We start from the raw sequence: 56,411 nt of genomic DNA on the forward strand, positions 1-56,411 counted from the left end.
CCCCCCCGGCCCGGGCCCCCCCGGCCCCGGGCACCCGGGGGTAACACCCCCCCCGGGCGCCCGGCCCCCCCCCCCGCTATGGCCCCCGTCCGCCGTCGTCGTACTGCCGTTAGAGATCGGGCAACGCCATCAACGGCGCGGGGGCTCGGGAGTGTGCTGGGAACGGCGGGACTTCTTCAACCGCGACAGCTTCTCCCCGAGCTGTTCCTGTTCCTCGGGCGGCGCGCTGACCCCGCTGGTCCGCTCGGCCTCCTGGTAGAGGTCACCGCTCATCACGTCGACCAGGTGCTTGGCGCACAGGTTGGACTCGTCCACCGCCTGGATGAGGGCATTCGCGTGGCGGGGTGTCCAGCGGCGGTTCGGGTCCAGGCGGTAGAGCGGGGCACGGATCAGGTCCCCGCACAACCCTTCCTCGGCGATGTGGGTGCGCGCGCTGACCAGCCACGTGACCAGTAGGACCGCCACGAAGAGGACACCGAGCCAGCCGATCACGGGGAAGACCTTGGTCACGAGCTCGGTGAACGGCAGGAAACTCAGCCCGAACCCGACCAGCGTGACCGCGATGAACACGAACCGCCCCCACCGGCCGTGCCAATGTAGTACACCGAAGTACTGCACCGAGCGGCGTTCGATCACTTCCGGGGGGCCTCCGCGGACGGGGGGTGTCAGTTCATCACGGCGGACAATCCGCTCCCGGCCATCCACACCCCCACGATCGCTGCGATCCACAGAAGCGTGACCTTCGCTTCCCGCTCGAGCGTGGGGACGATCCTCTCGAGGCGCGGCCAGATCCGCCGGCCGGCCAATGCTGCAGCCGCGATGAGCACGAGCGCGGGCAGGATCATCACGACGCAGTAGGCGGCGAGCAGGGCCAGTCGCAGCGGCCAGCCGATGTCCATACTCGTGATGATCCCGTTGGCCGCGAGATAGGGGACCATCGTGGCGGCCTCCGTGAGAGCAGCGCCGGCACCGAGGGCGACCATGGCACCGGGATGCAGGGACCTGGGCGGTGCGCGGTGCCCCTCGCGCTTCACGGGGTCCGGTGCGAAGATCCCGTACGCGAGCAGACCCAGCCCGGCGACCACCTTGAACCACAGGGCGGGCTCGCTGTCCCAGATCCTCCCGGCCACGTCGGAGAGGAGGTCGAACCCCAGGGCGATAGCGATCCCCAGGAAGAAGTAGAGGAGCACCACGGTCGCGAAGTAGAAGAACAGCGGGACCGCGTCCACGCGCCGCCGGGAGATCACGAGGACCAGGGGGATCACCAGGGTCCCGAGGCTCATGCTGTCCAGCAGGGCCAATCCGAGCAGTGCGAGAAGGTCACCCATGTGTGCCGCCTTGTCTCGTACGAACGTATGCCATACCGCAACCATACACTTGTATGAGAGGGGGTGGTCAGATGCCACAGGAGAACGAGAGTCGCGGGATGATCCCCGCCCGGGTCATGATCGCGGAAGCTGCGATCCGCGTGATCGCCCAGCAAGGTTTCGACGTGGTGAGCGTGCGCACTGTGGCCCAGGAGTCCGGGATCTCCCCCGGGACCGTTCAATACCACTACAAGACGCGGCGGGATCTGCTGCTCGCCGCCCTCGAGAGGTCCGTGGAGCGACAAACCCAACGGGTCATGGCTGCGCGCGGTCAGAACGGCTATCGGGCATCCCTCGCTCGCACCCTGCGTGAACTCCTGCCGTTGGAGGGCGTGCGGAGAGAGGACGCTGCCGTGTGGGTCAGCTTCGGGGCGGCCGCCTCCACCCGGGACTGGCTCGCGAGCGTGTACTGGCAGAACCTGCAGATCTTCCACGAGGGTGTCCTGAATGTCCTGCGGCGGGCCCAGGAGGACGGGAAGCTACGTGAGGGGCTGACCCCGGACACCGCCGCGCCCCTGGTCACGGCACTCGTGAACGGGTTGGCCCTGGATCACCTCAACGCACCCGAATCCGTTCGGGAGGGCACCGAACAGGCCCTCGATCGGGGGCTCTCGCTGATCCTCACGGACTGAGCCTCCTCAACGCCGTCGCGTCCCAACCCACCGTGTCAGGGCCCGTGCGTAGGGTCGGATGCATGATCCCCCACGACACGAGACTGCGCCGCCATGCCCCCTTGATCGTGCTGGAGGTGCTCCTCGTGGGGACGCTGATCTTCGAGATCGCCCGGGGGAACGGCCCGGCCGTGTTCCTGCTGTCCGCACTCGTCCTCGCGGCGCTCGTCCCGCTCGCCCTGGAGCCGATCGCCCGCGCCAGCATCCCCATGACCCTGCAACTGCTGTACGCGGTGCTGTTGTTCGGCGGGGCGTTCCTGGGAACGTACTTGCACGTCTACGGTGTGTGGACGCCGTGGGACACCGTGGTCCACTTCTTCTCGGGAATCCTGATCGCGCTGGGCGCCGATCACGCGTGGCGCATCCTGTCCCGGCGGCATGGTTTCGTCCTGCCCAAGTGGCTGTGGGGGCTCGCGATCGTGTCGTTCAGCGCCTTCATCGCGTTCCTGTGGGAGGTCGCCGAGTTCGTCACCGATCTGGTCTCGGACAGCAACGCTCAGGTGAACAACCTGGACACCATGACCGACATGATCGCGGGCACAACGTCCGCGCTGATCGTCGTGGTCGTCCTGGCGCTCACCCGGGCGGGGGGCCGAACGTCCGTGTGACGAGGACGGGTTACTCGATCACACCGCACGCCAGGCGGCTGCCGGCGTCACCCGTGGAGCGGGTGTCCTCGTCCGGTCCCTCCGGGGCGTAGCGCTCGGGGATGTTCGCGTAGTTGTCCGGGCCGGAGTGGATCATCAGCGCGGAGCCGTTGTCGTCCCGCAGGTTCTCGGCCGTGAGCCGGTCCGTCTCGAACGACATGGCCGCCCGCCCGGATTCCGTCACCAGCAGCGCGGGAAGGTCACCCGCATGCTCCGGATGGCGAGCGTCGTCGCCACCCAGGTGCCCGCCGGCGGACAGGAATGCGCCGGTCTCGGAGGGATCGTCCGGCGCGGAACTCTCCGCCTCGCACACGCCGTTGCCGTGCACGTGCAGGCCGTAGTACCCCGGTTCCAGACCGGAGAACTCGACCGAAACCCGCATCGCATCCTGGTCGGCCTCGGTGAACTGCGCGGTGCCGACCTCCATTCCCTCGGCATGACGCACCGTGGCGGTGGCCAGGGGACCCGGGCTCGACGCCGCCGTCGCGGCCCCCTGCCCACCCGTCGGATCCGCGGTGGTGGCGTCATTGCCCTCGCCGCACGCGGCCAGTGTCAGCATGCCCGCGAGCCCCAGGAAAGCCAGTCCGCCGCGGGCTCGGAAGGGGCGATGGGTGGTGGGGGGCTCGTCGGTGGCCGGGGGTGTCATTGCGCTCGCGTTCATGGCATCTCCTCATCGTCGGTCCGCTGGGCCGGCAAGGGTCGTGATGCCGACCATGCAACGGAGGTGGCTCTTCCACCGTACACATGACGAGGGTCACAATCGGGAGTATTGCCAGGTGGGAGGCCGGTTCCGCACCGAGCACGGGGTGCCCCCGGGCCGACATCCGGCACCCCGGCGGCTACTGTGAGGACATGACGGAGTCAGCAACGCAGGAGTCGGTGGACGTGATCGTGATCGGCGGCGGCGCGGTGGGAGAGAACGCCGCGCAGTACGCGATCGAGGGCACGGACCTCACCGCGGTCATCGTGGAGGGTCACCTGCTGGGCGGGGAGTGCTCGTACTACGCGTGCATGCCCAGCAAGGCGCTGTTGCGCCCGGTCGACGTGACGGGACTGACGGACGACCTCGAGGGCGTCGTCCCCACGCGGCTCGACCGGGACGGCATGCTCGCGCGGCGCGACTCGTTCGTCTCCGACTACGACGACTCCTCCCAGGTCGAGTGGGCCGAGTCCGCGGGCATCCGCGTGGTGCGCGGCCACGCCCGCCTCGTGGGCGAGCGCTCGGTGCGCATCGAGGCCGACGACGCCGCCGCGCGCACCCTCACCGCGCGGCACGCCGTGATCCTCGCGACCGGCAGCGAGCCGAGCATCCCCTCCGAGTTCGACGGAGCGCACCCGTGGACGTCCGCGGACGCGACAGGCGTGGTCGAGACGCCGGAGAGCATCGCGATCGTGGGCGGGGGAGTCGTGGCATGTGAGGCCGCGGTGTGGCTCAACGCCCTGGGATCCCGGGTGACCCTGCTCGTGCGGGGCTCGGGTTTGCTGTCCGGCAACGAACCGTTCGCGGGGGACACCGTCCTGGACGGGTTGCGCGCCAGCGGCGTGGAAGTGGTGCTCGACGCATCTGTCACCAAGTGCACCCGCAGCGATGCCGAGGACACGGGGCTGGGCCGGGTCCACGGCGGGCCGGTCCACCTGGAGACCTCCGCCGGGACCGTCGACGTGGCCGAGGTGCTCGTGGCCACAGGCCGTGCCCCGCGGTTGCGGGACGTGGGACTCGACGCGGTCGGGCTGAGCGCGGACGACGTCCTCCATGAGAAGCTCCCCGCATGGCTGCACGCCGTGGGCGATGCCAGCGGCGATGTGCCCCTGACCCACTGGGGCAAGTACCGCGCCCGGGTCATCGGGGCCAGGATCAAGGCGGTGGCCACGGGGGCGCCCGCGCCGTATGAGGTGGAGAATCCGCCGGTGCCCCAGGTCGTGTTCACGCAACCGCAGGTCGCGCAGACGGGACTGACGGAAGCCTCCGCGCGGGACCGGGGGATCGACGTCGTCACCGCGGAGGTGCCCTACAACGGTGCGGCCGGCGCGGCGCTGCTGCGTGACACCATCTCTGGAAAGGCCAAGATCGTCGTGGACCGGGAGACCCGGTGCCTCGTGGGTGCCACGTTCGCGGGCCCGGACGCTGGCGAGCAACTGCACGCGGCCACGATCGCGATCACGGGGAAGGTACCGGTGCACGTGCTGCGCCACGCGGTGCCCAGCTATCCCACGGTCTCGGAACTGTGGTTGCGGCTGCTCGAGGAACTGCCCGAGCAACTGCGCCGGGCGCCGGAGTAAAAGGTTCCCGAACAACTGCGCTGGGCCCGGAGCAAGAGGTTCCCGAATCCGCTCGCGACGGCCATACTGGGACCGAATCATCCGGGATGCGTTCGTCGAAGGAGCCTCACATGACCCCCTCACTCGCCACGTACATCGCCCTGCCCGGAACCACCGCCGAAGCCATGGAGCACTGGCACGACGTGTTCGGGGGTGACCTGCACATCCTGCGCTACGGCGACATGGACCTGCAGGGCATGCCGTTCGAACCGGATCCCCAGGCCGTGGCCCACTCGACGTTGACCATGCCCGGCGGGGTGATCGCCGCCGGTGACGCCATGGGGGACGACGACTACCCGCTCACCGGGACCGCCTACTCCCTGCTCTACACGACGGAAACGGCCACGGAGGCGCGGGCCCTCATCGAGAAGCTCGAGGCTGGCGGTGGCCACACGGGCATGCCGTTCGAGAAGGCCCCGTGGGGCGACTGGTACGGCCAGGTCTTCGACCGCTACGGCGTGATGTGGTCGTTCTCGGCGTCCCAGGAATGACGTCCGTCGGGGCCGATATCGGTCCCGGTGCCACCGGGGCCTCCGATACCGTCACCGCGCCGCCCACCCTGCGGCCACTCCACGCCGACGACGCCGCTGCCGTCCTCTCCGCGTTCCGTTCCGACCAGGCCATGTCCCGGCAGGGCACGGTGACCACGTCGGAAGAGGCAAAGGAGTACGTCCACCGGCTCACCGACCCGGACGGAGGCAAGGTCGCGTGGGCCGTGTGCCACGGGGACGGGCCCGTGGGGCTCGTGTGCATCGCGGTGGACGAGCAGAACCGGAACGGCTGGTTCTCCTACTGGATGACGGAGGCTGTCCGTGGCCGCGGGTGGACGTGGACACCTACGGACGGCTGCGAACGGATCCCCGGTGGCAGGGCAGCGCGGCGGCGGCCCGGTTGCGGTCCGGCGACCGTCGGCGCTACCGCACGGCCACGGCGTGACCCACGGTCGCGGGGTGTTTCCGGGAGAACTCCACGGGGAAGTCGGTCGTGATCCGATCTACGCCCAGGGCCACCATGCGGTTGAAATTGCGCTCGGCGTTCACCGTGTACACGCTCATGCCCAGCCCTGCCGCACGGACCCGGTCCACCGCGGCCGCATTGAGCCAGCGGTGGTTGGACCCCACCTGCCCCGCGTAGGTGGAGATCCGCGCGAGGGTCTCGGCATCGGGAACCCGGTACACGAGCTGCTGCAGGGGGACCTCCGGGGCCAGCACCGCGAAGCGCTGATTGGAAGCAGCGTCGAACCCCAGGACCTCGATTCGCCCGTCGCGGACCAGACGCTGCCACCGGGGATCCGATCGCAGACGCTCCACGATGATGTGCTCGATACCGGGGGACGTGACCGGGGACTTGATCTCGATGAACACGCCGATCGCGTCGCGCGCAACCTCCACGGCGTCGTCGAAGTGCGGGATGCGCTCGCCCCGGAACGCGCCGGAGAAGGACGAACCAGTGTCCAGCCGTTGCAATTCGGCCCATGTGAACGACGTGACCGGATCGTTCTCCCGACCCGGGAACACCTCGGCGGCGTTCGTGGTGCGCGCGGGGGTGGGGTCGTGGAACGCGAAGGGCACACCGTCCGCGGAGAGCTGGACGTCGAGCTCGAAGAACTGTGCACCCGAGGAACGGGCCACCTCGAACGCCGCCACCGTGTTCTCGGGTGCGACCCCCGCGGCTCCGCGGTGGCCGATCAACAGGTGGGCCGGCGCAGTGGTCATTCCCGCAGTGTCCTCCCGCCCGCGGGGTGCTGTCAGGAGGGCCGTGGGCCGGATCCAGCGGAGGGGGTCCGTTGCGAGACGGTCGGTCAGGGGGGTCGTGCGGGTGCGCATCCAGAGCCTCTCACGGGTTGCCGTACGGAGATGGCCTTGCCGGTCGCGTGGTGATGACCGGCGAACGGGCCGAACCCATGGTCGCGGGGGGACATGACGGCTGCGGAGCACCCCGATGACCGAGGTGTTAACTCGGCACCACGGATCACAGCCGGTGTATTAACCTGGCGTCCGCCGCCGAATGCACCTCCGGCGGATCGCACCCGGTCCGTTACTCCAGCGGGTCACCCTTGGTGCGGTCCAGCGCGACCCGGACCAGGGCCGCGGCCAGGATGGGGAGTTTTTCGGGCGGGACGAGGTCCGCGAGGTCGTGGGCGTCGTCGGGCAGACCGATCCGCCGGGCGCCGTCCAGGGCCTTGGCGTCGAAGAACGGCGCGAGGCCGGGCCAGACACCCTGTACCTCCCGGGCGAAAATCGCGGCGCCCGCGGGGCCGATCCCCGGAAACTGCTGGAGCGCCTCGAGGACGTCGTCGGTACCGTCCGCGCGCTCACGCACGCGGCGCAGATCCCCGCCGTACTCGTCGATCAGGAGGGCGGCGCCGTCGCCGAGCATTGTGGAGGTGCGCTCGTCGTAACGCTTGTAGCCGCCGCGCCCCAGCGCCTGAACCCGTTGCCGCCACGACGCCGCGCGCATCCGTTCCGGGGTGCGGTACCCGGCCGTGAACAGCTCGCGCGCGGAGGCGACCGCCACCTTGGCCCCGATGCGCGCGGACAGCAGGTTGGCCAGCACCAGCAGCTGGAACAGGGGAGCGGGCGTGTCCCGCAGCTCGATGCCGGCGTCCTGCGCGTACGTGGTGCCGTGGCGCTCCAACAGCACGTGCACGGTGTCCTCGTGCGATCGCGTCATGCGTCCCTCCCTGCCTGGATCTCTGTGTCCGTGTCGTCCGACATCATGCCGCCCACGGCCGGATCGTTCGGGGCCGTGCTGCTCACGACGGCGTGAATTCCGCTCCCGGCCAACTCTCTCGTGCGCACCGTTACTAGTAAATAAACTGACAATCGACGCCACATCGCGGTGGCAGACCCCACGGTTTGGTGGGCATTCACAGCCTCGACGAAAGGAAGTGCCATGGCGGAGAACACCGACGACATCCAGAAGGTGCGGGACATCATCAAGGGCACCCGCATCGCCATGCTCACCCACGTGGACGGGGATGGTCACCTGGTGTCCAAGCCCATGGCCACGCAGGAGGTCGAGTTCGACGGCACCGTGCGGTTCATCGCGGAGCGCGACTCCGAGCAGGCGCAGGCCCTGCAGCAGCGCCCCGAGGTGAACGTGGCCTACTCGGGTTCCGGTTCGTGGGTGTCAGTGTGTGGCACCGCGCGCATCGTCAACGACGAGGCCAAGCTCAAGGAACTGTGGAGCAGCTTCACCGGTTCGTGGCTCCAGGGCGGCCCGGAGAACCCCAACAACATCCTCATCGAGATCGACGGCCACAGCGCCGAGTACTGGGACAGCCCGGGTAACAGCAAGGTGACCCAGGTGGCCAACTTGATCAAGTCCAAGGTCAAGGGCGACACCGTGGACGGCGAGAACAAGGTCGTGGATCTCTGATCCGAACCGCCCGTCCGACGGCCGTTCGATCCCCATGGATCGGGCGGCCGTTGCGCATGTCGGGGCTCGTCCGGCACGGGGCGCCTCGTCCGGGCGGGGGCCCGCGCGCCTACCATGGAGTATGACCGTACGCCTACTGTCGATCGAGACCGCCGTCCCCGACACCGTCATCCGGCAGGAGGACGTGTCCCGGCTGTTCGCCGAGCAGCCGGGGATGACCAGGCTCGGCACGCGTGTGGTGCGTTCCGCCTTCGCGGGCGCCGGGGTGAGCACACGCCACACGGTCCTGCCCGAGCTGGGCGTTGTGGCATCGGGGACCGTTGACGGGGGCGACGCCGCGGCGTCGCCGTTCGTGGATCCCACGACCCGGTACCTGCGCTCGCCGGGAACGCACGCACGCAACCAGCTCTACACCGAGCACGCCAAACGGATGTTCGTGACAGCCGCCCGGGCGGCCCTCGACGCCGCGGCCCCCGGGATCGAGCTCGCGGATGTGACCCACGTGATCACGGTGTCCTGCACCGGGTTCTTCGCACCGGGCCCGGATGTGCGCGTGGCCAAGGACCTGGGGCTACCCGCGGACGTGAAGCGGATGCACCTGGGGTTCATGGGCTGCAATGCCGCGTTCCCCGCCCTGCAAGCCGCGTACACCGCGTGCCGCGCGGATCCGGACGCCGTGGTGCTCGTGGTGTGCGTGGAGCTGTGCACCCTGCACCTGCACGTGCGCAACGATCCCGACACCGTGATGGGCAACGCCCTGTTCGCGGACGGTGCGGCCGCCGCGGTGGTGACCGGGCGCGACGCCGCCGCTCCCGGCGCTACCCTCGAGCTCGTGGACTTCGAGACGACCCTGGCCCCAGTGGGCGAGGAGGAACTCGCGTGGAGCGTGGGGGACGAGGGCTTCGAGATGATCCTGGGGACCTACGTGCCGCGGATCATCGACGACCACGTGACGGACGCCCTCGCACCCCTGCTGGACCGCGCGGGGCTGAGCGCGGACCGGATCCCCCTGTGGGCCGTGCACCCGGGGGGACGCAGCATCCTGGACAAGGTGCAGGGACGGCTCGCGCTCACGGACGAGCAGATGGCCCCGTCCCGCGGAGTGCTCGCGGACGCCGGGAACATGAGCAGCGCGACCATCCTGTTCGTGCTCGAGCGCCTTGTGCGAGCGGGGGACCCGGGCACCGTGGCGGCGCTCGCGTTCGGCCCCGGCCTGAGCATCGAGAGCGCCCTGCTGCGGGTCTGTCCCGCGTCCGAGACGAGGTGAGCGATGAAGCCTATGCTGCGCAACAACCCTCTGCCGCACGCTGATGTCCTGGGCCGCCGCGACCCCCTGCTCCGCCACCGCAGCGTGGACGAGCCGGAGCTCATGGACGATCCGGCCTGCGATCCGGTGGCCCTGGACAACACCTACCGCTTGTTCGGGGTGATCAACCCGCTCGTTGCATCCTGGTGGCCCGTCTACCGCCGGTATGTACGTCCCGCGTTGCGTGCCGCTGCCCGAGAGGGTCGCCCCGGCACCGTGCTGGACATCGGGTGCGGCGGGGGCGACGTCGCCCGGGCCATCGCCCGCTGGGCCGCTCGCGACGGGCTGGACGTGCGGATTACCGGGATCGACCCGGACGCCCGGGCCACCCGGTGGGCGGCCGCGCACGACCGCGGAGTGGGCGCCACCTACCGGACGCTCGCGAGCCACGATCTGGTGGCAGCGGGGGAGCGCTACGACGCCGTGATCTCCAACCACATGCTCCACCACCTGACACGGAAGGAGCTGTCCGCCGTGCTGGCGGACTCACGTCGGCTGACCCGTGGGGTAGCGGTGCACAACGACCTGCGCCGCAGCCGCGCGGCCTGGCTGCTGTACTGGGTGGCCACGCTGCCGCTCGCACGAGCCAGGGTGTTCGTGCGCTTCGACGGTCTGCTGTCCATCCGGCGCAGCTACCGCCCCGGAGAGCTGCGCCAGGCGCTGCCCCCGGGGTGGCGGGCCGTGCAACAGCGGTTCTTCCGGCTGCTGGCGGTGCACACCGGCCAGGACGCGGAGCCGGTCCGGGCGGACCGGGATCAGGTGGACACCCCGCAGCAGGACCGGACTCAGTCGGACCCGGGACGCACGTCCTGATCCCAGCCCTGCTGAGGCGTCTCGCACGTTTCCCGGAACACGTACTGGGAGGGGCGTTTGCGCTCGCGGCTGGACCAGTCGATCGCCGGGCGGTGGGTGCGCTCGGGCACGTAGCCCAGCCGGTACACGGCCATGAGCTCCAGATCCTCCGGAACGCGCAGCACGTCCATGATCCGCTGCCACTGGTGCGGTGCCTCCATGGGGAAGGACACGAACTGGATCCCCATACCCAACTCCACCGTGGTGAGCCACAGGTTCTCCATGGCGGCACCCATGCTGAACACCGAGTAGAACCCGGACAGTTCCTCCGGGCGGTATTCGCCGCGCTCGAGCATCACGCCGATCAGCAGCGGGGACCCCGCCACGAGCTTGCGGTTCTCCTCGCCCAGGGTCTGGGGCACGCGCAGCTTGTTCATGAGGCTCTGCCCGGAGGGCGTGAACGCCTTGGACGTGAACGGGCGCAGCAGCGCGGGCAGTTTGTCGAACAGCATGCCGCTGCGCTGGGCGTCCATCTCCTTCTGGCTGAACCGGAAGTACTTCTTGTACCGGTCGAAGAACGTGCCCGCGCCCATGACCTCGGTCATGCTCTCCCCGCTGATCCGGGCAACGGTCTCGATCGTGTCCCGGTTCTCGATCAGCACGAACCGCCACGGCTGGCTGTTGAACTGGGAGGGAGCCGCGGCCGCCGCGCGGATCAGCAACTGTTGGTGCTCAGGGCTCACAGGATCCGGGCGGAACGGGCCGTTGGTGGTGCGGCGGTTGAACACGGCATCCAGGAATTCCACGATTCACCTCCAGGCCAGCGCGAGGCCGGCCACGTAGCAGGGAGCCGCCGCGAGGGCGTCTCGGGTGTGACGTCGCAGCGGGTGCGCACCGTGGCGCTGCAACAGGAAGAGCGGGACGACCGCCGGTGCGAGGACCGCCGCCACTGGGGAGCGCTCACGCACCGCGGCCACGCATGCCGCCGCGGTCACGGCGGACGTGGTGATGTACAGACCGTGGTGGATCCACCGGACGTTCGAGGTGTTCACCCACCGGGCGGCCACGGACGCCCCCAGCGCGCAATTGGCGGTGTATGCACCGGCGGATGCGGTCACTAGCGTGCGCAGCAGGTTCATGACTCTCCTCGCCGGTGGGGTGCGTCCCGTGCGCTCATCGTGTCACACGTGGCATGCCATGGTGTCCAGCCACGCGGCCGCGCTGCCGTCTCGATGGAGTGCGGGGGCGACGGCGCGTGGTGGCGTTGTCGAAACCGGGCGCCGGGGCGCGGCTCAGCCGATACCCGGGGGCCACTCGCCCGCGTGGTCCACGGACTCGGTGTTCGGGTTCCAGGAGTACGTGGACACAGCCCGCCCGCTCGCATCGGCATTGCTCTCGCCCTCCTTGGCCCACCGGTAGGTGACCTGGATGGCGGAGTCGGACAGCCGCACGGTCGTGGGCGAGAAAGCGATGCCCTCCTTGGTGGTCGTGCCCAGGTACTCGCCGTCGTGGAAGAGCATCTGCTGCGACGGGGAGGACGCCGTGCCCCCGCGGATCGTCAGCGTGACCCACGACAGGTCCGCGCACGGGTCGTACGTCTCGGTGTCGATCGCCACCCACTCGGCGTCGGGAACGTTGCCCTTGGGGAACGCCGGGCCCACCTTGTCGATGTTCTCGTTCACGGCCTGCTCCGCGGAGGTGTTCGCGCACGACCCGGACGGTTCGGGGGTCGCAGACGACGCCGCAGTGGTCGCCGCGGGGCTCTGCGACCCGGGCGCGGGGGTGTCGGACGCGGTCATGTGACTCTTGGGCTGCGCGGCGGGCGAGGACACGGGAGCCGCCGCGGTCGCCTGGTCGATCGCCGCGGCGTCGGTCCCGGCCTGCGGGCTCGCGGCCTGGGAGCGGATGCCGGAGGTGGGCCCGTTGGCGATCTCGGAGGAGGTGGCCATGGACTGTGGCTGTTCCGCGGGCGAGGAGTTGCATCCGGTGAGCCCGCCCAGTGACAGGACCAGGAGGGCGGCTGCCGCGGTCAACGTGCGTGTGCGGTGCATGACGAATCCTCTCGTCTCATCCGTTCCCCGATGTCCACGGGTGGTTCCAGCGTGAGGGCTCGTCTTCACTTAAGCAATACTTCTATGTAGATGTAAAAGAATTCAGCCCGCGACCAGGGCATTCGTCCCGAAGACCGTCACGCGTCGTCGTCCGCGAAGCTGTCACCCGACCCACCCCAGGAGCCGTTCCGGGAGCGTGAACGCATGTATTCGCCCAGCACCGCGGCGTCGAGGTCCTCGGGATCCGGGGCGACCACCCGACCGCGCACCCGGCGCGCGAGCGCCGCGATGAAGCTGACGAGTCCGGGGTCGTCCCCCAGCCGGAACAGGGTGATCTCGGTGCCGCGCCGGGCCACGGCGTCCAGCTGCGCCACGGTGAGCCGTAGGGTCTCGGGATCGGGCGGGTACATGAACCATGCCTCGCCGCCGGGTTCCAGGTGGGCGGTGGCCTCACCGTCCGTGACCACGAGCAGCACGGGGTGCATGGTGGGGTGCTTGCGGAAGAAGCGCTGCGCGAGCAGCAGGCCGTGATGCAGGTTGGTGCCCTGTTCGTGCCACGCGGGCAGCGCGGTCAGCTCCCCGATGTCCATCGTCTGGGCGTAGCGGCCGAACGTGATGAGTTCGAGTGCGTCACCCCGGAAGCGGGTGGAGATCAATTGGTGCAGGGCGATCGCCGTGCGCTTCATGGGGACCCAGCGCCCGTTCAACGCCATCGAGAAGGACGTGTCCACGAGCAGCGCCACCGCCGCTTGCGTGCGCGCCTCCGTCTCGCGCACCTCGATGTCCTGGACGTCGATCCGCAGACCCGCACTCGGGTCCGCGCCCGACGCCGCCGTGCGGGTCACCGCGTTGGTCACCGTGCGGGTCACGTCCCACGGTTCCACGTCCCCGAACTGCCACGGGCGGGACGAGCCGGTCTGCTCACCGGCGGCCCCGGCGAGCCGGGTGTCCCGGCGGCCACTGCGACCGGAAAGTCTCCCGGCGGCGTCGCGCAACAGGGATTTGCCGAGCTTGCGCATGGCCCGCGGGGACAACCGCAACTCGCCGTCCGTGCCGCGGCGCAGGTAGCCGCTGTCCCGCATGGCGCGCTCGAGCTCGGTGAGCGTGCGCGCGGCGACGGCGGCGTCGTCGCCCAGTTGCCGGGCCAGCGCGGCCACGTCCAGGTCCGAGAGCGTGGAACCCGCATACGACTGGGACAGCTGCTCGCTCAGGGCGTCCAGGTCCGCGAGGTCCTGCAGCACACCCGTCCCGTCCCCGAGACCGAGGCCTTGATCGCCCTCGAACTGCTCCGAACCGGACCAGTCCAACCCGGGACGCAGGCCCTGCAGCGCGGCGTCGAGGCGGTCCAGTTGAGACATCAGTTCGGGGGAACCGAACGCCTGCGCGGACAGCGCCATGAGCTCCTCGCGCTGCTCCGGGGTCATGGACCGCATCATGCGCTGCGCGGCGGCGGAGCGCTGAGCCAGCGCGTCGATGAGCTCGTCGATGTCCTGGGGGTTCTCGGGGAACTGGTCCCCGTGCCGGTTCATGAACCGCTCGAAGTCCTCGGGTGTGTCCTCGCCGCGGGCGTGCTTCTCAAGCAGCTCGTTGAGGTCCTCGAGCATGCGGGAGACCGCGGCGCGGTCCTCGTCCGTGGCGTTCTGCAGCGCGTTCTTCATCCCCGCGAAGCGCTGCTCGAGCAGTTCGCGGCCCAGCAGGTCCTTGATCTGTTCGTAGTTGCGCCGTGCGGCGTCCGACTGCCAGTCGTAGTCGGACAGTTCCGTCACGGCCGCCGCGGTGGAGGACGGCAGGGCGTCCAGGCGCATCTCCCGGAACTGCCGGTCCGTGGGATCCATGCGCGCGTCCCGCAGGAACTGATCGCGTTCCTCGCGCAGCGCGCGGTCGAGCAGTTTCTTGGCCTCCTGCACCGTGCCGTCCAGGCGGTGCCGGCTCAGCAGGTCCCGACGCCGCTGATGCACCTGGCGCGCCAGATCGTCCAGTCCGCGCTGGTTACGCCCGCCGCGGCGCAGGAATTCGCGCAGGGCCTGGTCGGGGGAGTAGCCGGCCATGACGTCCTCGGTCACGGCGTCCAGGACCTCCCCGAGGTCCACGGGTGGGGCCAGGGGATCGGGGCCGCCGGAGTAACGACCGTACCGTGAAGAATGCCGGGGTGTGCGCATGGGAGGCCTATCCGTAGACGGTTTCCCCGTCGCCGGACTCCTTGGAGAGCTTCCGGGTCAGGAACAGCCCCTCGAGGGCGAGTTCGACGGCGGTCGCGCGGTACCCGGGCCCCTCACCGCCCACGCGTTCGGCCAACCGGTCGTAGAGCTCGGAGTCCTCGAGGGCGGGCAGGGCGTCGAGGAACTCCTGGGCGCCCACGCGTTCGCCGGTCGTGATGGTGCGCTGACCGTCGAACGCGGCGACCAGGGGAGAGAGATCCAGGCCACGGAAGTGTTCCCGCACGGCCTGGGCGGTCGCGGTACGCAACAAGTGCTCCAGGATGTCGTCCTCGCGGCCTTCCTCACCGGATTCGAACTCGACCTTCCCGCCGAGTACGGCCACCGCGGTGTCCACGTCCACGAGCCGGGCCACGGCGGGGTCACCGGGGCGCACCGTGGCTCGGTGCCGGGCGGCGGCCGCCACGGTTTCAGCTCCCGCGATCGCGAAGCGCGCGGAGACACCCGAGGACTGGTTCACCGCGCTGGATTCACGCAGTTGTCGTGTGAACCGGGCCAGGATCTCCAGGATGATGTCGGGGACCTCGGCGGTGAGTTCGGCCTCCTGGCGGATCACGGCCATCTCGTCCTCGAGTTCGAGCGGGTAGTGGGTGCGGATCTCCGCCCCGAAGCGGTCCTTGAGCGGGGTGATGATCCGGCCGCGGTTGGTGTAGTCCTCCGGGTTGGCGGAGGCCACGACCATGACGTCCAGCGGCAAGCGCAGCACGTAGCCGCGGATCTGGATGTCCCGCTCCTCCATGACGTTGAGCAGGGCCACTTGGATGCGCTCGGCCAGGTCAGGTAGTTCGTTGAGCGCCACGATCCCGCGGTTCGCGCGCGGGATCAGCCCGTAGTGGATGGTCTCGGGGTCCCCGAGCCGCCGCCCCTCCGCGACCCGCATGGGGTCCACGTCCCCGATCAGGTCCGCGACGGACGTGTCCGGGGTGGACAGCTTCTCCACGTAACGCTCGTCGCGATGGCGCCACGTGATCGGTAGGTCGTCACCCTCCGCGGCGATCCGCGCGGTGGACTCGGCGGTGAGCGGTTCGTAGGGGTGTTCGTTGAGTTCGGAGCCCGCGATCACGGGCGTCCACTCGTCCAACAGCCGTGGCAGGGTGCGCAGCAAGCGGGTCTTGCCCTGGCCGCGTTCACCCAGCAGCGCGACGTCGTGCCCCGCGATCAGCGCGCGCTCGAACTGGGGGATCACGGTGCGCTCGAAGCCGTGCAGTCCCTGCCACGGGTTCTCCCCCGCGGTGAGCGCCGCGAGCAAGTTGTCGCGGATCTCCCGGCGCAGGGATTTCAACTCATGACCCGACGCGCGCAGGTCACCCAGGGTGCGGATGTCAGGTTGGGCGTTCACGCGCGTCACGCTACGCCCGGTGGGCGGCGGCGTCGAGCCCCCGGGGCGGTTCGGTGACGCCGTGTGACGGGCGGGGAGCCGTGCGGGGTGGGGCCCGTGACGCGAGGGCGGGTGCGTTCTAGGCTGACGAAGCATGAGCGACTCCCGCGGATCGACCACCGTCCTGCTCGTGCGTCACGGCCGCACCCCCACGACGGGTGAGCTGTTGCCGGGGCGTTCCCCGGGACTGCACCTGTCCGAGCAGGGGTGGGAGCAGGCGCGCGCCGCGGCCGAGCGGATTGCGGAACTGCCCGTGAGCGCGCTGTACAGTTCGCCGCTCGAACGCGCGCGGGAGACCGCCCAGCCGAGTGCCGAGCTGCTGGGTCTGCCCGTCCGCGAGGACCCCGCGCTCCTGGAGCTCGACGTGGGGCAATGGACGGGGCGCGCGCTCAACGACCTCAACCGGTTGCCCGAGTGGCGCACCGTGCAGCACAACCCCTCCGCGTTCCGGTTCCCGGACGGGGAGAGCTTCCCCGAGATGCAGCAGCGCATGGTCGATGTCGTGCAGCGCCTGTGCAGGTTCCATCCCGGTGGGACCGTGGTGTGCTTCTCCCACGCGGACCCCATTCGCGGGTTGCTGGCCCACGCGATGGGCACGCCCCTGGACAACTTCCAGCGGCTCAGCGTGGGGCCGTGCTCGATCTCGGTGCTGTCCTATCCCGCGGCGCCCGACGGTGCGGATGAGCCCTTCCGCGACGACACGAATCCCGTGGTGCTCACGGTCAACTCCACGCGGGATTCCCTGCGGGAGCTGGTGGCGTCGTGACGGGCCGGTCCGGCGCGACCCGGAGCGGGCGCGGGGGCGGCGGGACGGCGTCGTCGTGAGGGCGGCGTCGTGAGGGCCGAACGAGCGGACGAGCTGCTGCGCACGGGGGAGATCACGCTGCTCGGGCAGCTCGCGCGCAGCAGCAATGAGACGTTCCTCGTGGAGCTGCGCGCGCTGGCGTCGCAATCGGTCACCGGCACCGACGGCGACGCTCGTGCCGGCGAGGTCCCCGGCCCTGAAGCCGCCGAGGCCTGCTCGGCTCCCGCGATCGGCGACGACGCCGTTCCGGCCGACTCACCCGTCGCGGCACCCGACCCCGACAACGCAGCTCCCGCAGCGACGTCGTTCGGTCCGCCGGACTCGGACACGGCATGCTGGGCCATCTACAAACCCGAGCTCGGGGAGCGGCCCCTGCACGACTTCCCGCCGGGTCTGTACCGCCGGGAGCGCGCCGCGTACCTGCTCAGCGAGGCGCTCGGCTGGGGGATCGTCCCGCTCACCGTGATCCGGGACGACGCCCCGTTCGGGACGGGATCGCTGCAGATGTTCGTGGCCGCGGACCCCCGGGAGCACTACTTCACGATTGTGGAGGACCACCCGGACACCCACCCGGTGCTGCGCGCCATGGCCGCCTTCGACGTGCTGACCAACAACACCGACCGCAAATCCGGCCACGTCCTGCGCGGCTGGGACGGGCGGGTCTGGGGGATCGACCACGGACTGTGCTTCGCCGCGGCGTTCAAACTGCGCACCGTGATCTGGGAATTCGCGCGCGACCCCTTGCCCCTGGACCTCGTGGCGGACATTGCGGCGCTCGCCGAGAACGGCGCACCGCCGGAGGTGACCGAGCTGCTGACGACCGAGGAGACGCGTGCCCTGCGTCGTCGTGCCCGTGCCCTCGCGCTGCTGGGCAGGCTCCCGGAGGACCCCTCCGGCATGCGCTACCCGTGGCCGCTCGTGTGAGCCGCCCCGGAGCGGTCCGCTGCGCGTGAAGCGGCCGGGGGTCCGGTGGAGGCGCGTGGCCGCGGCACCGTAGTCTGACCGTGCGCGTGACAGCGCGCTCGTCGAGAACCTGGCAAGGAGTAACCCATGACGCAGCCCATCCCGGACCCCAACCCGCTCGACAACACCGAGGCCTCGGACGACACGTTCCGCGAGGACGAACTGATCGGCACCACCGGTGACGAGGACTCCGCGTGGGAGGAGGACGACGCCCAATGGGGTGCCGACGAGGATCCCCTGACCCACCCCGAGGAAGCCGACGTGGAGCAGGTGGCGCAGGAGGAGACGATCCCTGAGCTCGATACCACCTCCGAGACCCAGGACCCGGAGGTCGAGGCCCTCGTGCAGGACCCGCAGGCCGACCGCGAGGTCAACCGCTCGTTGCGGGACGGCGCAGACCAGACCGTGGACCCCATGGACGAGCGCTGACGCGACACGCCGTCGCAGACCACCGACGACCCGTGGCGTCCGGGTGGCCCGTGTGGCCCCCGGTCGTCGCGGGTCGTCGCCGTGCGGGCCGAATCCCGGCGTGACCCGGACCGATGCCGCCGCGAGGGCCGCGCGGGTCGTCGCCGTCGTGACACACCTGACACCTGGACGCGCGCGGTAAACGGTCTATTCTTGAGGTATGTCCCGATTCAGCCCGCTCGAGTGGCCGGTCATCCGCCAGCTCCGGACCGGGGATCACACCGGCCGCAGTTCCGCGGTGCAATCACAGCGCACGCGTGAGATCACGCCGCGCACCAGCAGCGCGGACCGCGTGGTGCAGAGCGTGTGCCCGTACTGCGCGGTGGGGTGTGGCCAGAAGGTCTACGTCAAGGACGAGCGCGTGGTCCAGATCGAGGGTGATCCGGATTCCCCGATCTCCCGCGGTCGGTTGTGCCCCAAGGGGTCGGCGAGCGAGCAGCTCGTGAACTCCCCGGGCCGTCAGACCCAGGTGCTCTACCGCGCCCCGGGTGCCGCCGAGTGGCAGCCCCTGGACCGGGATACCGCGATCGACATGATCGCCGATCGTTTCCTGGAAGCCCGACGCCGCGGTTGGCAGGACACGGACGAGCAGGGCCGGCCGTTGCGCCGCACCATGGGCATCGCGTCCTTGGGCGGCGCCACGCTGGACAACGAAGAGAACTACCTGATCAAGAAGCTGTTCACTGCAGCGGGGGCCGTGCAGATCGAGAACCAGGCTCGGATTTGACACTCCGCCACGGTTCCCAGTCTGGGAACCTCGTATGGCCGCGGCGGCGCCACCCAGTCGCTGCAGGACATGGCGAACGCCGACTGCATCGTGATCCAGGGATCCAACATGGCCGAGTGCCACCCCGTGGGATTCCAGTGGGTCTCCGAGGCGAAGGCGCGCGGCGCCAAGATCATCCACGTGGATCCGCGTTTCACGCGCACCTCTGCGGTCGCGGACAAGCACGTCCCCATCCGGGCGGGCTCGGACATCGCCCTGCTCGGTGCGCTGATCAACTACGTTCTCACGCACGACCTGTGGTTCCACGACTACGTGGTGTCCTACACGAACGCCGCCACGATCATCAACGAGGACTTCGAGGACACCGAGGACCTCGGCGGGATCTTCTCGGGCTACGACGTCGAGAAGGGCGCGTACGACCTCTCGTCGTGGGCCTACGACGACGAGGACGACGACGCCGGTGACGGCACCGACAAGCACGAACAGGGCGACGAGGAACGCGAGGAAGCCGGCGGCGACAAGTTCGGCAGCGGCGGCGCGCCCACGGGTGCGTCCGAACCGCGCTGCGACGAGACCCTGCAGGACCCCCGCACGGTCTTCCAGATCCTGAAGCGCCACTTCTCGCGCTACACGCCGGAGAAGGTCGAGGAGGTGTGCGGCATCTCCGCCGCGGACTTCGAGTACCTGGCCCGTGCCGTGACCGAGAACTCGGGACGCGAGCGCACCACGTGCTTCGCGTACGCCGTGGGGTGGACCCACCACACGCTGGGCGCGCAGTTCATCCGCACGGCCGCGATCCTGCAGTTGCTGCTCGGCAACGTGGGTCGTCCCGGCGGGGGCGTCATGGCACTGCGCGGGCACGCGTCCATCCAGGGCTCCACGGACATCCCCACGCTGTTCAACCTGCTGCCGGGTTACCTGCCCATGCCCTCGGTCGAGTCCGATTCGCTCACCGAGTACCTGGGCACGATCGGGTCCAAGACGCAGAAAGGCTACTGGGCTGACGCGGACGCCTACACCGTGAACCTGCTCAAGGCATGGTGGGGGGACGCCGCGCGCGACGACAACGACTGGGCGTACCACTACATGCCGCGGATCAACGGTCCGCACGGGACGTACCAGACCCTCATGGCCATGCTCGAGGACAAGGTGGACGGGTACTTCCTGCTGGGGCAGAACCCCGCGGTGGGATCGTCCAACGGCCGCATGCAGCGCACCGCCATGTCCCACCTCAAGTGGCTCGTGGTGCGCGATCTGAACATGATCGAATCCGCCACGTGGTGGAAGGACGGACCCGAGATCGAGTCCGGCGAGCTGAAGACGGAGGACATCCAGACCGAGGTGTTCTTCATGCCCGCGGCCACCCACGTGGAGAAGTCGGGATCGTTCACACAGACCCAGCGTCTCGTGCAATGGCGCCACCAGGCGGTCTCCCCGCCGGGTGACGCGCAGAGCGAGCTGGACTTCTTCTACGACCTGGGCCGGCGACTGCGCACCCGGTTGGCGGAGTCCACGGATCCCCGGGACCGGCCCCTGCTGGACCTCACGTGGGACTACCCGCTGACCGAGGAAGGTGAGCCGGATCCCGAGAGCGTGCTCGCGGAGATCAACGGCCGGTTCGAGACCGGCCCCGATGCGGGCAAGCCGCTGTCCTCCTACACCCAGATGAAGGCGGACGGCAGCACGTCCGGTGGGTGCTGGATCTACACCGGGATCTACGCGGACGGCGTGAACCACGCCGCGGACCGGGTTCCCGGGCGCGAGCAGGACGAGATCGCCTCCAAGTGGGCGTGGGCCTGGCCCGCGAACCGACGGATCCTCTACAACCGCGCCTCGGCGGACCCCCAGGGCAAGCCGTGGAGCGAGCGGAAGAAGCTCGTGTGGTGGGACGAGGAGTCCGGGCGCTGGACCGGCAAGGACGTGCCCGACTTCCCGGTGGACAAGGATCCCGGCGCGCGGCCTGACCCGGAGCTCGGTGGCGCGGCCTCGCTGCACGGCGACGACCCGTTCATCATGCAGGCGGACGGCAAGGGGTGGCTGTACGCCCCCAAGGGTCTCGTGGACGGGCCCATGCCCACCCACTACGAGCCCCAGGAGTCGCCGGTGGCCAATGCGCTGTACTCGCAGCAGCAGAACCCGGCCCGCGTGATGTTCCCCCGCAAGGACAACCTCTCCGCACCGAGTGCGGGCGCGCCCGGCAGCGAGGTCTACCCGTACGTGTTCACCACGTACCGGCTGACCGAGCACCACACCGCCGGTGGCATGAGCCGCTGGTTGCCGTACCTGTCCGAACTGCAGCCCGAGGCGTTCTGCGAGATCTCCCCGGAGCTCGCCGAACAGCAAGGGTTGGAGCCCTTTGGATGGGCCACGATCATCTCGCCGCGCTCGGCCATCGAGGTCAAGGTCCTGGTGACCGACCGGATGACGCCGCTGCGGGTGGGCGGGCAGACCGTGCACCAGATCGGGCTGCCCTATCACTGGGCCGTGGGCAAGGACGCCGTGGTCAGCGGTGACGCCGCCAACGACCTGTTGGGGATCACCCTGGACCCGAACGTCCAGATCCAGAACTTCAAGACGGGTTCGTGCGACATCCGCCCCGGCCGCCGGCCGCGCGGTGCCGAACGCATCGCGCTCATCGAGGAGTACCAGGAGCGGGCCGGGCTCACCGTCCGGACCGGCAACGAGCGGATCACCGATCCGCAGCGGGAACTGAACGAGGATCCGAAGCGTCCCCACGGCGAGGGCCAGTCCGCGGGGCGTTCCACGGCCCGAGGAGCCGGCACCGCGGTGCGGGAACGGGAAGAGGACGAGTGAGCACGGATCGGATGACACCCACTGACAGGTTCGCGGACGACTCCCACTGGGATCATCCGCACGAGCGCCGCGGGTTCTTCACGGACACCTCCATCTGCATCGGGTGCAAGGCGTGCGAGGTCGCGTGCAAGGAGTGGAACCGCAACCCCGCGGACTCCGACTACGAGCTGCTGGGTTCCTCGTACGACAACACGGGCGGCCTGGGCGCGGACACGTGGCGGCACGTGGCATTCATCGAGCAGTCGCGGGACCGCATCGAGCAGGCCCGGGAATCCGGGCGGGCGCTCGTGGACCTGGGGATGCCCCGCGTGGGTCCGCCCGCGGCGTCGTCGTCGGCTGAACCCGCGTCCGGTGGCTGCGGGTGCTCGTCCGGGGGAGGGGGGTGCGGGAGCGCGGCCACGACCGGCGGCGCATCCACCGCGCAGGACGGCGACTCCCCGGTCCTGGACACCCCGGACTTCCGGTGGCTCATGTCCTCGGACGTGTGCAAGCACTGCACCCACGCCGGGTGTTTGGACGTGTGCCCCACGGGCGCGTTGTTGCGCACCGAGTACGGCACCGTGGTGGTCCAGGAGGACATCTGCAACGGCTGCGGTACGTGCGTGGCCGGCTGTCCGTTCGGCGTGATCGAGCGCCGCAACGACGGTCTCGTGGAGCCCAAGACCCAGCGCGGTGCGGCACCCATGCCGGACACTGTGAAGGTCCCCCAGGACGGGATCGCCCAGAAGTGCACGCTGTGCTACGACCGTATGAAGGACGACCAGACCCCGGCGTGCGCGCAGGCGTGCCCCACCACGTCCATCAAGTACGGCGAGCGCGAGACCATGCTCGAGTCGGCCCAGAAGCGCGTCGCCCAGTTGCACGAGCAGGGCAAGACCGAGGCGCGGCTCTACGGCGCCAACCCCAAGGACGGCGTGGGCGGAACCGGGTCCATCTTCCTGCTGCTCGACGAGCCCGAGGTGTACGGCCTGCCGCCGGATCCCCGCGTCCCCACGGCGGACCTGCCGCGCATGTTCAAGCGTGCGGGCATGGCCATGGTGGGCATGCTGGCGCTCGGCGCGGTCGCGTTCACGGCGGGTGATCGCTCATGAGCATTTCCCCGTACGACGCCTACCGTCCGCCGCAGGAGCCGCGCGGCAAACGACGCCGCAAGAACCGCACCCCGGGCGGGGGAGCCTTCCGCCGCGGTGGCGGTGACGGTTCCCGCGAAGTGCCCGTGGTGCCGGAGCCCGAGTTCACGTCCTACTACGGCCGCCCGATCGTCAAGGCCCCGCCGTGGGACTCCAAGATCGCGTCCTACCTCTTCCTGGGCGGTCTCGCGGGTGGTTCCGCGCTGCTGTCCCTGGGCGGCTACCTCACGGACCGGCCCGCACTGCGTCGCAACGGTCGCCTGGGTGCACTGGGAGCGGCGAGCCTCGGGACCGTGGCGCTCGTCGCGGACCTCGGGCGCCCCGAACGGTTCCTGCACATGATGCGCACGGTCAAGCCCACCTCGCCCATGAGCCTGGGTTCGTGGTTGCTTGCGGGTTTCGCGACCAACGCGGGCGTGGCCGCCGCGATCGAGGTGGACCGGATGACGGATGAACGCCTCCCGCTCGGCCCCCTGCGCCCGGTGCTGCACGCGCTCGAGCTGCCCACGAGCGTGGCCTCCGGCGTTCTCGGAGCGCCGCTCGCGGCCTACACCGCCGTGCTGCTCGGGGACACCGCAGTGCCCACATGGCACGAGATGCACGCGCACCTGCCGTTCGTGTTCGTCAGCTCGGCGTCCTTGGCGTCCGGGGGCTTTGCGCTCGTGACCACGCCCGTGGCGGAGACCGGTCCCGCGCGGTTCTTCGCGGTGGCCGGGGTCGCGGGGGAGCTCGCGGCCATGCACGTCATGAAGGGCGCCATGGACCCCGTCTCCGTGGAGCCGCTCGAACAGGGCAAGCCCGGTGCGTGGCTCACGTGGAGCGAACGGCTCTCGGTCATCGGTGGCGCGGGCGTTCTGCTCGGCGGACGACGCCGCTGGGTCGCCGCAGCCTCGGGGCTCGCCCTCATGACGTCCTCCGCGCTCACGCGCTGGGGTGTGTTCTGGGCCGGCAAGGAATCCGTGAAGGACCCCCGGTACACCGTGATCCCGCAGCGCAACCGGCTCGAGAAGCGCCGCGCCGCCGGGATCATCGACGATTCGATCACGACCGCCGGTTGAGTCTGCCGTGGCGGGGGGCTGCCCCGCTCACGTGCGAACACATGCCCGGGACGACCGCGCAGGCCGTCTCGCAACCGGTCGGATGAACGGTTCGCGCAATGGGTTGAGTTGAACGACGCGCTCAGCGCACGGTGATGAGCGCGTCGCCGTCGGCGGGAACCTCGGTGGTCTCCCCGATCACGGGATAGCCGGGGACCTCCCCGATCACGAGCAGTCCGCCCGAGGTCTGGGCATCCGCGAGCAGGAGCAGCTGGTCCTCCGTGATTCCCGATCCCGCGGACAGGAACGGGCGCACCCAGTCCAGGTTGCGGCGGGTACCACCCGAGACGAAACCGTCCCGCAGGGCGTCCGCGGCGCCGTCGACGAGCGGAACTGCGGAGGCGTCGAGCGTGGCGGCCACCCCGGAGGCCCGGCACATCTTGTACAGGTGGCCCAGCAGACCGAAACCCGTCACGTCCGTGGCCGCACGCACCCCGGCTGCAAGGGCTGCGCGGGACGCATCCTTATTGAGCGCGGTCATGGTCTCGATCGCGGCGGGGAACACCTCGCCCGTGGTCTTGTGCCGGTTATTGAGTAGTCCCACCCCGATCGGCTTGGTCAGGGTGATGGGCAGACCAGGCCGGGCGGCGTCGTTGCGCATGAGGCGTTCGGGATCTGCGGTACCGGTGACCGCCATGCCGTACGTGGGTTCGGGGGAGTCGATCGAGTGCCCACCGATCACGGGGCAGCCCGCGAGCGCGGCCACGTCCAGACCGCCCTGCAGCACCTCGGACATCAGGCTCATGGGCAGCAGTTCACGGGGCCAGCCCACGAGGTTGATCGCGACCACGGGGGTGCCGCCCATCGCGTAGATGTCGGACAGTGCATTCGCCGCGGCGATCCGGCCCCAGTCGCGGGCGTCGTCCACCACGGGGGTGAAGAAGTCGGCGGTCGAGAGCACCGCGAGGTCGGGGCGCACGAGGACGGCCGCGGCGTCGTCGCCGTCGTCCAGGCCCACGAGGACGTCCGGGGAGTTCTGGCCCGTGAGTCCCTTGACGGCGTCCTCGAGCTCGCCCGGCGGGATCTTGCAGGCGCAGCCACCGCCGTGGGCGTAGCTCGTGAGACGGCCGATCCCGGTCCCGGACGGGTGCGAGGTCGTGGACGGGTGGGCGGCTTCGGAAGTCATGCGACCAGTCTAGGAGCGGGGACGGACAGGCTACTGAGTCATGACGACCGAGGGCGTCGGAGTGCGGTGATACATTCGCTCCCGGAGGCGTACGTGTCCTGGTGGGCGCCCCGGTCTTCAAAACCGGTGAGACCGAGCAGCTCGGTCTGGCGGGTTCGATTCCCGTCCGCCTCCGCCACTTTTTGAGCACTCGCCCGCCACAGATCCCGAGGAGTTGCCGTGAGTGCAGCGGATCCCCGCAGCCGCATCCCCCGCACCGACCGGTTGCTCGCGGATCCTCGCATCGGGTCCGCGGGAGCCGGGCTGGGGGCCGCGGCGGTCGGGGCCGCGATCACGGCCGCGCAGGCCCGGGCACGCGCGGGGGAGATCGCGCCCGAGGACGTCGCGAGCGCCGTCGTCACCGAGCTCTCGGCGCGCGGCGCGTCTTCATTGACCCCGGTGCTCAACGCCACGGGCGTGGTTGTGCACACCAACCTGGGCCGCGCTCCGCTCTCCGACGCCGCCCGCCAGGCCCTGCAGGACGCCTCCGGCTACGTGGACGTGGAACTGGACCTGACCACCGGGCAGCGCTCCGGCCGGGGTGTCGCCGCGCGGCAGGCACTGCTCGACGCGTGCCCCGCCGCCGAGGATGCGCTGATCGTCAACAACGGTGCTGCGGCGTTGGTCCTCGCCACGACCGCGCTGGCCGCTGGGCGCGAGGTCCTGATCAGCCGGGGCGAATTCGTGGAGATCGGTGCCGGGTTCCGCTTGTCCGACCTCATGGAATCCACGGGTGCGCGGCTGCGCGAGGTGGGGACCACCAACCGCACGCACCACGCCGACTACCGGGACGCCATGGGTCCGGAGACCGGGTGCATCCTCAAGGTCCACCCCAGCAACTTCCGGGTGGACGGCTTCACGTCCTCGGTGCCGCTCGGGGAGCTGCGGGCGCTCGCGGACGAGCACGGGGTGCCGCTCGTGGTGGACGTGGGTAGCGGCCTGCTCACGCCGGATCCCGCGCTGCCCCACGAGCCGAGTCTGTCGGAAGCGCTCGAGGCCGGCGCGGACGCCGTGATCGCGAGCGGGGACAAGCTGCTCGGCGGGCCCCAGGCGGGTCTGTTGCTCGGGCGCGCCGAGACGATCCGCCGCCTTGCGCGCTTCCCGCTGGCCCGGGCCGTGCGCGCGGACAAACTGACCCTCGCCGCCCTCGAGGCCACCCTGCGGGGCGGTCCCACCCCCGTCGCGAGCGCCCTGCACGCGGACCCGCAGCGCGTGCGTGAGCGCGCGGAGGCCCTGGCCGCCGCGGTGGGGGCCGACGTCGTGGAGCACGATGGTCGCGTGGGTGGGGGTGGTGCTCCCGGTGTCCCACTGCCCGGCTGGGCCGTGCGGCTCCCGGAGGCTGCCGCGCGCCCGTTGCGTCTCGGCACGCCAGCCGTGCTGCCGCGCGTACACGACGGCGCGTGCCTCGTGGACCCCCGCTGCGTCCCCGAGGAGCGGGACGCCGACCTGCTCGCCGCCCTGCGCGCGGCGCTCGCGGAGGTGGGCTGATGTATGTCGTGGCCACGGCCGGTCACGTGGACCACGGCAAGTCCACCCTGGTCCGAGCACTCACGGGGATCGAACCGGACCGGTGGGACGAGGAGAAGCGACGCGGGCTCACGATCGACCTCGGGTTCGCGTGGACCGAGCTGCCCTCGGGGAGGCATGTGGCGTTCGTGGACGTCCCCGGGCACGAGCGGTTCCTGGGCAACATGCTTGCCGGTGTGGGCCCGGCTCCGGTGGTGTGCTTCGTGGTGGCCGCGGACGAGGGCTGGCAGGCCCAGTCCCGCGACCACCGGGATGCGGTCGCTGCTCTCGGGATTGAGTACGGGATGATCGTGGTGACTAAGGCGGATCGGGCTCCGGAGCGGGTGGCCGACGTCGTGGCGCGGGTGCGCGCGGAGCTCGCCCACACGGGTCTCACGGACGCTCCCGCCGTGGCCGTCTCGGCGCGGGAGGGAACCGGACTCGACGAGTTCCGGGACACGCTGGACGCGGTGCTCTCCCGCGTGCCCGGCCCGGACCCGGACGCCAGGATCCGGTTGTGGATCGACCGGGCCTTCACGATTTCCGGTGCCGGGACCGTGATCACCGGGACCCTGACCGCCGGGACCCTGCACACGGGTGACCGGTTGACCCTGCGCGGTCGAGCGGGAAAGCAAGAGGTCACCGTGCGCTCGATCCAGAGTCAGAATGATTCCGTGGCGCGGATCGGACCCACCCACCGCGTGGCCGTGAACCTGCGGGGCACGAGCAAGGACGCGATCCACCGTGGGGACGTGCTCGTGACCCCGGACGCGTGGCCGAGCGCGGGCGTCATCGAGGTCCGCCGTGAGCGGGGTGCTCCGTTCGACGAACTGCCCGCCGAGATCGTGGTGCACGCGGGAACGGCCGGCGTGGGCGCTCGGTTGCGACCGCTCGATGCCGATCACGCCCGATTGCAGCTGGACCACGAGATGACCCTCGTGCCGGGGGACCGGCTCGTGCTGCGCAGTCCCGGGGCGCAGGTCGCGGTCGGGGGTGCACGTGTGCTCGACGTCGACCCGCCCACCTTGGACCGGCGCGGTGCGGCCGCCCGGGAGGCCGCTCGGCTCGCGGGCATCGCCGACCACGGCGACCCCGTGGCGGAAACCGTCAAGTACGGGGCGGTGAGCACCGAGCGGTTGCGGCTGCTGGGGTTCGCGGCGGACGAGACGCCCTCCGGCGACGTCGTCGTGGCGGACGGATGGTGGATCCACGTGCCCCGGCTCACGGAGTGGGCCACGCAGTTGCGAGCGGCGGTCGAGGCCGCGCACGAGCGCGACCCCCTGGCCCCGGGGCTGCCCCGGGGCGCGGCCCGCACAGCGCTCGGCGAACCGGGCGGACGGCTCCTGGACATGCTCGTGGCCCGGGCGCAGCTCACGGAGCAGGACGGATACATCACGGTCCCCGGTCGCGGCGGCGGACTCGGTGCCGCGGAGGCCGCGATCACCGCGCTCGAGAAGCGCTTGCGTGCGGATCCGTTCGCGGCACCGGAGGCGTACGAACTGCAGGAGTTGCGCCTCGGCCCGCGAGAATTGGCGGCGGCGCAGCGGCTCGGTCGGGTGCTGCGGTTACCCGGCGATGTCGTCCTGTTGCCCACCGCGCCCGCGCTTGCGATGCGCGAGCTCGCCCACCTCCCGCAGCCCTTCACCACGAGCCAGGCGCGGCAGGCGTGGCGCACCACGCGCCGAGTGGCCGTGCCGCTGCTCGAGCACCTGGACGCCAAGGGCTGGACGCGGCGCGAGGACGGGAGTAACCGCAGCATCGTGCGGTGACCACCCGCTGCGGATCGGTACGAGCGGTGGGACCTTGCGCGCCGTGAGCGAAACATCCTCGCGGGGAGGCGGAGCGGGGGCTAGCGTCGACACCACGACATCCGGTGATCCGGCGCGAGACCCAGCGAAGGAGCAGTCATGACCGAAACCCCCGCACAGGACCCCCAGGGCGGACAGCCCCCGCTCGAGAACGGCACCCCGGACGGTGCCCTGCCCGACCAGGCCGCCAACGGCGTTCCGCAGGGAGAGACCAATGGCGCGCCCCAGGGCGAGACCATCGGTGCGACCGGTGACGCTCAGGACTCGTCCCTCGAGAAGGACCCCTCGACCTGGGTCAGCGGCGATGAGCCCATGACCGCGTCCCAGAAGTCCTACCTGGACACCCTCGCCAAGCAGGCCGGGGAGGAACTGCCCGCGGATCTCACCAAGGCGGAGGCGTCCCAGCACATCGAACGGCTCAAGGGCTCGCAGAACTGATCCGTCCTCATCCGGGACGTCCCGGATCCACCGCCCCGTACCCGGCATCCACGCCGCGTGCGGGGCGGTGTCCGCTTTGGGGCGCGGTGGGCGCGCACAGTAGATTGGGCCCGTGCCCCAGGACCAGAAACCCCTCGTGAAGACCACGCTCGTGGGAGACGGCGAGCATCGCGTCGTGTTCCTGCACGGGCTCTTCGGCCGCGGCAAGAACTTCACGAACATCGCCAAGGGATTGCGACCCGAGTTCCGCAGCTTGCTCGTGGACCTGCCCAACCACGGTGAGTCCGCCTGGACCGAGAGCTTCGGCTACGCAGCCATGGCGGATACCGTGGCCGCCGAGCTGCGTGAGTCCTTCGCCGCGGACGGTCCCGTGGACGTCGTGGGCCACTCCATGGGCGGCAAGGTCGCCATGATCCTGGCCCTGCGTCACCCGGAACTCGTGCGCCGGCTCGTGGTCGTGGACATCTCCCCGGTGGGTGCGCAGGAGTCCGGTGCCGGGCGGGGCGACTTCGAGCACCTGCTGGGCGCCCTGCAGCGCCTGGACCTGAGCGACGTCAGCCACCGCTCCCAGGCGGACGCCGCGCTGCGCCCCGAGATCCCCGAGGACCACGTGCGCGGTTTCCTCCTCCAGAACCTGCGCCACCGGGACGGCGGTTTCGGGTGGCAGCCCAACCTGGGCCTGCTCCACGCCGAACTCGGCGCCATCGGGGACTGGCCCGCGGACGACGTCGCAGGGCGCACCTTCATGGGGCCCGTGCTGTGGATCGCGGGGGAGCGTTCCGACTACGTCCAGGACAGCGACGTCCCCGCGATGCGCGCGCTGTTCCCGCGCACGGTGCGGACCACGGTGCGCGGTGCGAGCCACTGGGTGCACGCGGACCGCCCGGACGAGGTCATCTCCGCGCTGCGCACGTTCCTGCTCACCGACCGCTGATCCCGCGCGGTCCGTAGGGTTGAAACTCCACGACCAAGGGAGCACCCCGGGTGCACTCCGACCTCGGCCGCCGTGTCTTCGTGACCTTGAGCGGGATGTTCTGCATCGGCGGGACACTCGTGGGCGTCGGAGTGATCGGGACCTCCGTGGCGAACACCGCCGGCGGGGCCCTGGATACGGACGCAACTCTGATCGCTCCCGCGGGCACCACGTTCTCCATCTGGTCCGTGATCTACGTGGGCCTGTTCCCCTACACCGTGCGGCAATGGCTGCCGAGCGTCGCAACGACCGCACGGGAGCGCCGGATCGGCTGACTCGCCGGGGTGTCCATAGTGCTCAACGCCGCATGGCTGCGTGCTCCTCACCGCCGTCTCCGCCCGGCTCCTGGGTCCGCGTTTCACCGTGGCCGGGGCCGTGGTGTGGGCGCTCGTGTGGATCGGGGTGGCCCGCACCTCCAGCGGACCCGCGTCCCAGGTGGTGGGAACCGCGGCGTTCGTCCTCGCGGCCGTGACCTTGGTGATCTGGATCATCGCCCTGGTCCGGGGTCGCTACCGGGGCACCCGGGCACTCGACACCCGTGCGGGACGCGAGCGCAGCGGCGTCGTCGCGAGCTGACCCGGTACCGCGGGGCACCGCGTAGCGTGGACGCCGTGAATCCCTCGACCTCACCGACGGCCCGGGAGAGCGGTGGTTCGTCCGCGCAGGGCGTGCTGCTCGTGGTCGCCGCGGCGTTCGTCACGCAGACGGGCGCGGCGATCGCCGTGAGCCTGTTCGACCACGTGGGCGCCACGGGTGCCGTGTTCCTGCGACTGGTCATTGCCGCGGTGGTGCTGTGCGCCGTCGTGCGACCCTCCCCGGCGGGGCTCACGCGGCACACGATCGGGGTCGTGCTGGCGTTCGGGGTGGCCCTCGGTGGGATGAACCTGTCGATCTACCAGGCGATCGCGCGATTGCCGCTCGGGATCGCGGTGACCATCGAACTGCTCGGCCCGCTCGCGCTGTCCGTGGTGCTGTCCCGGAAGTGGAGCGGGGTGCTGTGGGCCGCGCTGGCGCTCGCGGGCGTCGTGCTGCTGAGCGGTGTGGGCCCGGGTTCAGGGGTCCCCGACCTCGCGGGTGTGTTCTTCGCCGTGGCTGCGGCCGCGATGTGGGCCGTGTACATCCTGATGTCCCGGCAGGCGGGGCGCAGTTTCCCGGGGACCCAGGGGCTCGCATGGGCCATGGTGATGGGCGCGGTGCTCGCGGCGCCCTTCGGGATCGCGAGCGGTGGGGCCGCGCTGCTCGAGCCGCACGTGTTGCTCGTGGGGCTCGCGGTGGCGCTGCTGTCCTCGGCGCTGCCCTACGCCCTCGAACTCGCGGCACTGCGTCGGTTGGCCGCCGAGACGTTCTCGATCCTCGTGAGCATGGCACCGGCCGTCGCCGCTCTGGTGGGCTGGGTGATCCTGGGGCAGGTGCTGGGCCCTGCGGAGATCATCGGGATGGGCCTTGTGATCCTCGCCGGTGCGGCGGCCGTGTGCACGGGGCGTCTGCCATCCACGGGGCCAACGCCGCCGGGGACATGACGCGCGCTGGTTCCGACCCGGCCCGCTCCCGCCGTTCCGGGCTGCGTCGTCGGAGGGGTGGGTTCCCGCAGCGCTGCCTGCTCCGCGTCGTCGAAGGAGCATGTTCCCGCCGCGCTGTCGGCTTCGCTGGAGGCGTGGTCAAGCCGCGCCCCCCCGACTCGACGGAGGGACGTTCTGCTCCGAGTGCGCCAGCTGTGTTCCTGCATTGATCAGGGCCGTCGGTGCTGCGGCCTAGCATGATCCACCATGGGATTCTCACGCGCCGAACTCGACTCCTACCGGGATCGCACTGTCCCGGATCTGCTGCCCCAGCCGTTGCGGCTGTTGTTCGTGGGTATCAACCCGGGGCTGTGGACCGCCGCGACCGGTGCGCACTTCGCCCGGCCGGGTAACCGGTTCTACCCGGCGCTGCACCGCGCGGGGATCACCCCGACCCTGATCAACGCCGCCGACGGCTACGTCCCGGAGGAGCTGGCGCAACTGACCGACCGGGGGATCGGGATCAGCAACGTGTGTCCCCGGGCCACTGCGCGGGCGGATGAGCTCACCGCGGAGGAGTTCCACGAGGGGGCACAGCGGCTGGACCGACTGGTCCGCGCGGAGCATCCCGCCGTGGTTGCGGTGCTCGGCATCACCGCGTACCGCGCGGCCTTCGACCGCCCCAAGGCCGTCACGGGGCGGCAGGATTCACCGTGGCCGGGCACCGAACTGTTCGTGGCACCCAACCCCAGCGGTCTCAACGCCCACAGCTCCCTGGACGACCTCGCGCGGATCTACGGTGACATCGCCCGCGCCGCGGGCATCGCCGTCGACCCGGAGGACACCCCTCGAAGCGTTGAACCTCGGGATGTCAAACACCCTTGACATCGAGTGTCAAGCACACTTGACTGTAGCCATCGACATTCGGAACGGTATCCCCGCTCCAATCGGGTGAAGGGATCGCAATCATGACCACTCGAACAGAGCGCCGGATGAAGGCGCCCCCGTCCGCCTATGTCACCATGCTCATCACCGGTGCGCTCGCCGCGGCGGCGCTGGGTGGCGTGGCCGCATGGTTCTCCGACGAGCACCGGCTCATGGCGTTCGTCATCTTCGCGGTGTGCACCGCCGGGCCCATGTTCGCCCTGTCCTGGTTCGTGTTCGTCTCCCGATACACGGTGAAGTCCGATCCCCACGCGGAGGACAACGTGGAGGGCCAGTGGTACGAGAAGGCGGCCTCGGGCGCCTTCCACGACTTCCTGGTGGTGGCCGGGCTGGGCTGCGTCGTCCTGGCCCTCACGCAATTCGAGATCGCGGGATCGACCCTCCTGGTGCTGTTGCTCGTGTTCGTCATGGCTGATGCCGCCATCCGCTACGCGGTACTCAACAGGCGAGGGGCCTAGTGGACAACCGGATCGCGGAGCGGAGGGGAGACCGGTCGTGGTCGCAGGCCCACCTCGCACAATTGCTGGGCGTCTCCCGCCAGACCGTGATCTCGATCGAGCGCGGCCGGTTCGACCCCAGCCTCCCGTTGGCGTTCCGGCTCGCCGCCGTGTTCGAATGTCGGATCGAGGACCTGTTCACGCCCGACGCCGTCGAGTGACCCGTGTTCCCGAGCCACCCTGTTCAGGCGGCACGACCCGTATCCGGCGGGAACACCCGCAGCCCGGCGCGGGAATCACTCGTGACGGGCTCGCCCCGCGCGAAGTCCGCCCACGCGCGACGCAAGCGAGCGCCGTCGGCGAGAACGTCCGCCCACGTGTGTCCCTCGACCATGGGGGTGCGCTCCCAGGCCGGGCCCGGGAAGAGCAGGGGCAGCTCGGAGATGTGCGCCGCGGCGATCGGGCTGCGCCCCACACCCCACGAGAACTCGTAGCGTGCGCCCGTGCCACCCGAGCGGACATGGCGTTGCGCGAACCGGCGGGCACCCCGGCCGTAGAGCCGCTGGGTAAACGGGCTGATCAGGATCCGCTCCACGCCGCGGGACTTGCGGGGGTGGTTCATCCGCCGGAGTAGCGGGGGGATGCGCGCGGTGAACAGCGCGGCTTCGCGGGTCGTGTTGCCCACGAGGACCTCCACGTGTGGGGCGGCCTCACACCAGTGGCGGTCCAGGTCGGCCTCGGGTGGCATCGGGTCGTGACCGTACTGCAGTCCGAACGGCATCTGCCCCTTGAGTCCGAACCGCGTGGCGGCCTTGGCCACGCGCTGTTGCATCGTGCGGATGTCGTCCAGCGACGCGTCCCGGGCGAGTGCGCTCGCGGTCGTCGCCATGAGCTCGCTCATCGTGGCGCGCCCGGCCAATAGGCCGAACGGCGCGCTCTGGATGACGGCACGGCGGAACAGGCCCCGAGCGCCGTCGGCGATCATGAGGTGCGCGACCGCGTCCCCACCCGCGGACTGACCGAACGCCGTGACGTTGGCGGGGTCGCCGCCGAACGCGGCGATGTTCTCGCGCGTCCAGCGCAGGGCAGTGATCATGTCCAGCAACCCCAGGTTGGCGGGGATGTCCGCGCCGTCGCCCAGGAAACCGAGCAGCCCCAGCCGGTACGTCACGTTCACCACGATCACGCGCTGTTCGCTCACAAGCACGCGCGGGTCGTAGAACGGCGCGTCCCCCGCGCCGGATGCGTACGACCCGCCGTGGATCCACACCATCACGGGCAGCCCGGCGTCCGGCGGCGTGTTCGCAGGCACGGTCACGGAGACGCGCAAGCAGTCCTCGTCCTGGGGCAGCTCTCCGATGTTGCTGCCCACGACGTCGTCCAGGAACGGCATGGGCGGTTGCGGGCACGCGGGCGCCGGCTCGGTCGCGTGGAGCTCCGCCGACGACGCCGCGACGGGCCGCGGTCGCTCGAAACGCCCCGCGCTCGCGTACCGGATCCCGGTGGCCCGGTCCACCGGCCCGTCCCGCCATCCGATGATCCGCCCGCACGGTGCGTCCCACCGGGGTGCGGTGGGTGCGTCGGACGGGGGCGGGGCGGAGCGATCTGAAACGGCGTGACCCGGGACGGCGGCGTCGTCGTCCTGTGGGGCGGACCCCGGATTTCCCGGAGCGGGGGGACGCTCAGTCATGCGCGCCGCGATCCATGGACAGGCTCATCCCGATGGTCCGCGGCGCGGGGTCCGCGAACCCGTGCCGCTCGTACAGCGGACGCCCGGGCTCATCCGCCATGAGGGACACGTACGCGCCCGGCGGTGCGTCGCGGCGGATGCGATCCAGCAGCGCGCGCAGGACCGCGGAGCCGATGCCCCTGCACTGATGCGGCGGCAACACCGCCATGTCGATGACGTGGAAGTACCACCCGCCGTCCCCGATCACCCGGCCCATGCCCACGGTGTCACCGGACTCGTCGTGGATCGCGTGGATCGCCGCCCACGCGCCGCCGATCCCGGCCGCGGCCTGTTCCTCGGTCTTGCGGCTCATCCCCGCCTCACGGCGCAGCGTCAGGTAGTCCGGGATCGTGGGCGGGCCGTCCAGGACGGTGTAACCGGGCAGGGTGTCGTTCATGCTCCTATCCTGGCGCATCCGTGGACCACGGAACACCACGCCAGCGGGGTGTCCGTGGGTGCCGCAGGGCGCACGCGGCGGTCACCGCTGCGGCGTGAGCGTGCGGGTGTAGACCGTGGTGCCGTTGGCGTTGATGAGGCGCACCGTGAACGCGCTGCCGTCCCCCGCGACGTTCACGTGTCCGAAGTACTGGTGCTCGCCCGAGCGCGGGGAGCCCATGGGCGGACCGGCCTGTTGGAAGTCCACGCGGGGGCCGAACGTGCGGTCCAGTTCGTTGGGGCCGAAGGAACCGGCGTTGATGGGCCCGGCCACGAACTCCCAGAACGGCGTGAAGTCCTTGAACGCCGCCCGCTCCGGAGAGTAGTGGTGGGCCGCGCAGTAGTGCACGTCCCCGGTGAGGAACACCACGTTCTTGATCCGGTGGTCCTTGATCGCCTTGAGCACGCGGGCCAGCTGCAGCTCACGGCCCAGTGGTGCACCGTGGTTCGCGTTGGAGATGGATTCCTGTCCCTTCCCGTCCGGGACCACCAGACCCAGGGGGAGGTCGTTGCCGATGACCTTCCACGTGGCCCGGGACCGGCACAGCTCGTGGATCAACCACCGGGTCTGTTCCTCGCCCAGGATCTCCGTCTCGTGCGACTCCAGCCCATTGGTGTTCTCGCTCTTGAACGTGCGCATGTCCAGGGCGAAGACGTCCAGATGAGGGCCCCGGGCGATCTTGCGGTGGATGCGCGCGGGCTCGAAACCGGTGCCGCGGCGCAGTGCGCGGGAGTCGGCGATGGGCATGTACTCCTGCCACGCCTGCCGACCGCGGGCGGCCAGGGTGTCCACGTCCCAGACCTGCGTGTACCGCGGGTCGTCCAGGACCTCACCGGGCCACCAGTTGTTGGTGGTCTCGTGGTCGTCCCACTGCGCGATCACGGGGACCTCCGCGTACATGGCCCGCAGGTTGGTGTCCATCATGTTGTAGCGGTGGCGGCCCCGGAACTCGGCAAGCGTCTCGGCGACCTTGGAGACCTCCTCCGTGACCTCATTGCGCCACAGCGGTTCACCCGGTACCTGGCGCGTGGGCTCCAGGGGGTTGTCCGCGTAAATCGTGTCCCCGGAGTGCAGGAAGAAATCGGGCCGCGTGGCATGCATTGCCGCATAACCGCGCATGCCTCCGATCTCCGGGTTGATGCCGTAGCCCTGACCGGCGGTGTCAGCGGTCCATACGAAGGACTGGGGAGCGCACTGACCGCGGCGGTTCGTACGCTCCGGGGCGGTCGTGAACGACCCCGTGAGTCGCTCACCCATGCGTCCGGAGTCGTCCTCGAAACGGTACGTCACGTCGAAGCGGGTTCCGGCGGGAAGCTTCCGGGCCAGGATCTTGGCCGTGTGGTCGGTCCCGGGGTGGGCCCACCCGCTCACGAGGTGCAGCTTGGTGGCGTGGCGCCCGCGCAGGACGGTGCCGTCCGCCGCGGTGGCCCGCAGTACGGCGTGCAAGCGCCCCGCGCCGGAGGATCGTGCCCACAGCACGGCGGAGTCGGAGGTGACGTCGCCACTGGCCACCCCGCTCGGGAGGGTGAGGCGCTCGACCACGAGCCCCGGCCCGCGAGAGGGCTTGTCATGGGCGAGCGCGGCGGAGGGGACGGCGGTCACGGCGGCGGCCAGGGCGGCCCCGCTCATGAGCTGACGACGGTTCAAGGGGCCGTTCTGAAGAGTCATGACCTCATGATCGGCGCCGTGGGTGACCCGTGGATTGCTCCCGGGTGAATCTTCGGATCCGCTCTGACGTGCACCGATACCCCCACGGGGTGCACCACGGGCAGCCGGGGTTCCCACCCGCGTAACCGATCGACGTGCCGGTTGCCGCCCGGTGCGCCGATCGGCCCCTATGCTGGTCCCCGTTCACGCAACGGGTCGACGGGAGAACACGCAGTGAGCATCGAGGCGGCATCCGTCTTCAGCGCCGTGGATCTGCTGGGCGTGCTGACCAACGGGATCCTGGGCGGCGTCGTGGCCCGCCAATTGCGCATGGACCTCGTGGGATTCACGGTGCTCGCCATCGTCTCCGGACTGGGCGGCGGCATGCTGCGGGACACGCTGCTGCAACAGGGCTTCCCGGTGGCGCTGACCAACCCCGCCTACCTCACCTCCGCGCTCGCCGGCGCGGTGATCGCCTACCTCATGGTCTTCGGTCACCGCTGGACGATGCGCGCCCTGTTCGTGGCCGACTGTCTCTCGGTGGGGTGCTGGGCCGCCACGGGCACCGTCAAGGCCCTGGGTGCCGGGCTCGCATGGCCACCGGCCATCCTGCTGGGGGTCGTCACCGCCGTGGGCGGGGGGATGATCCGGGACATCGCCGTGGGCCGGTTGCCCGCCATCTTCGGCGGGAACACCCTCTACGCCACGAGCGCCCTGCTCTCGAGTGGCCTCATGGCGCTGCTCGCGGGCCTTGGTCACGAGACCGCCGGTATGGCCGGGGCCATCGTCCTCAGCGCCGTGGTCAGCGTCGCAGCGCGCCGTTTCGGGTGGCGCCTGCCCGGCCCCGCGAACCTCGGCCCCGGGGCGCTGGCACGGTTGCGCCGCAGACCCGCCACGGGCAGACACGTGCGTCGCGAGCGGGGAGGGGTGCGGCGGCGTCGTCGGGTGTGACACCGGAGCGGACCGCGCCGACAGGTCCGGACCCGGGGGCTCACGCGAACGGCGGACAACGCCGCTGCGTCCCGGTACGCGGGGAACGGTCAGCCGGCGGGGGAGACGTCCTTCGCGGGCGCCTCGTTGGTCCATAACTTGGACGCGTTGCGACCCGCCAGCAGGGAGAAGATCACGATGAGCGCTGGGGGCGCCGACGGAAACGGACGCGGTGGACATGGTGCTCCCTAGAACGATGTGCCGGAGGTTCGGCGCCGGTGGGTCATTGGCGGCTCATCAAGTCGGGCGTCCACCGCGCGGAGCACGGATCGCGGGACCTGTGAGCCCCACACCGCCGGGTCGGTGACAGGTGCGGCCCTCCCCACGGCTGTATCCACTCCAGCGAGGGCCACGCGCACCCGCACCCCGCCCCACATCCCCCGCCTTACACCCCCGCGGCAATCCCACTCCACAACACACATGCCCCGGAACGACCGCGGGATCGGCCGGGAACGGCTTTTTCGGGGCACAGATGTTCGGTCGGAGCGGGGATCTACGCTGGAGTCATGTCCCTCCCCAAGATCGTGCTGTTCTACGTCTTCACACCCTTGCCGGATCCGGAGGCGGTGCGGTTGTGGCAGCTGAACCTGGCGCGGAGCAGCAATGTGACGGGGCGGATCATCGTCTCCGCACAGGGGATCAACGCCACGGTGGGAGGGGACATCCAGGACGTGAAACGGTACGTCCGCGGGCTGCGGGAGTACGTCCCGTTCAAGGATGCGGACGTCAAGTGGTCGGACGGCCGCGGGGACGACTTCCCCCGGTTGAGCGTTAAGGTGCGCCCCGAGCTCGTGTCCTTCCACGCCCCGGACGTCATCACGGTCACGGAGCACGGGGTCCAGGGCGGTGGCACCCACCTGACACCCCGCGAACTGCACCAGCTCGTGGACCGGGGCGGGGAAAACGTGGTGTTCTTCGATGGTCGCAACGAGCTGGAGGCGCGGATTGGGAGGTTCCGGGACGCCGTCGTCCCCGACACGGGCACCACGCGGGACTTCATCCGCGAACTCGACTCCGGGAAGTACGACCACCTCAAGGACAAGCACGTGGTGACCTACTGTACCGGGGGAGTGCGCTGCGAGGTGTTGAGCGTGCTGCTGAAGAACCGGGGATTCCGGGACGTGTACCAGCTGGACGGCGGGATCGTGCGCTACGGCGAGCAGTATGGGGACCACGGACTGTGGGACGGCTCCCTCTATGTCTTCGACAAGCGTATGCACATGGAATTCTCCCCTGATGCGCGCTCGCTGGGCCGCTGCGAGGAATGCGGCACGGCGACACCCACGTTCGTGAACTGCGCGGAACCCACATGCCGGCAGCTGTTCCTGTGCTGCGAGGACTGCACGGCCTCCGGGGCCCGGGTGTACTGTCCGGACTGTGTCCCGGCGCACGCATGAATCACAGCGAGCAAGGGGCAAGGAGCAAGGAGCAACGAGCCACGCGCGGCGCACGAAACAGCACGCGGCAGCGCGAGACGCCGCGGGTCGTGAAGCAACTGACAGGCATGCGGACCGGCCGGACCGCGCGAGCGGCGCCCATACCCCATCCGGTGAGCAGTCCCCGGGATCAGGAGGACCCATGGAGAATCCACAACTGACGGTCACGGATGCCGCGGTGGTCGCACTGCACACCGGCGCGGTGCGGCGGCAGCGCTGGGGCGGCAAGGCTTTCGACACCGCCGCGGACAAGGAGGCCCGCACGGACCGGGTGTTCCTGAGCGCCACGGGATTCATCGGCGACGAGCAAGGGGACATCCCGGTGCACGGCGGTCCCGAGAAGGCCGTGTGCTGCTATCCCCATGAGAACTACGACGCGTGGCGCCGCGAGGGCCGCGATCTGGGCCCCGGCGCGTTCTCCGAGAACCTCACGTTGCGCGGCGCCACGGAGGATCAGGTCCACCTGGGGGACGTGTACCGCGTGGGCACCGCGGTGGTCCAGGTGACCCAGCCCCGCACGCCGTGCGCCACGGTGTCCCGCAGGTGGCAGGACGCCCAGCTGCCCCGGGACATGGAGGACACCGGCCGCACGGGGTTCTACCTGCGGGTCCTGCGCGAAGGTCACGTGGCCGCGGGGGACACGTTCGAGTTCACGAGCCGGCCGTCGGGCGCGGTGTCCGTGAGCGATGTCGTGCGCATCATGAACGCCGGCATGGCGGACCCGGACGCCTACCGTGCGCTGACCCGCGCCCCGGAGTTCCCACAGCGCTGGCGCCGGCAGATCCTGCGCCGGCTCGGGGAGGACACCCTGCTCTGAGCCGCGGGCCCGACGTCGCGTGCTCACCTCGGTCATTCCCTACCTGTTCCGCTCGGGGCGGGGACGACGGCGCTCGCGGCCCGGCTCGGGCGGCCCGCCGCTCCGCACCGCACGTCACCGCATTTCCGCACCCTTCCACACCCACTCGCACCCTTGAGACAGGCACCCGCATGGCTGAGAACCCCCAGACGCTCCTGCCCCACCCGCTCACCGGGCGGCTCTTCCCGTCCCCGGTGCCGCCCGGGACCGGGTGGCCGGAGGACCCCGCGCGAGCGGACACACCCGTGGCCCGCGACGCCGCCCGGGTGCGTGAGCTCGCGGCGGGGGCGAGCGACGTCGAGCAGCTCAACGCCCTGTGCAGCGTGTGTCGCACGTGCGAGCGGCTCGTCGAGTGGCGGGAGGACGTGGCCGAGCACAAGCGGGCGTCGTTCGCGGGGGAGCCGTACTGGGGGCGCCCGGTGCCGTCCTACGGGGACCCCATGGCGCGGCTCGTGATCGTGGGTCTCGCGCCCGCGGCGAACGGCGGCAATCGGACGGGTCGCATGTTCACGGGGGATCGTGCCGGGGACTGGATCTACGCGGCGCTGTACCGCGCGGGGTTCGCGGCGAACGAGACCGTGAGCACCGCGGGGGACGGGCAGACGCTGCGCGGCGTGCGGATGATCGCCCCGGTGCGCTGCGCGCCGCCCGCCAACAAGCCCGCACCGGACGAGAAGGCGGCGTGTAGTGGGTGGTTCGAGCGGGAGATCGCGCTGCTCCCACATCTTGAGAGCATGCTCGCGCTCGGGGGCATCGCGTGGCACACGACCCTGGCCGCCGCGGCGCGCATGGGTTGGGACGTGCCCCGACCGCGCCCGAAGTTCGGCCACGGCGCCGTGGCACGGTTGCGCACGCCGGAAGGCCGCACGGTGCGACTCGTGGGGTGCTACCACGTGAGCCAGCGCAACACGTTCACGGGCCTGCTCACGCGTGAGATGCTCGACGACGTCATGGCCCTCGCCGCGGCCCCCGCCTCAGAGGAGGAGGAGTCTGGCGAGGCCTGACCCCGGGAACTGCCCCCGCGGGGCCGATTCCGGGGTGCGACGACGCCGCGCGCGCGGGCCGCTGGAAAATCACCCCCGCGGACACGGGCTGCCCGGACGCCGGCGTGCGATCGACACCGAGCGGCGTCGTGCTCATCGCGGAAGAAGTTGCACGGGAAATAAAAGGGGCGGGGTCGCAGTTGCACCGGTCATGAAGGCTTTCGGATTCCTGAGTTTCGGTCATTACGGTTCCGGGCGTGGAGGCGCGGACCCGGATGCTCGTCAGGCCCTCAAGGACGCGATCGAGATCGCCGAGGGCGCGGACGCGCTGGGCGTCAACGGCGCGTACTTCCGCGTGCATCACTTCGCACGCCAGTCCGCGTCCCCCATGCCCCTGTTGAGCGCCATTGCGGCCCGTACCCGCCACATCGAGGTGGGCACCGGCGTGATCGACATGCGCTATGAGAACCCGCTCTACCTCGCGGAGGAAGCGGCCCAGTTGGACCTCATCGCGGACGGCCGCGTGGCCCTCGGCGTGAGCCGCGGTTCACCTGAGCCCGCGCTGCGCGGGTGGGAGGCGTTCGGCTACCTGGGTTCCACGGATCCGCGCGGTGCGGACATCGCCCGGGAGCACTTCGACACGTTCCTGCGGGCCATCAAGGGTGAGCCCATGACCTACGCGGATCCCGCCCAGTACGGCGCGGGAGCACGGCTCGCCATCGAACCGCAATCACCGGGTCTCGCGGAACGCGTGTGGTGGGGTGCCGGTTCGGGCCGGACCGCCGAGTGGGCGGGCGAGCAGGGCGTGAACCTCATGAGTTCCACACTGCTCACGGAGGCCAACGAGGGTACGTTCGCCGCGCAACAGGCCGATCAGTTGCGCCGCTACCGCGAGGCCTTCGCGAAGGCGGGCCACACGCGTACGCCGCGCACGTCCGTGAGCCGCAGCGTGTTCCCGATCGTGGGCCCCGAGGACGAGATCTTCTCCTACATGGGCGCGCGCGAGTCCCGCGACCAGGTGGGCGTGATCGACGGGTTCACCTCCACGTTCGGGCGCACCTACGCCGATTCACCGGACGTCCTCATCGAGCAGTTGCGCGCCGACGACGCCGTCATGTCCGCCGACACCCTCATGCTCACCATCCCGAGCCAGCTGGGCCCCGAGCTGAACCTGCGCATCCTCGAGAACTTCGCCAAGCACGTGGCACCCGCCCTCGGGTGGAAACCCAACACGGAGGGCCCGGTCCAGGGGTACTCGATCGCGGGTCGCTGACCGCCGGAGCCATGGCCGCACGGGGCGGGCCGCGGGATGTGCCCGACGACGATCGTCGGACCCGCGGCCCCCGTGCCACCCGCTGACGTACCGCCCGGCTGTCATGCGGCCCGACCGGCGAAGGCCACGTGCACGCGCCGGGTAGGGCGACGTCGCACCTCGAGGGGTGGGGACAGCGCGGGGGTAAACTCCCGCGCATGAGTGTTTGTCCCTGCGGTGGGCTGCCCGCCGGTGCCCCGTTCGAACAGTGCTGCGGCCCCGCGGTGCGTCACGAGCGGTGGCCCGTGACCGCGGAAGCCCTCATGCGTTCGCGCTACACCGCGTTCGCCACGGGCGACGACGACCACCTGTTCCGCACGTGGCACCCCGCGCACCGTCCCGCGGACACCGCGAGCGATCCCCGGGTCGAATGGACGGGGCTCACGATCGTGCACACGGAGGCAGGCGGGGAGGACGACGCCGCCGGCACCGTCGAGTTCGAGGCCACCTACCGCGGTCCCGACGGTCCGGGCGTGCTGCGCGAGAACTCACGGTTCGCCAGGCGCGCAGGCCGGTGGTTCTATACGGCCCCGGTCGAGGACGCGTGAGTGGCACAGCCACGGCAGGGATCACCGGACGGGCACTGGGTGCGCTGAAGAGCACTGTGGCGAGCCTGCCGCGGTCGTGCTTTGCGGTGGTCGTGGCCTCCGGCATCGTCTCCGTGGGGGCGTACCACCTGGGATTCCACGGACCCGCCACCGTGGTCATGGGGTTCGCCCTCGCGGTCTAGGCGATGCTCGTGGTCCTCACCGCGTGGCGCGTGCTCGCCTATCCGCAGCGGGTTCTCGAGGACCTGCACGTCCCCGCCCGGGCCTTCGGGTTCTTCACCGGGGTGGCCGGGACCAACGTGGTCGCGGTGTGTCTCGTCGCGCTGGGGGAGACCGTTCCCGTGACGTGCTCGCCCGGGGGAGGGGCTGACTGCTACGAGACATTGCGGGGAGGCGAACGGCGCCAGTGCCAGCGTCCCCGCGGGGGCACGAGCGCCGTCGCCCCTGGTGACGTCTCCGCGGACAACTCCGAGGACGTCAGAGCGGGAAAACCCGCACCCCGAGAGCGTGGTCCACACCCGCGGCGCGCCCGGCGCCTTCGGTCATGCCCGTGATCATCTCGTGCGGATCCGGGTGCCCGTCCAGCACGGCGAGGTACTGCTCGTGGCAGCGCAGCGACTCGACCGCCGCGGTGATGTCCTCCTCGGACAGTTCGATCGCATGATCGGGTTGCGCGCCCGTGACGAGCAACCGTTCGGCGCCCCACGCCTCGAGCCCCTCGTCCTCGAGCAGCTCCCGGAACACCCACGGATTATCGGCGTCCCGCAGGGCGTCGAACGCGGCCATCCCGGCCACGCGGTGGTCGGCCTGGTTGAGACCCCACCCGGCCTCCACGGACCAGTCGATCGTGACCACGGTGTCCGGGCGGACCTCGCGGATCACCCGCGCGATCCTGCGCCGCAGGTCCAGTCCGTATTGGAGGGTCCCGTCCGGCAGGTCCAGGATCCGCAGATCGGTGACCCCCACGGCCCGGCACGCCGCTTCCTGTTCGTCCCGCCGCAACGGGCCGACGTCGCTCGGATCGCGGTCCCGGATCCCCGCCTCCCCGGCGGTCAACAATAGGTAGCTCACCGTCGCGCCGCGCCGGGTCCAGCGGGCGACGGCGGCCGAACCCCCGTACTCCATGTCGTCCGGATGGGCCACCACGCACAGGACGGTGTGGACCCCTGAATCGTCGAACAGTTCGAGATGGGCCATGCTCCCAGCCTAGGGGCCCATGGGGCTCGGTGACAGGGCGGGACTAGTGTAGCCGTATGAACATCGAGATTCGCAAGGGTGACATCACGAAGGTCCACGCGGACGCGATCGTCAACGCGGCCAACTCCAAGCTCCTGGGCGGAGGCGGTGTGGATGGGGCGATCCACCGCGCCGCCGGGAAACAGCTGCTCGCCGAGTGCAAGCAGTTGCGGGAGACGACCCTCCCGGACGGGCTGCCCGCGGGCGGGGCCGTGGCGACCAAGGGGTACGACCTGCCCGCCACGTGGGTCATCCACACGGTGGGCCCGGTGTTCGCGAAGAAGACCGATCGCAGTGACGTCCTGGCCTCGTGCTACCGCGAGTCGCTGCGCGTGGCGGACGAGATCGGCGCCGTGTCCGTGGCCTTCCCCGCGGTCTCCGCCGGGATCTACGGCTGGCCCTTGGACGACGCCGCCCGGATCGCCGTGCGCACGGTCCTCGCCGCGGACACCTCCGTGGACACCGTCGTCTTCGTCCCCTTCTCCGACGCCGCCGAGCAAGCGTTCCGCGACGCCCTGGCCGAGAACTCCTGACCCGCCCCGCACACGGCGGTGCGGGTCAGGGCCGGGCTCAGATCAAGCCCAGTTGCTGCACGGCGTCGCGCTCGGACTCGAGTTCCGCCACGGACGCGTCGATGCGTGAACGAGAGAACTCGGAGATCTCCAGGCCCTGCACCACGGACCAGTCGCCCCCGGACGTGGTGACCGGGAACGAGCTGACCAGGCCGGCCGGGACACCGTAGGAACCGTCGGAGACCACGGCCATGGACGTCCAGTCCCCGTGGCGGTTACCGAGCATGAGGTCGCGGGCGTGATCGAGCGTCGCGCTCGCCGCGGATGCGGCGGAGGACGCACCGCGGGCCTGCAGCACCGCCGCACCCCGCTGGGACACCGTGGGGATGAACGTGTCCGTGACCCATTTGCGGGACACCAGGTCCAGGGCGGGCCGCCCGGCCACCATGGCGTGGTCCAGATCCGGGTACTGCGTGGCGGAGTGGTTGCCCCACACGCTGAGGTTCTTGACCGTCGCGACCGAGGTTTTGGTCTCAGCGGCGAGCATGGCCGCGGCCCGGTTGTGGTCCAACCGGGTCAGGGCGCTGAACCGGGACTCGGGGATGTCCGGGGCGTTGCGCTGGGCGATCAGCGCGTTGGTGTTGGCCGGGTTGCCGGTCACGACCACGCGCACGTCGTCGTGGGCCACGTCGTTGAGGGCTCGGCCCTGTTCCGTGAAGATCGCACCGTTGGCCTCAAGCAGGTCGCTGCGTTCCATCCCCTTGGCCCGCGGGCGGGCACCCACGAGCAAGGCGAGCTGAGCGCCGTCGAACACCGTGCGGGCGTCGGAGTCGATCTCCACGTCCGCGAGCAGCGGGAACGCGCAGTCCTGCAGTTCCATGACGGTTCCCTCGAGGGCGGGCAGGGCCTGCGGGATCTCCAGAAGCCTCAGCCGGACGGGGCGTTCGGGGCCGAGCAGGTCCCCGTGGGCGATCCGGAACAGCAGGCTATATCCGATCTGGCCGGCGGCGCCGGTCACGGCCACGGTGACGGGAGTGGTACTCACGGTGATTCCTCCTGGGCTGCGCGCTCCGGGGTGCCCGGCGGTCACGCGACTCTGATGCGGGGTACCCGTGTGACTCGTCTCACGGGGCAGGGTGGCACAGAGGCTATCAGCGAGCCCGGTTCAGCGCACGGCGGACATGCGTGTCACGGGCCAGTGGCGCGCACCACAATGGAGACATGGCTACTACTGCATTCCAAGGAAACCCCGTCCACACCGTCGGCGAGCTGCCCGCCCAGGGAGAGTCCGCGCCGTCCTTCGACCTCGTGGGAGCGGATCTGAGCCCCGTGGCCTCGGACGAGTTCACGGGCAAGCGCATGGTGCTCAACATCTTCCCGTCCCTGGACACGGGCGTGTGTGCCCAGTCCGTGCGCGAGTTCAACCAGCGCGCCGCGTCCCTGCAGAACACCGCCGTGGTGTGTGTCTCCAAGGACCTGCCGTTTGCGCAGGGCCGGTTCTGCGCCGCGGAGGGCATCGACAACGTCACCACCGCGTCCGCGTTCCGTTCGTCGTTCGGCGAGGACTACGGTGTGACCCAGACGGACGGCCCGCTCGAGGGTCTGCTGGCCCGCGCCGTCGTGGTCGTGGACGAGAACGGCAAGGTCGTCCACACCCAGCTCGTCGAGGAGATCACCGAGGAGCCGGACTACGACGCCGCTGTCGCCGCCGTCTCCTGATCAGCTCACCGGAGGAGGGGCGGGGCCGTGCGGTCCCGCCCCTTTCGCGTGTCCGGATCTTTCGGGACGGATAACGAACGACGCCGCACCGCCCCCGTACGGAGGCGACGCGGCGTCGTCGTCGGTTGCTGCGCGTGCGCGAACCTGGGTCCGTCACACGCGCGAGACACTCCGGAACGTCAGGCGCTGAGCCCGTCCACGATCTCGTTGAGCGTGGCGGAGGGGCGCATCACCGCGGAGACCTTCTCCGGGACGGGCCAGTAGTACCCGCCGAGATCCGCGGGGGAACCCTGCACGTCCAGCAGTTCGGCGTTGATGGTGTCCTCGTTCTCGCGCAGCTCGGAAGCGACCTTCTGGAACGCCTGCGCGAGCTCGGAGTCCTCGGTCTGCTGCGCGAGCTCCTCGGCCCAGAACTTGGCCAGGTAGTAGTGCGAACCGCGGTTGTCGAGCTCGTTGACCTTCCGGGACGGGGACTTGTTCTCGTTGAGGAAGGTCCCGGTCGCGCGGTCCAGGGTATCCGCGAGGACCTGCGCCTTGGCGTTGTCGTAGCGGCTGGCGAGGTGCTCGAAGGACGCGGCGAGCGCCAGGAACTCACCCAGGGAATCCCAGCGCAGGTGGTTCTCCTCCTGCAGCTGCTGCACGTGCTTGGGCGCGGAACCACCGGCGCCGGTCTCGAACAGGCCACCGCCGTTCATGAGCGGCACGATGGACAGCATCTTGGCGGACGTGCCCAGTTCCAGGATGGGGAACAGGTCCGTGAGGTAGTCGCGCAGCACGTTACCGGTCACCGAGATGGTGTCCTCGCCGCGGCGCAGCCGCTCCACCGTGAACTTGGTGGCCTCCGCGGGGGAGAGGATCCGCAGGTCCAGACCGTCGGTGTCCTCCTCCGCGAGGTACTGCTCCACCTTGGTGATCAGGTTGCGGTCGTGGGCGCGGGACTCGTCCAGCCAGAACACGGCGGGCATCCCGGAGTCGCGGGAACGCCGCACGGCCAGCTGCACCCAGTCCTTGATGGGGGCGTCCTTGGCCTGGCACGCACGCCAGATGTCACCGGGCTGGACCTCGTGGGACAGCAGCACCTCACCGCCACCGCTGACCACCTGGACGGTGCCAGCGTCCTGGATCTCGAAGGTCTTGTCGTGGGAGCCGTACTCCTCGGCCTTCTGCGCCATCAAACCCACATTGGGGACGGTACCCATGGTCGTGGGATCGAACGCACCGTTCTTGCGGCAGTCGTCGATCACGACCTGGTAGACCCCCGCGTAGGAGGAGTCCGGCAACACGGCCAGGGTGTCCTTCTGCTCGCCCTCGCGACCCCACATCTTTCCGGACGTGCGGATCATGGCGGGCATGGAGGCGTCCACGATCACGTCCGAGAGCACGTGGAGATTGGTGATGCCCTTGTCCGAGTTCACATAGGCCAACTCGGGGCCCTCGTCGATCGCCTTGTCGAACGCGGCCTTGATCTCCTGGCCGTTGTCCAGGGCGTCCAGGCCCGAGAAGATTCCACCCAGGCCGTCGTTGGGGGACAGCCCCGCCTTGGCGAGGTCCTCTCCGTAACGGTCGAAGACATCCCGGAAGAACGCGGTGACCACGTGGCCGAAGATGATGGGGTCGGAGACCTTCATCATGGTGGCCTTGAGGTGGGTGGAGAACAGGACGTCCTCGGACTTGGCGCGGGCCACCTGCTCCGCGAGGAACGCGTCCAGCGCGGCGGCGCTCATGAAGGTGCCGTCCACGACCTCACCGGCCAGTACGGGCAAGGACTCCTTGAGCACCGTGGTGCCCCGGTCGGTGACGAGCTGGATGGTCAGGGTGTCGTCCTCGGGGATGATCACGGACTTCTCGTTGCTGCGGAAGTCGTCGTGGCCGAGCGTGGCCACGTTGGTCTTGGAGTCCTTGCTCCACTCGCCCATGGAGTGCGGGTGCTGCCGGGCGTAGTTCTTCACGGCCTTGGGGGCGCGGCGGTCCGAGTTGCCCTCGCGCAGCACGGGGTTCACGGCGGAGCCCTTGACACGGTCGTAACGTGCGCGGATGTCCTTGGCCTCGTCCGAGGTGGCGACCTCGGGGTAGTCCGGCAGGTCGTAGCCGTCCGCCTGCAACTCCTTGATGGTGGCCTTCAGCTGCGGGATGGACGCGGAGATGTTCGGCAGCTTGACGATGTTCGCTTCCGGGGTCTCCACGAGTTCGCCCAGCTCGGCCAGGGTGTCCGGGACCCGCTGCTCGTCGGTGAGGCGGTCCGGGAACTGGGCCAGGATGCGCGCGGCCAGGGAAATGTCCCGGGTCTCCACCTCCACACCGGCGGTGGACGCGAACGCCTCCACGATCGGCTTGAACGAGTACGTAGCGAGCATGGGTGCTTCGTCGGTCTCGGTGTAGATGATCTTGGGCATGAGCGATGGCTCCTTGCATTGACGGTCACTGGGCTGCCTCCCAGGATACCCGCTGGCCCGCGCCCGATTCCGTGTGCGGCGGGCCCACCGGCTGGTCACCACGCGCCCTACGCGCTGTCACGCTCGCGCACTCCCCGAAGTACGACGACGCGGCGCCGGTCCCGATCGACCCGCGCCCCGCGCCGTGGTGCAGTGGGCTCTCAGCCGTGCAGCGAGGTCCTGATCCGCTCGCGCTCGCGTTCGAGCTTGCGCACGCGGTGACCCAAAGAGAACATCCGCACGGACCCCACGAGGGCCATGATCAGGGCCCCGGCGATCGCCGAGAGCAGCATGGCCACGCCCAACGGGAGGCTGAACGTCCACGCCATGTACTCGAATCGCGTGGCCACGTTGTTCTGGATGATAAAGACCAGCAACAGGATCAGCACGATCACGCCCAGGATCAGCGCCGCCCACACGGTCCCCGACACGCCGCGCTTGACGGGCTTGTCCAGCGAAGGATCCACGGGGGAGGCCGTCCCCCCGGCCCCCGAGGCTGAGTGCGCGGTCCCGCTGTCTGTGACCGCCGTCCCGGGACGTTGCGCGTCCACGGGGGCCGACGGCGCCGCGTGCGCGTCCGCGTACCCCTCGCGCAGCGGTTTGCCCGCGGAACGGGAGCCGGGAGTGTGAGGCGGGCGTGCGGCGTCGTCCGGGGGGAGACGAGGCGTGTTACGGGGCTCGTGCGGTGTGTTGGTCACGGGGGCCTCCTGACGGGGCGAAGTGATGATGGCAACAGCGTACGGCCAATATCACGGAATGTGATTCGATGCTCGGCATTGCCCGCGCCACGACGAAATCATCCGACACTCCCGAGACACGCGGGAGGTTTCTCCCCGAAAAGGTTATCCGCGAGTAACCTGTGCTTCATCGTGAGACGCACCACAATCCATCGGTGATGCCGGCCCCGGCTCGGGGTAACAACCACCGGGGTGCAACGCACATTCCATGGACACCATATCGGGAGGAAACGTCATGGGAAAGTACACCTTCAAGGGGAAGGCTGCCGTGTCCGTCGCGGCAATCGCTGCACTCACGCTGACCGGCTGCGCCAGCGTGGGCGGCGGCGGCAACGACAGCAACGGCGGCGGCGGTGACAGCAGCGCGAGCGCCCAGAGCGGCGGCGTGGTCAATGTCGCCGAGACCAACAAGTTCTCGGGTGCCAATCCGGGCTACACCAAGACGAACCTGGACATCAATGGCCACGTGGCGGAGATGACCCGCGAAGGGTTCATCACGGTGGACCCGGAGCAGAAGATCCACCCCAACGAGGGCTTCGGCACGTACAAGAAGACCTCGGACGATCCCCTGACCGTCGAGTACACGCTCAAGGACCCGCAGTGGTCGGACGGCAACAAGATCGACAAGGCCGATCTCATGCTGTGGTGGTCCGTGCTCTCCGGCTACGCCAATGACGCGAGCGAGGACGGCAAGGCCGGCAAGGACTACTTCACGATCGCCGGCTCCACGGACATCCTGAGCTCCACGGACAAGCCCGAGTTCTCCGAGGACGGCAAGACCATGACCGTCATGTGGGGCAAGCAGAACGCCGACTGGGAGATCGCCTTCGACGAGAACTACCTGATGCCCGCGCACGTGGTGGCCAAGAAGGCCGGGATGTCCGAGGACGAGCTGCTCAAGGTGCTCGAGAACCAGAAGAAGGGCGACTCCAAGAACCCCCAGAAGCAGCCCGAGCTGGAGAAGATCGGCAAGGCCTGGGACACCTCCTTCAACTTCACGTCCACCCCGGACGACAAGGATGTCCTGCTCTCCAGCGGCCCCTACAAGATCGACAATGTGGTGGAGAACAACTCGGTCACGCTCAAGAAGAACGAGAACTACAACGGCAGCATGCCCGGCAAGCTGGACGAGATCACCCTGCGCACCATCGGCGACGCCACGGCTCAGATCCAGGCGCTGCGCAACGGCGAAGTGGACATCATGCAGCCGAACAACGTCAACAAGGACACGATGGACCAGGTCAAGCAGATCGAGAACGTGAACGTGCAGCAGGGCGACCAGCTCGCGTACGACCACGTGGACCTGAACTTCGGCTCGGACACCTTCAAGGACAAGGAGACCCGCGAGGCGTTCCTGAAGACCATCCCGCGCCAGCAGATCCTCGACCAGCTGATCAAGCCGGTCAAGGAGGACGCCGAGGTGCTCAACTCGCAGATGTTCGTCTCCAGCCAGGGCGAGCCCTACACCAAGGCCGTGGAGAAGAACGACGCCAAGAAACTCTACGGGGACGTGGACATCGACGGCGCCAAGAAGCTGCTCGACGGCAAGACCCCCACCGTGCGGATCCTTTACAACAACGGCAATCCGCAGCGCGTGGACACCTTCCAGCTGATCAAGGAGTCCGCGGAGAAGGCCGGGTTCAAGGTCGAGGACCTGGGCGATCCCAACTGGTCCGAGAAGCTCGCGGACGGCGACTACGACGCGTCCCTGTACGGCTGGGTCTCCCCGGGCGTGGGCACCGAGATGCTCTCGCAGATCTTCAAGACCGGCGGCGGCGGCAACTACAACGAGTACTCGAACGCGGACGTGGACAAGCTCGTGGACGAGGCCCGCGCCAACCTGGACGAGTCCTCGCGCAACGACCAGATCGCTGAGGTGGACAAGCACACCTTCGAGGACGCCTACGGCCTCCCGCTGTTCCAGTCCGTGGGCTACGTGGCCACCTCGGACAAGATCGCCGGAGTGGACAAGTACCAGCCGAACCAGACCGGCGTGTTCTGGAACGTTTCCGAGTGGAGCCGCAAGTAGGACGGTCGACCTCGGTTGACCGAGTCCTTCCCCTCATGATGCTGCGCGGGCGCGGAACGCCGTGTCCGCGCAGCGTCGTGACCACCACTCGTTCAGAGGCAGCATCATGATTTCTTACATCCTCAGACGGCTCATCACCGCCGTCCTCATCCTGCTGGGCGCATCGTTCCTCGTGTACCTCATGACGGCGGCCTCCGGCGACCCGCTGTGGGACCTGTACGGAAACCCCAACGCCCAACAGCTGATCCCCGCCCGCGTGGAGGCCCTCAACCTGGACACACCGCCCGTGCTGCGCTACTTCACGTGGCTCGGCGGGGCACTCGGGTGCCTCGTGCCCTTTGCGGACACCTGCTCCCTGGGCGTGAGCCGCGAGGGCCAGGAGGTGACGAGCCTACTCTCCTTCGCCATGGGCCAGACCATCATGCTGGTCACGATCGGTACCATCCTGGCCATCGTCGTGGGTATCACCCTGGGTATCGTCTCCGCACTGCGGCAGTACTCGGGCCTGGACTACGGCATCACGTTCCTGACCTTCCTGTGCTTCTCGCTGCCGAGCTTCTGGCTCGCGGTGCTGCTCAAGGAAGTGGCGGCCATTCAGTTCAACGACTTTTTGCAAAACCCGTCACTGTCCATCGGGGCGCTGCTCGCAATCTCCGTGGTGGCCGGGCTCATCTGGTTCTTGGTCTCGTTCGGGCGCATGCGGACTCGCATCCTCATGGGTGTCCTGGGCTTCGTGGTCACCTTCGGGATCATCTACTTCGTGCTCGCGACCAACTGGCTCGCGCACCCCTTCCTGGGCATCCCGCTGATCGCACTGACCGGCATTCTGGTGGCCGTGATCGCCACCGTGCTCATGGCGGGACTACGCAACAAGCGGGCCCTGTACGCCGGGCTGGCCACCGTGGTGGTGGGTCTCGTGCTGTACTTCCCCGTCCAGGCCCTCTTCGTCGGGGGCGGGCTGCTGACCCTACTGGCGTTGGTCGTCGTGATGATCCTGGTGGGTGTGGGAGCCGGTTACGTCGCCGGTGGCTACGACCGTGGTCAAGGCGCCCGCGTGGGCGGGGTCACCGGCTTCTTCGTGGCCCTGCTGATCATCCTGGACCGCTTCATGCAGTCGTGGCCGGACTACGTGAACTCCGGTCACATCCGGGGCCGGCCCATCGCCACGGCCAACTCCTCCACCCCGGGCCTGTCGGGTGACTTCTGGATCACCGGCCTGGACCGGTTCACCCACCTCTTGCTGCCCACCATCTGTATCACCCTGCTGGCGCTCGCGTCCTACTCGCGGTACTCGCGCGCGTCCATGCTGGAGATCATGGGCCAGGACTACGTGCGCACCGCGCGCGCCAAGGGCCTGTCGGAGCGGACCGTGGTCATGCGTCACGCGTTCCGCAACGCGCTGATCCCGCTGGCCACGCTCGTGGCCTACGACATCGGCGGTCTGATCGGCGGCGCGATCATCACGGAATCCGTATTCGCGTTCACCGGTATGGGGCAGTTGTTCATCCAATCGGTGCGCAACGTAGACCCCAACCCGGTGATGGGCGTGTTCCTGATCACCGGCATTGTCGCCATGGTCTTCAACCTGATCGCTGACCTGGTGTACTCCGTACTCGACCCGCGCGTGAGGGTGAAAGCATGAGCCAGCCACAACCTATCGACGTCCCCCAGCAGGTCGAACAGAACCCGCAGACCGGCGATAAGCCCGAGGACGTGCGCGGCAAGAGCCAGGGGCAGCTGGTACGCCAGCGGTTCTTCGGCAACACGGGCGCCGTCGTGTCCCTGATCGTCCTGTTGTTCATCGTGGTGCTGTCCGTCACCTCGCTGGGTGTCGGTCCCATCCCGGGATGGTGGAAGTGGAACCCGGACGCCACGGGAACCGTGCTCAACGGCGGCCGGCCCACGCTGTCCCTGCTCCCGCCCTCGCTCGGGGAGCACCCGTTCGGCCAGGACAACCTGGGCCGTGACCTGTTCGCCATGGCCATGCAGGGCACCCAGTACTCCCTGGTGGTCATGATCGTGGTGGGCCTTATCGCGGGCCTCGTGGGCACCGTGGTGGGTGGCCTCTCCGGGTACTTCCGGGGCTGGACCGAGGCCGTGCTGATGCGTCTGACCGACGTGATCATCATCATCCCCCTGGTGATCCTGGCAGCCCTGTTGGGCCGCCTAGCCATCTCGTGGGTGCGCACCCACGACCTGCCCACGTTCGCCACGGTGATCGCCCTGGGTCTGCTGATCGGTCTAGCCTCGTGGCCGCCGCTCGCGCGCCTGGTGCGCGGTGAGTTCCTCACGCTGCGCGAACGCGAGTTCGTGGACGCCGCGCGACTGGCCGGTGCCTCGAGCGGGCGGATCATCTTCAAGCACATCCTGCCCAACACCGTGGGTGTGATCACCGTGAACATCACGCTGTTGATGTCCTCGGCGATCCTGCTGGAGACCGCGCTGTCCTACCTGGGTCTGGGTATCCAGGCCCCGGACTGGTCCCTGGGCCGGTTGATCAGCGAGAACCAGACCGCCTTCGCGACCCGTCCGTGGTTGTTCTGGTGGCCGGGTGTGTTCATCGTGGCGATCGCGCTGACCATCAACTTCATCGGTGACGGTCTGCGTGACGCGTTCGACCCGCGCCAGCGCAAGTTCAACCCCAAGCGCGCCCGCGAGACCGGCGAGCGCACGGACCAGTACCCGGACGCGCTCACCGCATCCGAGCCGGGGACGAAGCCCGCGGTGAACGCCGGGGCCGAGACCGGGACGCGCGGGGACACCGCCCGGGACGGACGATGATCAGTTCACACGGTGAACAGCACGGCGCTCGCGGCGGCCAGCAGCACGACCGCCGCGAGCGGGCCGGGCGCGTACCGGGTCCGCACCGGATCGGGTGCGGCGTCCCGGGCGAAGACGTCCAGCTCACCGGTCTCGATCTTGCGTTGCCACGTGTCGCGGACGCGGTGCGCGGCGGCGCCGGAAGCGGTCGAGGTCAGGTCGCCCACGCGCACCGCGCCGCCCGGTCGGGCGATCGGGTGATTGCGGTTCACGGCGTCCACACCGGAGCGCAGGGCGGCGCCCGCACCGGCGGAGGGCAGGGCGAAACACGAGTGGGCGCCCTGGTCCGTGGCGATGGTCACCGCGAAGCGGGTGCGCACGTCCACGATCCGGCTCCACGGAATGCTCACCGTGCGCAGGGGGTTCACCACGCGCACCTCGTCCGCGTGCACCTCGAGCCGGGGGCGCCAATACAGCGCGTACCCGAGCGCCGCCAGGGCGAGACCACCGAACACGGCGCCCACGTGGTGCGCCACGGTGTGGCCCCAGCCCGCGAAGCACATCACCAGACCCAGGACCACCAGGAATCCCGTGAGCCACGGGGCCGACGACGCTCGGTAGGTTTCGGGCTCGCCGGCGGTTTCTCGGGTCATGACCCCCATGCTAGGCAATGCGCGCGTGCCGCGGCCGCGCGCCCAGTTCTCGACACGATGGAGCACACACGATGAGCACCTCGAACCAGCCCGAGGGCACCCCGCGACCCCACGACGCGGCGCAGGACCCGAACGCGGCGTCGTCGCACGAGGCCACGGCCGCCGAGCACAACGCCCCGTGGGACGGCACGCCGAGCGGCGACGGGCGGGTGGCCACCGAAGGTTCCGCTAACCCCTCCGCGGCTCACCCTCGCGCCGCCGGATCGTCCGGTGCCACGGCCGCCGACGCCGCTGCGGTCACCGGTCGCGCCGACGGAACCGCGGCCGCGGGTGCAGCCGCCGACGGCAGTGCCGCGGCGGGTGCCACCGCCGAGGGCGCGCAGAAACGGCGTGGTCGGCGGGCGCAGCGCAACGAACCCACCGTGCGGCGCGGCCCGGCCCGCAGGACCGTGGCCCGCGGTGAACCCGTGCTGAGCGTGCGCGGGCTGTCCGTGGACTTCGGCGTGGACCGGGACTGGGTGCCGGCCGCGATCGACCTGAACTACGACGTCGCAGCGGGGGAGGTGCTCGCGATCGTGGGGGAGTCCGGTTCGGGCAAGTCCGCGAGCTCGATGTCCATGCTGGGGCTGCTGCCCTCCAACGCACGCGTGCGCGGTTCGGCCGTGCTGGCCGGGGAGGAACTGATCGGGCTGCGCGGCAACGCGCTGCGGCGCGTGCGTGGCGAGGAGATCGCCGTGATCTTCCAGGAGCCCATGACCGCGCTGAACCCCGTGTACACGGTGGGCCAGCAGATCGTGGAGACCATCCGCCTGCACCGGGACATCTCACCCGCCGAGGCCGCCGAACGTGCCCGGCAGATGCTCACCATGGTGGAACTGCCGGACCCCGAGAAGGCGTTCCGTTCCTACCCCCACCAGCTCTCCGGTGGTCAGCGGCAGCGCGCGATGATCGCGCAGTCCCTCTCGTGCGACCCCAAACTGCTGATCGCGGACGAGCCCACCACGGCCCTGGACGTGACCGTGCAGGCGGAGATCCTGGACCTGATCCGCAACCTCAAGGACCAGCTGGACTCGGCGGTCATCCTGATCACCCACGACATGGGTGTGGTGGCGGACCTCGCGGACAACATCGCGGTCATGCAGAAGGGCGTGATCGTGGAACAGGGCACGGCGGAGCAGATCTTCACCGCACCGCGCCACCCCTACACCCGCTCGTTGCTCGAGGCCGTGCCCCACCTGGGCCAGGGCAACGAGAACGACGAATCCGTGGACATGGTCGCCGCGCTCGAGCGTTCCGTGGTCATGCCCATGGTGGTGGACCGCAGCACGGCGGAGGCAGCGTCCATGGACACGCTCGCCCAGCGGGTCGTGGAACCGGTGCTGCAGTTGAAGGACGTGGCCATCGAGTACCCCAAGCAGGGCCGCAACCCCGCGTTCCGCGCGGTCGAGGGCGTCAGCCTCACCGTGGCAGCCGGGGAGACCGTGGGTCTCGTG

At 69.9% G+C, this 56,411-nt stretch carries 55 protein-coding genes, 1 tRNA gene and 1 pseudogene (1 of these 57 running past the window's edge); 38 read left to right on the plus strand and 19 right to left on the minus strand.

All coding sequences use genetic code 11. The annotated features are described in order from the left end of the window. Nucleotides 1-129: 129 nt before the first annotated feature. The gene (locus tag A5728_RS05060; protein WP_064846007.1) at nt 130-636 is read right to left on the minus strand and encodes a hypothetical protein; all 507 of its coding nucleotides are present in this window, start codon (nt 634-636) and stop codon (nt 130-132) included. 29 nt (nt 637-665) lie between these two features. Beyond that, nucleotides 666-1,328 carry a GAP family protein gene (locus tag A5728_RS05065; protein WP_064846008.1) on the minus strand — a complete coding sequence of 221 codons (663 nt, stop codon included), beginning with the start codon at nt 1,326-1,328 and terminating at the stop codon, nt 666-668. A 71-nt stretch (nt 1,329-1,399) separates the two neighbouring features. On the opposite strand from A5728_RS05065, the gene A5728_RS05070 reads away from it, so the two are divergent. Then, a complete protein-coding gene (locus A5728_RS05070; RefSeq protein WP_064846009.1) occupies nt 1,400-1,999 on the plus strand; it encodes a TetR/AcrR family transcriptional regulator in 600 nt (199 codons plus the stop codon). Nucleotides 2,000-2,061: 62 nt separating this feature from the next. Beyond that, entirely contained in the window at nt 2,062-2,646 is a 585-nt protein-coding gene (locus tag A5728_RS05075) for a hypothetical protein (protein ID WP_156523389.1), read from the plus strand. Between the two features lie 10 nt (nt 2,647-2,656). Here A5728_RS05075 and A5728_RS05080 read toward each other — a convergent pair whose 3' ends face one another. After that, nucleotides 2,657-3,346: a superoxide dismutase family protein gene (locus tag A5728_RS05080; RefSeq protein WP_082943248.1), complete on the minus strand. Its 690-nt coding sequence runs from the start codon at nt 3,344-3,346 to the stop codon at nt 2,657-2,659. 191 nt (nt 3,347-3,537) lie between these two features. On the opposite strand from A5728_RS05080, the gene A5728_RS05085 reads away from it, so the two are divergent. From A5728_RS05085 to A5728_RS15085, 3 genes are all read left to right on the plus strand, one after another. After that, entirely contained in the window at nt 3,538-4,965 is a 1,428-nt protein-coding gene (locus tag A5728_RS05085) for an NAD(P)/FAD-dependent oxidoreductase (RefSeq protein WP_064846012.1), read from the plus strand. Nucleotides 4,966-5,075: 110 nt separating this feature from the next. Beyond that, nucleotides 5,076-5,495: a VOC family protein gene (locus A5728_RS05090; protein ID WP_064846013.1), complete on the plus strand. Its 420-nt coding sequence runs from the start codon at nt 5,076-5,078 to the stop codon at nt 5,493-5,495. Further along, nucleotides 5,492-5,992: a GNAT family N-acetyltransferase gene (locus tag A5728_RS15085; protein ID WP_082943249.1), complete on the plus strand. Its 501-nt coding sequence runs from the start codon at nt 5,492-5,494 to the stop codon at nt 5,990-5,992. Before A5728_RS05090 ends, A5728_RS15085 begins: the two co-directional genes overlap by 4 nt. Here the strand turns inward: A5728_RS15085 and A5728_RS05095 are convergent. Further along, the gene (locus A5728_RS05095) at nt 5,919-6,719 is read right to left on the minus strand and encodes a glycerophosphodiester phosphodiesterase family protein (protein ID WP_231885517.1); all 801 of its coding nucleotides are present in this window, start codon (nt 6,717-6,719) and stop codon (nt 5,919-5,921) included. The two genes, A5728_RS15085 and A5728_RS05095, sit on opposite strands and share 74 nt — an antisense overlap. A 322-nt stretch (nt 6,720-7,041) precedes the next feature. Continuing rightward, the gene (locus tag A5728_RS05100; protein WP_064846014.1) at nt 7,042-7,677 is read right to left on the minus strand and encodes a hypothetical protein; all 636 of its coding nucleotides are present in this window, start codon (nt 7,675-7,677) and stop codon (nt 7,042-7,044) included. A 222-nt stretch (nt 7,678-7,899) separates the two neighbouring features. Here A5728_RS05100 and A5728_RS05110 point away from each other — a divergent pair, with 222 nt between their 5' ends. The 3 genes from A5728_RS05110 to A5728_RS05120 all read left to right on the plus strand — a co-directional run bounded on the left by A5728_RS05110 (nt 7,900) and on the right by A5728_RS05120 (nt 10,504). After that, on the plus strand, nt 7,900-8,385 hold the full coding sequence (locus A5728_RS05110; protein WP_064846016.1) for a pyridoxamine 5'-phosphate oxidase family protein: 486 nt from the start codon (nt 7,900-7,902) through the stop codon (nt 8,383-8,385). Nucleotides 8,386-8,506: 121 nt separating this feature from the next. Further along, nucleotides 8,507-9,652 carry a type III polyketide synthase gene (locus tag A5728_RS05115; protein ID WP_064846017.1) on the plus strand — a complete coding sequence of 382 codons (1,146 nt, stop codon included), beginning with the start codon at nt 8,507-8,509 and terminating at the stop codon, nt 9,650-9,652. 12 nt (nt 9,653-9,664) lie between these two features. After that, the gene (locus A5728_RS05120; protein WP_082943251.1) at nt 9,665-10,504 is read left to right on the plus strand and encodes a methyltransferase domain-containing protein; all 840 of its coding nucleotides are present in this window, start codon (nt 9,665-9,667) and stop codon (nt 10,502-10,504) included. On the opposite strand, the gene A5728_RS05125 is transcribed toward A5728_RS05120, so the two are convergent. The 5 genes from A5728_RS05125 to A5728_RS05145 form a co-directional block, all read right to left on the minus strand. Next, a complete protein-coding gene (locus A5728_RS05125; protein WP_064846018.1) occupies nt 10,477-11,289 on the minus strand; it encodes a nitroreductase family protein in 813 nt (270 codons plus the stop codon). The two genes, A5728_RS05120 and A5728_RS05125, sit on opposite strands and share 28 nt — an antisense overlap. A gap of 3 nt (nt 11,290-11,292) precedes the next feature. After that, nucleotides 11,293-11,622, minus strand: a complete 330-nt coding sequence (locus A5728_RS05130) for a hypothetical protein (protein ID WP_064846019.1) — start codon at nt 11,620-11,622, stop codon at nt 11,293-11,295. Between the two features lie 153 nt (nt 11,623-11,775). Next, a complete protein-coding gene (locus tag A5728_RS05135; RefSeq protein ID WP_064846020.1) occupies nt 11,776-12,534 on the minus strand; it encodes an LppP/LprE family lipoprotein in 759 nt (252 codons plus the stop codon). A 137-nt stretch (nt 12,535-12,671) separates the two neighbouring features. Beyond that, complete coding sequence (locus tag A5728_RS05140; RefSeq protein WP_064846021.1) at nt 12,672-14,693, minus strand: VWA domain-containing protein; 2,022 nt, start codon at nt 14,691-14,693, stop codon at nt 12,672-12,674. A 7-nt stretch (nt 14,694-14,700) separates the two neighbouring features. After that, nucleotides 14,701-16,089 (minus strand): sigma 54-interacting transcriptional regulator, encoded by a 1,389-nt coding sequence (locus A5728_RS05145; RefSeq protein ID WP_064846022.1) that lies wholly within the window; start codon nt 16,087-16,089, stop codon nt 14,701-14,703. A 133-nt stretch (nt 16,090-16,222) separates the two neighbouring features. On the opposite strand from A5728_RS05145, the gene A5728_RS05150 reads away from it, so the two are divergent. The 6 genes from A5728_RS05150 (at nt 16,223) to nrfD (ending at nt 24,093) form a co-directional block, all read left to right on the plus strand. Then, entirely contained in the window at nt 16,223-16,894 is a 672-nt protein-coding gene (locus A5728_RS05150) for a histidine phosphatase family protein (RefSeq protein ID WP_064846023.1), read from the plus strand. Nucleotides 16,895-16,963: 69 nt separating this feature from the next. Then, entirely contained in the window at nt 16,964-17,857 is an 894-nt protein-coding gene (locus A5728_RS05155) for an SCO1664 family protein (protein ID WP_064846024.1), read from the plus strand. Between the two features lie 126 nt (nt 17,858-17,983). Continuing rightward, nucleotides 17,984-18,325, plus strand: coding sequence for a hypothetical protein (locus A5728_RS05160; RefSeq protein WP_064846025.1), 342 nt, complete (start codon nt 17,984-17,986; stop codon nt 18,323-18,325). Nucleotides 18,326-18,524: 199 nt separating this feature from the next. Continuing rightward, a complete protein-coding gene (gene fdh, locus A5728_RS05170; protein ID WP_231885519.1) occupies nt 18,525-21,905 on the plus strand; it encodes a formate dehydrogenase in 3,381 nt (1,126 codons plus the stop codon). Between the two features lie 11 nt (nt 21,906-21,916). After that, the gene (locus A5728_RS05175; RefSeq protein ID WP_064846100.1) at nt 21,917-22,996 is read left to right on the plus strand and encodes a 4Fe-4S dicluster domain-containing protein; all 1,080 of its coding nucleotides are present in this window, start codon (nt 21,917-21,919) and stop codon (nt 22,994-22,996) included. Beyond that, the gene (gene nrfD, locus A5728_RS05180; protein WP_064846027.1) at nt 22,993-24,093 is read left to right on the plus strand and encodes an NrfD/PsrC family molybdoenzyme membrane anchor subunit; all 1,101 of its coding nucleotides are present in this window, start codon (nt 22,993-22,995) and stop codon (nt 24,091-24,093) included. The genes A5728_RS05175 and nrfD overlap by 4 nt, the downstream gene beginning before the upstream one ends. Nucleotides 24,094-24,214: 121 nt before the next feature. Here the strand turns inward: nrfD and selD are convergent, their stop codons facing one another. Continuing rightward, nucleotides 24,215-25,258 (minus strand): selenide, water dikinase SelD, encoded by a 1,044-nt coding sequence (selD, locus tag A5728_RS05185; RefSeq protein ID WP_064846028.1) that lies wholly within the window; start codon nt 25,256-25,258, stop codon nt 24,215-24,217. A gap of 83 nt (nt 25,259-25,341) precedes the next feature. Here selD and A5728_RS05190 point away from each other — a divergent pair. From A5728_RS05190 to A5728_RS05240, 11 genes and pseudogenes are all read left to right on the plus strand, one after another. Next, nucleotides 25,342-25,436, plus strand: a tRNA-Sec gene (locus A5728_RS05190). A gap of 41 nt (nt 25,437-25,477) precedes the next feature. Continuing rightward, nucleotides 25,478-26,785 (plus strand): L-seryl-tRNA(Sec) selenium transferase, encoded by a 1,308-nt coding sequence (gene selA, locus A5728_RS05195; RefSeq protein ID WP_064846029.1) that lies wholly within the window; start codon nt 25,478-25,480, stop codon nt 26,783-26,785. After that, nucleotides 26,713-28,572: pseudogene (selB, locus tag A5728_RS05200) on the plus strand (selenocysteine-specific translation elongation factor); the annotation flags it as partial. The gene selA and the pseudogene selB, both read left to right, overlap by 73 nt. A 276-nt stretch (nt 28,573-28,848) precedes the next feature. Continuing rightward, entirely contained in the window at nt 28,849-29,049 is a 201-nt protein-coding gene (locus tag A5728_RS14740) for a DUF3072 domain-containing protein (protein ID WP_231885531.1), read from the plus strand. A 112-nt stretch (nt 29,050-29,161) separates the two neighbouring features. Next, complete coding sequence (locus tag A5728_RS05210; protein ID WP_064846031.1) at nt 29,162-29,983, plus strand: alpha/beta fold hydrolase; 822 nt, start codon at nt 29,162-29,164, stop codon at nt 29,981-29,983. A 50-nt stretch (nt 29,984-30,033) separates the two neighbouring features. After that, on the plus strand, nt 30,034-30,297 hold the full coding sequence (locus A5728_RS14455; protein WP_064846032.1) for a hypothetical protein: 264 nt from the start codon (nt 30,034-30,036) through the stop codon (nt 30,295-30,297). Nucleotides 30,298-30,337: 40 nt separating this feature from the next. Beyond that, nucleotides 30,338-30,598 carry a hypothetical protein gene (locus A5728_RS14460; protein WP_064846033.1) on the plus strand — a complete coding sequence of 87 codons (261 nt, stop codon included), beginning with the start codon at nt 30,338-30,340 and terminating at the stop codon, nt 30,596-30,598. Nucleotides 30,599-30,633: 35 nt separating this feature from the next. After that, nucleotides 30,634-31,542, plus strand: coding sequence for a DMT family transporter (locus tag A5728_RS05225; protein ID WP_082943260.1), 909 nt, complete (start codon nt 30,634-30,636; stop codon nt 31,540-31,542). Between the two features lie 246 nt (nt 31,543-31,788). After that, nucleotides 31,789-32,406 carry a mismatch-specific DNA-glycosylase gene (locus A5728_RS05230; protein WP_064846034.1) on the plus strand — a complete coding sequence of 206 codons (618 nt, stop codon included), beginning with the start codon at nt 31,789-31,791 and terminating at the stop codon, nt 32,404-32,406. 83 nt (nt 32,407-32,489) lie between these two features. Continuing rightward, nucleotides 32,490-32,924: a hypothetical protein gene (locus tag A5728_RS05235; protein ID WP_156523390.1), complete on the plus strand. Its 435-nt coding sequence runs from the start codon at nt 32,490-32,492 to the stop codon at nt 32,922-32,924. Further along, complete coding sequence (locus tag A5728_RS05240) at nt 32,924-33,124, plus strand: helix-turn-helix transcriptional regulator (protein ID WP_064846036.1); 201 nt, start codon at nt 32,924-32,926, stop codon at nt 33,122-33,124. The genes A5728_RS05235 and A5728_RS05240 overlap by 1 nt, the downstream gene beginning before the upstream one ends. A 23-nt stretch (nt 33,125-33,147) precedes the next feature. Here A5728_RS05240 and A5728_RS05245 read toward each other — a convergent pair whose 3' ends face one another. The 3 genes from A5728_RS05245 to A5728_RS05255 form a co-directional block, all read right to left on the minus strand. Further along, nucleotides 33,148-34,593, minus strand: coding sequence for a carboxylesterase family protein (locus A5728_RS05245; protein ID WP_082943254.1), 1,446 nt, complete (start codon nt 34,591-34,593; stop codon nt 33,148-33,150). After that, on the minus strand, nt 34,586-35,029 hold the full coding sequence (locus A5728_RS05250; protein ID WP_064846037.1) for a GNAT family N-acetyltransferase: 444 nt from the start codon (nt 35,027-35,029) through the stop codon (nt 34,586-34,588). The genes A5728_RS05245 and A5728_RS05250 overlap by 8 nt, the downstream gene beginning before the upstream one ends. An 81-nt stretch (nt 35,030-35,110) precedes the next feature. Then, nucleotides 35,111-36,736 (minus strand): alkaline phosphatase, encoded by a 1,626-nt coding sequence (locus A5728_RS05255; protein ID WP_064846038.1) that lies wholly within the window; start codon nt 36,734-36,736, stop codon nt 35,111-35,113. A gap of 213 nt (nt 36,737-36,949) precedes the next feature. On the opposite strand from A5728_RS05255, the gene A5728_RS05260 reads away from it, so the two are divergent. The 7 genes from A5728_RS05260 to A5728_RS05290 all read left to right on the plus strand — a co-directional run bounded on the left by A5728_RS05260 (nt 36,950) and on the right by A5728_RS05290 (nt 43,022). Then, nucleotides 36,950-37,666 (plus strand): trimeric intracellular cation channel family protein, encoded by a 717-nt coding sequence (locus tag A5728_RS05260; protein ID WP_064846039.1) that lies wholly within the window; start codon nt 36,950-36,952, stop codon nt 37,664-37,666. Nucleotides 37,667-38,211: 545 nt separating this feature from the next. Further along, complete coding sequence (locus tag A5728_RS05265) at nt 38,212-39,102, plus strand: rhodanese-related sulfurtransferase (protein WP_064846040.1); 891 nt, start codon at nt 38,212-38,214, stop codon at nt 39,100-39,102. A gap of 181 nt (nt 39,103-39,283) precedes the next feature. Beyond that, nucleotides 39,284-39,958 (plus strand): MOSC domain-containing protein, encoded by a 675-nt coding sequence (locus A5728_RS05270; RefSeq protein WP_064846041.1) that lies wholly within the window; start codon nt 39,284-39,286, stop codon nt 39,956-39,958. A 170-nt stretch (nt 39,959-40,128) separates the two neighbouring features. Further along, nucleotides 40,129-41,001, plus strand: coding sequence for a uracil-DNA glycosylase (locus A5728_RS05275; RefSeq protein ID WP_064846042.1), 873 nt, complete (start codon nt 40,129-40,131; stop codon nt 40,999-41,001). Between the two features lie 190 nt (nt 41,002-41,191). Then, on the plus strand, nt 41,192-42,253 hold the full coding sequence (locus A5728_RS05280) for an LLM class flavin-dependent oxidoreductase (protein ID WP_064846043.1): 1,062 nt from the start codon (nt 41,192-41,194) through the stop codon (nt 42,251-42,253). 197 nt (nt 42,254-42,450) lie between these two features. Continuing rightward, nucleotides 42,451-42,840, plus strand: a complete 390-nt coding sequence (locus A5728_RS05285; RefSeq protein ID WP_064846044.1) for a YchJ family protein — start codon at nt 42,451-42,453, stop codon at nt 42,838-42,840. Beyond that, a complete protein-coding gene (locus A5728_RS05290; RefSeq protein WP_064846045.1) occupies nt 42,837-43,022 on the plus strand; it encodes a hypothetical protein in 186 nt (61 codons plus the stop codon). Before A5728_RS05285 ends, A5728_RS05290 begins: the two co-directional genes overlap by 4 nt. Before the next feature lie 295 nt (nt 43,023-43,317). On the opposite strand, the gene A5728_RS05295 is transcribed toward A5728_RS05290, so the two are convergent. Continuing rightward, complete coding sequence (locus A5728_RS05295; protein ID WP_064846046.1) at nt 43,318-44,037, minus strand: PIG-L deacetylase family protein; 720 nt, start codon at nt 44,035-44,037, stop codon at nt 43,318-43,320. A 56-nt stretch (nt 44,038-44,093) separates the two neighbouring features. Here A5728_RS05295 and A5728_RS05300 point away from each other — a divergent pair, with 56 nt between their 5' ends. After that, nucleotides 44,094-44,609 (plus strand): O-acetyl-ADP-ribose deacetylase, encoded by a 516-nt coding sequence (locus tag A5728_RS05300; protein WP_064846047.1) that lies wholly within the window; start codon nt 44,094-44,096, stop codon nt 44,607-44,609. A 37-nt stretch (nt 44,610-44,646) separates the two neighbouring features. Here the strand turns inward: A5728_RS05300 and A5728_RS05305 are convergent, their stop codons facing one another. Further along, nucleotides 44,647-45,633, minus strand: a complete 987-nt coding sequence (locus A5728_RS05305; protein ID WP_064846048.1) for a malate dehydrogenase — start codon at nt 45,631-45,633, stop codon at nt 44,647-44,649. A gap of 176 nt (nt 45,634-45,809) precedes the next feature. Here A5728_RS05305 and tpx point away from each other — a divergent pair, with 176 nt between their 5' ends. Beyond that, nucleotides 45,810-46,307, plus strand: a complete 498-nt coding sequence (gene tpx, locus A5728_RS05310) for a thiol peroxidase (RefSeq protein ID WP_064846049.1) — start codon at nt 45,810-45,812, stop codon at nt 46,305-46,307. Nucleotides 46,308-46,486: 179 nt separating this feature from the next. Here the strand turns inward: tpx and A5728_RS05315 are convergent, their stop codons facing one another. Continuing rightward, nucleotides 46,487-48,700 (minus strand): NADP-dependent isocitrate dehydrogenase, encoded by a 2,214-nt coding sequence (locus A5728_RS05315; protein ID WP_064846050.1) that lies wholly within the window; start codon nt 48,698-48,700, stop codon nt 46,487-46,489. Nucleotides 48,701-48,900: 200 nt separating this feature from the next. Next, a complete protein-coding gene (locus A5728_RS05320; RefSeq protein ID WP_064846051.1) occupies nt 48,901-49,437 on the minus strand; it encodes a lipopolysaccharide assembly LapA domain-containing protein in 537 nt (178 codons plus the stop codon). 274 nt (nt 49,438-49,711) lie between these two features. Here A5728_RS05320 and A5728_RS05325 point away from each other — a divergent pair, with 274 nt between their 5' ends. From A5728_RS05325 to A5728_RS05335, 3 genes are all read left to right on the plus strand, one after another. After that, the gene (locus A5728_RS05325; protein ID WP_064846052.1) at nt 49,712-51,505 is read left to right on the plus strand and encodes an ABC transporter family substrate-binding protein; all 1,794 of its coding nucleotides are present in this window, start codon (nt 49,712-49,714) and stop codon (nt 51,503-51,505) included. 106 nt (nt 51,506-51,611) lie between these two features. Continuing rightward, entirely contained in the window at nt 51,612-53,147 is a 1,536-nt protein-coding gene (locus A5728_RS05330; protein WP_064846104.1) for an ABC transporter permease, read from the plus strand. Then, entirely contained in the window at nt 53,144-54,286 is a 1,143-nt protein-coding gene (locus A5728_RS05335) for an ABC transporter permease (RefSeq protein ID WP_082943255.1), read from the plus strand. The genes A5728_RS05330 and A5728_RS05335 overlap by 4 nt, the downstream gene beginning before the upstream one ends. Before the next feature lie 5 nt (nt 54,287-54,291). On the opposite strand, the gene A5728_RS05340 is transcribed toward A5728_RS05335, so the two are convergent. Next, nucleotides 54,292-54,918, minus strand: a complete 627-nt coding sequence (locus A5728_RS05340) for a PH domain-containing protein (protein WP_231885520.1) — start codon at nt 54,916-54,918, stop codon at nt 54,292-54,294. Between the two features lie 71 nt (nt 54,919-54,989). On the opposite strand from A5728_RS05340, the gene A5728_RS05345 reads away from it, so the two are divergent. Next, nucleotides 54,990-56,411, plus strand: the 5' portion of a protein-coding gene (locus A5728_RS05345) for an ABC transporter ATP-binding protein (RefSeq protein WP_231885521.1). The gene runs 705 nt beyond the window's last position; 1,422 of the gene's 2,127 nt are visible here — the first part of the coding sequence; its start codon is at nt 54,990-54,992; its stop codon lies beyond the right edge, outside the window.

The organism is Kocuria sp. ICS0012 (assembly GCF_001665945.1).
In the GTDB taxonomy this organism is placed as follows: domain Bacteria; phylum Actinomycetota; class Actinomycetes; order Actinomycetales; family Micrococcaceae; genus Kocuria; species Kocuria marina.

Excerpts from the sequence above, each read along its gene's own strand:
- A5728_RS05080 (WP_082943248.1), bottom strand. The coding sequence starts at position 3,346 with ATGAACGCGAGCGCAATGACACCCCCGGCCACCGACGAGCCCCCCACC.
- A5728_RS05095 (WP_231885517.1), bottom strand. The coding sequence starts at position 6,719 with ATGACCACTGCGCCGGCCCACCTGTTGATCGGCCACCGCGGAGCCGCG.
- A5728_RS05330 (WP_064846104.1), top strand. The coding sequence starts at position 51,612 with ATGATTTCTTACATCCTCAGACGGCTCATCACCGCCGTCCTCATCCTG.
- A5728_RS05160 (WP_064846025.1), top strand. The coding sequence starts at position 17,984 with ATGACGCAGCCCATCCCGGACCCCAACCCGCTCGACAACACCGAGGCC.
- A5728_RS15085 (WP_082943249.1), top strand. The coding sequence starts at position 5,492 with ATGACGTCCGTCGGGGCCGATATCGGTCCCGGTGCCACCGGGGCCTCC.
- A5728_RS05250 (WP_064846037.1), bottom strand. The coding sequence starts at position 35,029 with ATGAACGACACCCTGCCCGGTTACACCGTCCTGGACGGCCCGCCCACG.
- A5728_RS05115 (WP_064846017.1), top strand. The coding sequence starts at position 8,507 with ATGACCGTACGCCTACTGTCGATCGAGACCGCCGTCCCCGACACCGTC.
- A5728_RS05280 (WP_064846043.1), top strand. The coding sequence starts at position 41,192 with ATGAAGGCTTTCGGATTCCTGAGTTTCGGTCATTACGGTTCCGGGCGT.
- A5728_RS05335 (WP_082943255.1), top strand. The coding sequence starts at position 53,144 with ATGAGCCAGCCACAACCTATCGACGTCCCCCAGCAGGTCGAACAGAAC.
- tpx (WP_064846049.1), top strand. The coding sequence starts at position 45,810 with ATGGCTACTACTGCATTCCAAGGAAACCCCGTCCACACCGTCGGCGAG.
- A5728_RS05075 (WP_156523389.1), top strand. The coding sequence starts at position 2,062 with ATGATCCCCCACGACACGAGACTGCGCCGCCATGCCCCCTTGATCGTG.
- A5728_RS05175 (WP_064846100.1), top strand. The coding sequence starts at position 21,917 with ATGACACCCACTGACAGGTTCGCGGACGACTCCCACTGGGATCATCCG.
- A5728_RS05150 (WP_064846023.1), top strand. The coding sequence starts at position 16,223 with ATGAGCGACTCCCGCGGATCGACCACCGTCCTGCTCGTGCGTCACGGC.
- A5728_RS05300 (WP_064846047.1), top strand. The coding sequence starts at position 44,094 with ATGAACATCGAGATTCGCAAGGGTGACATCACGAAGGTCCACGCGGAC.
- A5728_RS05245 (WP_082943254.1), bottom strand. The coding sequence starts at position 34,593 with ATGACTGAGCGTCCCCCCGCTCCGGGAAATCCGGGGTCCGCCCCACAG.
- selD (WP_064846028.1), bottom strand. The coding sequence starts at position 25,258 with ATGACTTCCGAAGCCGCCCACCCGTCCACGACCTCGCACCCGTCCGGG.
- A5728_RS05295 (WP_064846046.1), bottom strand. The coding sequence starts at position 44,037 with ATGGCCCATCTCGAACTGTTCGACGATTCAGGGGTCCACACCGTCCTG.
- A5728_RS05085 (WP_064846012.1), top strand. The coding sequence starts at position 3,538 with ATGACGGAGTCAGCAACGCAGGAGTCGGTGGACGTGATCGTGATCGGC.
- A5728_RS05140 (WP_064846021.1), bottom strand. The coding sequence starts at position 14,693 with ATGCGCACACCCCGGCATTCTTCACGGTACGGTCGTTACTCCGGCGGC.
- A5728_RS05230 (WP_064846034.1), top strand. The coding sequence starts at position 31,789 with ATGGGATTCTCACGCGCCGAACTCGACTCCTACCGGGATCGCACTGTC.
- A5728_RS05340 (WP_231885520.1), bottom strand. The coding sequence starts at position 54,918 with ATGACCCGAGAAACCGCCGGCGAGCCCGAAACCTACCGAGCGTCGTCG.
- A5728_RS05090 (WP_064846013.1), top strand. The coding sequence starts at position 5,076 with ATGACCCCCTCACTCGCCACGTACATCGCCCTGCCCGGAACCACCGCC.
- A5728_RS05120 (WP_082943251.1), top strand. The coding sequence starts at position 9,665 with ATGCTGCGCAACAACCCTCTGCCGCACGCTGATGTCCTGGGCCGCCGC.
- A5728_RS05255 (WP_064846038.1), bottom strand. The coding sequence starts at position 36,736 with ATGACTCTTCAGAACGGCCCCTTGAACCGTCGTCAGCTCATGAGCGGG.
- A5728_RS05070 (WP_064846009.1), top strand. The coding sequence starts at position 1,400 with ATGCCACAGGAGAACGAGAGTCGCGGGATGATCCCCGCCCGGGTCATG.
- A5728_RS05315 (WP_064846050.1), bottom strand. The coding sequence starts at position 48,700 with ATGCCCAAGATCATCTACACCGAGACCGACGAAGCACCCATGCTCGCT.
- A5728_RS05135 (WP_064846020.1), bottom strand. The coding sequence starts at position 12,534 with ATGCACCGCACACGCACGTTGACCGCGGCAGCCGCCCTCCTGGTCCTG.
- A5728_RS05235 (WP_156523390.1), top strand. The coding sequence starts at position 32,490 with ATGACCACTCGAACAGAGCGCCGGATGAAGGCGCCCCCGTCCGCCTAT.
- nrfD (WP_064846027.1), top strand. The coding sequence starts at position 22,993 with ATGAGCATTTCCCCGTACGACGCCTACCGTCCGCCGCAGGAGCCGCGC.
- A5728_RS05130 (WP_064846019.1), bottom strand. The coding sequence starts at position 11,622 with ATGAACCTGCTGCGCACGCTAGTGACCGCATCCGCCGGTGCATACACC.
- A5728_RS05285 (WP_064846044.1), top strand. The coding sequence starts at position 42,451 with ATGAGTGTTTGTCCCTGCGGTGGGCTGCCCGCCGGTGCCCCGTTCGAA.
- A5728_RS05275 (WP_064846042.1), top strand. The coding sequence starts at position 40,129 with ATGGCTGAGAACCCCCAGACGCTCCTGCCCCACCCGCTCACCGGGCGG.
- A5728_RS05065 (WP_064846008.1), bottom strand. The coding sequence starts at position 1,328 with ATGGGTGACCTTCTCGCACTGCTCGGATTGGCCCTGCTGGACAGCATG.
- A5728_RS05325 (WP_064846052.1), top strand. The coding sequence starts at position 49,712 with ATGGGAAAGTACACCTTCAAGGGGAAGGCTGCCGTGTCCGTCGCGGCA.
- A5728_RS05110 (WP_064846016.1), top strand. The coding sequence starts at position 7,900 with ATGGCGGAGAACACCGACGACATCCAGAAGGTGCGGGACATCATCAAG.
- A5728_RS05265 (WP_064846040.1), top strand. The coding sequence starts at position 38,212 with ATGTCCCTCCCCAAGATCGTGCTGTTCTACGTCTTCACACCCTTGCCG.
- A5728_RS05100 (WP_064846014.1), bottom strand. The coding sequence starts at position 7,677 with ATGACGCGATCGCACGAGGACACCGTGCACGTGCTGTTGGAGCGCCAC.
- A5728_RS05270 (WP_064846041.1), top strand. The coding sequence starts at position 39,284 with ATGGAGAATCCACAACTGACGGTCACGGATGCCGCGGTGGTCGCACTG.